This window comes from Bacteroides sp. AR20 (assembly GCF_964250605.1).
Classification (GTDB): domain Bacteria; phylum Bacteroidota; class Bacteroidia; order Bacteroidales; family Bacteroidaceae; genus Bacteroides; species Bacteroides uniformis.
The window spans coordinates 1-57,671 of sequence record NZ_CAXUGK010000030.1 but is presented as its reverse complement, the minus strand read 5'-3'; the positions used below and the strand labels follow the sequence as shown (position 1 = coordinate 57,671).

Sequence of the window (57,671 nt, the reverse complement as noted above, 5' to 3'; positions counted from 1 at the left end):
GGAAGGGCTTGTTACCGGCAAAAGCCTCGTACTCCGTGCCTCGGGCAGATTCATTGCCTATCAGATTGGGATAGGTACGGCATAAACCGGTCGGACGTACCGCTTCATGGGCATTGACCATTATCTTGTGTTTGGCAGCTTCGGTCACGGCGTATAGGTAATGGTTGTTCATCCATTGTCCATAGTGATGCTCGCCACGGGGAATCATATTGCCTACGTAGCCACTCTTTACCGAATTATATCCATATTTATTCATCAGACGGTAGGCGGCCTCCATGTGCCGCTCATAGTTACGAACGGAAGCCGATGTTTCATGGTGCATCATCAGACGGACGCCCTTGGAATGGGCATATTCATTCAGATACTTGATGTCAAAATCGGGATAAGGAGTCACGAAATCGAAAACATAATCCTTGGAATTACCGAACCAGTCTTCCCAACCCGTATTCCAACCCTCCACCAATACCTGGTCAAAACCGTGTTCGGCAGCAAAGTCTATGTACTTCTTCACATTAGCCGTGTTGGCCGGATGAATGCCGTTCGGTTTCATCTTGGAATAGTCCATATCATCCAGTTTCACAGAAGGGAGGTCAAAAGTATATGCCCAGGGCTTTCCCCCTGCAATCATTTCCCACCATACGCCGACATATTTCACCGGCTTAATCCAGGAGGTATCATCATACTTGCAAGGCTCATTCAGATTGAGAATCAAATTGGAGGCCAGTATCTCGCGGGCATCATCACTGACTATGACCGTACGCCAGGGAGTATGGCAGGGAGACTGCATATACCCTTTATTTCCTTGGGCATCCGGAGTCAGCCAGGATTCAAAAACGAGGTTCTTGTCATCCAGGTTGAGATGCATGCAAGAGTAGTCTACCAAGGCTGCCTCGTGCAGGTTAAGGTACACTCCATCAGCTGTTTTAAGCTGTATGGAAGTCTGGACACCCGTCGGCGAAAAGACAGTTTGTGACGCATTGTCACTCACAGCTCCCTGCAGCAGTCCACGGATTTCAGAGAGTTTGGACTCCGTGTAATCATATTCCTGGGTATCATAATCTCCCGGAATCCACCAGGCAGTATGGTCGCCGGTCATGGCAAACCGGGAATGCTCTTCCTTTATCACAAAATAAACCAGATTCTTCTGTTGCGGAAACTCATAACGGAATCCCACGCCGTCATCATATACCCGAAAACGGATATTCATAAAACGAGTGGTAGACGGTTGTTCAAGTTCTACCAGCAATTCGTTGTAGTGGTTGCGGATATCTTTTGTTTCCCCCCACACCGGTTGCCAGGTTTCATCGAAAGTGGAAGTAGAAGTCCTTACTACTTTGAAACCATCCATCAGGCTGGTAGCTCCTTTCAGTTCCAATCCCAACGTACTGGGATTGATGACAGGAGCCCCTTTATAATCCACCTGATAGGCTGGTCTCCCGTCTTTTGTCAGTTCAAAATCCAGCTTCACCATGCCCGAAGGGGATGAAATGCCTTCAGCATTCCCCGCCAGGGCAGAAAAAAGCAAAGCCGCGCTAAGTACAAATTTCTTCATAATAATGATATGTTTTTTGTGTTAATAGATAAACTCAATGATATGTTCCTTTCCATCATCCGGCAACCTCAGCAGGCAAGTCCCCAGCTTCTTGTCAGGACACCAGGCAGTTATCGTAAACTCTGTCTCCCGATTTTCTTCCAGCTTTCCGACATTCGTTTTCTTGATTTTCTGACCGTCCAGCAAAGCTGTTTTCGGCATCTGTTCCGTATAGATGCAGAACATCAGGTTTCGTTGGCCGGGTAAGCTATATTTCTCACCGGTCCGTGTACCTACTTTCAGCGTATAGCCTTTGTCGGTAGTCTGGCAAGTAATAGGAGTGCGCATGAACTCTCCACGCAAATATCCTAAATCAGTTCCTGCATCTTCATAAAGCGAGAAGGTAGTTTCACTGCCCGCTGCAGCAGGAAATATCTCAAACGTAACCGGATAGACCGGTTTCTCATCCGTATAGTTCATGACCGGCATTTGAGGTATGATACTTCCCTGCTTTACAAACATAGGAATAGTATTGAGGGGAGCATCCACCGTCATCCATTGCTCACCGCTATATGCTGTGTGTTTGTTGTTGTAGTCAATCCAAGTTCCTTCAGGAAGATACACATTCTTGTTTCGCGCTCCTTTCTTCACCACCGGAGCAACCAGCAGTTCGCTGCCAAACATGAACTGGGCATCCGTAGAGAACGTTTCCATATCTGCCGGATATTCCAGAAACATCGGTCGCATGAGAGGCAACCCCGTTTCGTGTGCTTCGCGGGCATACGTATAGATATAAGGCAAAAGACGATACTTCAATTCGATGGCTGCCTTGGCATTCTTCTCGGCCTCTTCGCCGAACAGCCACGGCTCCACAGCCACGTTGCCCTCATGATGAATGCGGCTCAGGGGATTGAAAGCGCCCATCTGTATCCACCGCGTATAAAGTTCAGCCATCGCAGGATAATCCTCTATATCTCCGCAATAACCGGTAATGTCACAAGTAGTAAAAGGAATAATTCCCAAACCGGCAGACAACAGTACCGGAATCTGATTGGCCATCTGTCCCCAACCCTGCGTCACGTCATCACCGTTTCCACAGTCACCGGTCCAGCCGAAAGTATAGCGTTGCAAGCCCGCAAAAGCGGCACGTGTCATCTGGAATACGCGACGGTCAGGATTCCTTTTCTCAAACTGCTCCTTCACCACTTTATCCCACGTAAGGCCATAAACATTGTGAATCTCATCATGCATGCCCAAATGGTGTTTCATCACCAGGCGTTCCGTCTGCTCCTCATTGCTCCAGGCAGGTTCACCCATATCAGTCCAGAAACCGGCAATACCATCATCAATGGGCTTCTGCTGATAAGCTCCCCACCAGTCTGCCACAGCAGGAAGGGTGAAGTCCACTACGCCACAATTACCGCCCCAGGGCCAGGGCATGTCATAACTCCTGCCGTTGGTGGAGTCCTTTACCAGATACCCTAACCTATCGGCTTCCTCCCATTGCCGCTTATTGGCTTGTGAAATGACCGGATCTTGCGAAACCACCACCTTGAAGCCCATATCCTTGAGGTCTGCAAGCATCTTTTTCGGATTCTCGTAGTTCCCTTTCCGCCACTCAAAATCCTGCAAATACTGTGTCCAGCCTATGTCCTGGTAAATAACATCACAAGGAATTCCGCGCTTACGATAGCCTTCAGCTATTTCATAAGACAATTTCTCGCTCGTCAGCAGTCCCCGGCATTGTGCAAAGCCCAATGCCCATTTAGGAGGCATTATGGGTTTTCCCGTCAGGTCGACATATTGTTTCATGATTTCCTTATAATCCTTCCCGAAGATGAAATAATAAATCATCTCTCCCCCAGGAGCCTCGAAACTGTAGTAATCGCGGCTTTCCGTACCAAACTTAAATTCGGTCTTATACGTATTGTCCAGGAAAATACCATAACGATAACTGCTCATAAAGAACGGAATACTCTTGTAGAGCGGGTCCTCAACGGTACTATAACAAGGCTTGTCACTGTTCCACATCTTGTAGGCTTCGCCGCGACGGTCCAGCTTGCCGGTCTTTTCTCCCAAGCCGAAGAAGTGTTCGTCACGACGGAGGGTCTTGTATTCCAATTTGCGCTGCCCGTTACTGATATGCCCCTTATCGGCATAATCACTGAACAGCAGTTTCTGATACTTGTCGAATATCTGTAAGTTAAACGGAGACTTGTTTACCCGGATACGGAGTTTAGGGGTAAAAATCTCGTAGCAGGCATTCTGTTCGTCCACATGGACGGTACCGACATCCTCCAGGTCCTCATTGACGACGGCAAAGGAAGGATTATTCCGCTGGAAACTACCGTCGGGAGAAAACCATATACGTACCGTAGACTGACTACACAGACGTAATTGTATGGCAGAACTGTCATTTAAATAGAAGGTCACACTCCGGTCGTCACTGGTATAGGAAGTGCAGTCTCCGGTGCGGTTCTGTGCATTCGCATATACTGAAAATGCACAGACGGCAAAAAATAAAAATATATATTTCTTCATTACTATAATTTGTTTGTTCCTTTATTGGATATTCTTATTCCATCACAAGCATGCTCCAGTACTTCAGCAAGGGCAAGGTAAAGGTAACCGTGCCGTCCTTCTGTTCGAATGCCAGTTCCTGCGAAGCACCGGCATGGAAATCGGGCGATGCAACCCATATCTTGTTCACTTTACCGGAAACATTCATCTTCAACGGCACGTCGGACACCAGACGCGGTTCGGGCATTGTTCCGTTCAGATCCCTCCAGCTTAAGTTATCCGCATTGAGGAAGTTGAGCAGATGAATGACTTGCCTGCCATTTACATTCTTGGCATATACAGTGATGGCAGACTTCTGCGGCGGCCATGCATTCAGAGAAAGATTCCGCGCAGCATCCGTACAGTTCAGAGAAACGGAAATCTCCGCCTCCGTATCTTTATCACGAAGCAGGTTCTGATAAGCCGTCATAAAGTCATAATAACGAATCATGGCTATTTTCAGTACATCGTTCATCTGCAAAGCCGTGCTTGGAAAGTACTCGCGGCATAGCATGTGGTCACCCAATTCCAAATGAGAGCCTCCCAAAGCAAATATCACAGCATCCGTCAGCAGCACACCCGGTGTATTGAACTCACCGGTACTGCTACCTGCCTTGTCATAGTTCATATATGCGGCAAACACCGTTTTCAAGGCATGGTTGCCATACTGGTCGTTCGCTTTGATAATGGTGTGCAGATCCTTGAAGCCTGCCTCATCGCCCCATACTTCATTATAAAGGAAATCCACTTTACCCGTACCAGCTATCTGGGAAGCTCCATAGCTGGAGACGGCATTCATCACCAAACGCTTGTCCGGATGCTTCTGTTTCATGGCTTCGATGAACGAAGCATATCCCTTAGGCAGATTTACCTTATTGCCATCATAGTCATAGCGGTCACCCCGGTTTCCCAGTTGGTCTATCTGATAACCGTCAAAGTCCAGATTGGCATAAACATCATCGTTTCTCTGGGCAATATATGCCTGCCATTCCGTATTGGCGGGATTGAGCAGGAAGATATTACTTTTCCAACTGGAGGGCAAGTCATGCGAATCCTTATCCATGCGTCCCGTGTTCTTGAATATGTACCATTCTTCCTTTACTCCGTCGGAAACGGCATCGTCCAAAGCTCCGAAACATAGATTGTAAAACATGGACTTCATGCCCAGGCTGTGTTGTGTAGAGATATACTTCTTCACTACCTCGGTATAGACCTCCCGGTTGGCAATGTCCTTATAGACCTCGTCCAGATGCTCACGCGTACCGCCCAACGGCCAATGATGCTTGTTGTGCCAATCCTGAAACTGTACCCCGTTAATGTGGCAACGGTTCAGGAAAGCCATCTCCTTCTCTATCACTCCATCCACCTTTTTCGAAGCATCAAAAGTGGCAACGAAACCATAACGTGGAAAACGTGTCCAGTCACTGGATACATCTACGGCAATAGTACCAAGAATAACCTCTGTTCCATTCTCTTTCGTACGGTACACATCCACCAGATAACCGGTATAATCGGTTGCCGGAGCAGTCCAAGTCCAAGTAGTACCGGCAGCAGCCTGCTCCGATACAACCTTGTCCATTGTCCGGTAGCGGATTTTAGCTCCGGCAGGAAGGGCGTCAGCTGTAAAAGAAACACTCTCGCCCGGCCGGTAACATGCCTTGTCGGTAGTGAGGTTGACCGTCAAGTCCGAGGTGACTGGGGTTACTTCCGTAACCCCTCCACTCTCTCCGCCTCCACCGGTACCGCTGCCGGTATCATCCTTGCTGCATGCAACCAGCAGCAAGGCTACCAGTGTTGTATAAACTATCTTCTTCATCTATTGTAGATACCTATTGTTTCACGATTGAAATTGTCTCTTCCAGCTGATTTAAAGTAATCAGATAGGAACCTGCTGTTGCAATCTTCCACTTCTGGTCGATGCCGCCTACCATCACGTCCAGATATTGCGCTTTGAACGCTTCGTCTGATTTATCAAGGAAAAGCATCGGTTCTGTTTCTCCTGCAGGCTGTTTGTCTGCTACAGCCGGCATGAACCAGGCTCCATTCCAATCTTCCTGCTTATCACAAGTAAATTTCAACTCACCGGCATTCAGCGTACCTTTCCAAGTAAACACATACGGATTATCCGTTGTCTGCATCGGCGTAGCATCACCAATCGTCCAACCGGCCGGAGTAGCATCACCTACCATATAAATCATCTCATACGGAGTAAATTCGCTCATCATCATGCGTTCCTTACCACTACGGATATCCATGCAAATCTTGTAGGCCTTGCCGCATTCCCCGTCTTTCAGCACCCATTTATTGTCCGGGTCGAACCCTTTCACAAACACCACTTCTGTATCGGTATAAGCAGCATCGGCATTCTTGGCCTTATACATGTTCTCCCAACTTCCATCGGAGGTTCCGAACTTGAATTCCCCTCCTTTGCCCACTTCAAAGAACTTGCCGAAGCGGAACAAGTATGGATCGAGCACATCTTGTTTCATCTTCACGAATCCCCAATCCGTAGCGTTACCCACAAAATAAAGCTGGTCGTAGGCAGGTGCCAACGTCTCTGTCTGGGTCAATGTAAGAACACCGGTAAACAGATTGGCCTCGACGATGTAATTATGGTCTTCTTCGACAACAAAAGGTTCATCCGGCTGGTCGTCACTGCTACGAAGAACCAGCAAGCCGTCTGTTCCTTTGTTGTAAGAGGGCAGGAATGAACCCAAGGTGGTGATGAACTTAAATTCACCGGCCACAAGCCGCCCCGTCCATGTAAAGATGCCGTTGTCCTTTCGGGTCATCTCCGTAGCATTATCGGCACTCCATCCACCCGGAGTGGCACTACCGATGAGATAAAGGGTGGATGTGAGCGGTTCATAGGCAGTAACACTGAAAGCAGTGGTAGACACCTGTTTTTCGTCCCGTTCTGTTACAGTAGCTGTCAAGCGCGCTTCCAACGAAATGTTCTCCCCGGCAGTTGCCCCAAAATGGTTGCGCAGGATGTCATTCAATTCCTCCACGCTCTTTTTCCATGAGTATTCTTGTACGGCATTCTCCACAGCTACATAAGAATCTGCAAAATCACTGCCGGTCTTGGTCAATTCCAGCGTATAGGAAATTTTATTACCCGTCCCATAATTGGTTCCCGTAGTCCAGGAAAGCTCCAGGGCATCATCGGCATGTGCCTGCTCATTCAAAACAACTTCCGTCTTGCTGGCCGTCAGTACAAGTTCATTCTGTCCTTTATCCAATTCCATGTAATCATCATCTACACAAGCAGATAAGGCTGCACAGCCCAGTAAGGCAAATACAAGGTGTGAAATATATTTCTTCATATTCTTCTGATTAAATTAATTAATAACCCGGGTTCTGCACCATTAAGGTATTAGCATCCATCTCCGTCTGCGGAATAGGGAACAGCAAGCGGTTCTTGTTCACGTTGCTCTTTCCAATGGAATGCAGGAATTTAATGGCATACTCTCCATTGTTGACACGAATCATGTCGAACCAGCGATGCCCTTCGAAAGCTAGTTCCATGCGGCGCTCATGGATAATCTTTTCACGCATGGTTTCCTGTGACAAGCCCGAAACCTCCGGCAGTCCGGCACGCTTACGTACAATATTCAAAGGCACGGCAGCCTGGTCAGGGCGTCCCATTTCATTCAAAGCTTCGGCCTTCTTCAGCAGGACGTCCGCATAACGATAAATCACGAAGTTGGCAGGATTGGTATTGTATTCCGGAGAAACCGTTTTCGACACCAGAAACTTGCGTACATTGTATCCCGTATTGGAATAAGAGCTTTTGTAAGCCTTACCGTCAAAATCTGGACATCCGGCATAAAGCACGGTCAAATCCTTACGTTTGTCACCGCTCTCATATTGACCCACAAATTCTTTTGTAGGCTGGTTCCAGCCATAACTGCCGGCAACAAAGTCCGAATTACGGGGACCCATGAAAGTAGAAAGCCAGGAAGACTGCGGATTGTTTCCCCAAAAATCATATTCCGTATTGCCCGAATACTGGACCTCGAACAAAGATTCCGGCCCGTTATTGACCAATGCATCGAAATTATCCTCATACTTGCAGGAAGAAAGGTCATACCCCAAATTTGTTATCTCATCACACAAATCAGACACCTCCTGATAATATTCCGTATGATTAGGAGCCAGCGTCAGATAAATATCTGCCAACATGGCTAAAGCTGCATCTTTGCAGGCACGTCCCACGTTCTCGTCGTCGTAAGAAGACTTGGCAGGAAGCAGGTCAACCGCATTCTTACAATCGGAAATTATCTGGGCATAAGTCTCTTCGACTGTAGCGCGTGCAATGTCTGTCGGTTCTCCCGGATTATAAGGAGCCAAACGCAGTGGAACACCACCGTACAGACGTACCAATACATAGTAATAATGTGCACGGAGAAAATAAGCCTCTCCCAGACAGCGGTTCTTGATTCTCTCTGACACGGCTTCAGCCTCCAGAAGACTATTCAACACAATGTTGCATTGTCCTATCCCCACCCAGGGAGAACGCCACATGTACAATGCCATGCCATTGTCGCTCTGCGTTATGAAGTTAGAAGCTTGTATCGTTTCAAGGCCGTCGGTACCGCCACCGGCACCCACCAAACTGTTACCCGCCACAATATCCAGTGTCCAGATACGCTGGTTGTACATATTGGAAGACTGAAGGGTGCGATAGCAGGCATTGGTCAGAGCAATGGCCACATCATCGGTCACCGTCGTTTCCGGGTCAACCGTATTTTTAGGAGACTTGTCCAGAAAGTCGTTGCAGGAAGCCAGCAGCAATACTGCCAGCATATATAGTAAATTTGTTATCTTTTTCATATCCGAGTCAATCATTAAAAGTTAAAGTTTAATCCTAAGCTGAACGTACGGGAAATGGGGTAACGGTTCTGGTCTATTCCGTTAATACCCACTTCAGGGTCGAAACCGGAATATCCGGTGATGGTAGCCACATTCTCACAAGATAGGGAAAGGCGTGCATTCTCAATCTGGGCTTTCTGTAACCACTGCTTCGGGAAAGTGTATGAGAGTGTGATATTCTTCAAACGCAGATAAGAACCATTCTCCACAAAGCGGTCTGACACGCGTGTATTCTGATTGGGGTCGCCGAACACGGCACGCGGCATCGAATTGCTGGTCCCCTCTCCTTGCCAACGCTTCAGTACGTCGGTAGTCTGGTTATAGGCAGCTGCCATACCGGTATTGTCGATATTGTTGGCATTGTATATCTTATTTCCGGCTATACCTTGTAAGAAAACAGAAAGTTCGAAACCCTTATAGGAAAGGCTATTGTTCATGGAGAACAGCCAACTTGGGTTCGGGTTACCGATGACGGTACGGTCACTATCATTGATGACACCATCGTTGTTCAAATCCCTGAAACGGATATCACCCGGCTCAGCTCCCGGCTGCACGGCATGTGTATTCACTTCAGACTGGTTCTGGAAGATTCCGTCCGTAACATAGCCGTAGAAGACATTAATGGGATAGTCCTTTGCCAGCATCGTTACATAGGAGTTATTGATTTGGTTAATGTAATAAGGAACGTCGCTGTTCAAATCCTTGATTTTATTCTTGTTGTAAGTGGCGGTCAGATTCGTTTCCCATCCCAGTTCACCGGTCAGGTTGATGGTATGCAGGCTCATTTCAATACCCTGATTACGTACTTTTCCGGCATTGGTGTATGTGGTTGTCGTGTCTTCAAATCCCGATGTGATGGGGATAGAAGCCTTCACCAACATGTCTCTCGTCTCCTTCAGATAAGCATCGAACGAGAACATGACGCGTGAATTGAACAGTGAGGCGTCAAAACCGATGTTGGTTTGTGCCACTTCTTCCCAATGGATATATGGGTTGGCAAGGGTAGAAGAAACCAGCGCTGTCTGATTGCCGTTTGAAATACCGAAAGGATATACGCTGGTATTGTAGGATGCCAGATAACTGTAGTTCCCGACGCTTGCCTGGCTACCGGTCACACCGTATCCGGCACGTACTTTCAGGTCATTGACATAGTCGTTCTTGGGGAACCACTTTTCCTGAGAGGCACGCCATGCCACCGATACGGAAGGGAAAGTACCCCAGCGATGTTTCTTGCCGAAACGGCTGGAACCGTCACGACGGATGGTTGCCGTCAGCAAATAGCGGTCTTCGTAGGAGTAGTTGACACGTGCCATGTAAGAGAGCAACGCCCACTCCGTCTCGTTTCCGCCGATGGCATACATTTCCTCGCCATTATCCATTTCGTGCACATTGTCGAACATGAACACGTTCTTCTGCGCATTCAGGTAGTCGTGGGTGTTCCACTGGGCAGACATACCGGCCATCAGTCCCACGCGATGCTTTTCTGCAAAAGTGTGGTCGAATAGGAAATAGTTGTCCCACAGATAGGTGAACGACTTGTTGTCGCTCTTATAACGTGAAGTCTCTTCTGTCGGAGTGGGCTTCCAGTCATACTTGGGGGTAAAGTTGTCCATGAACCAGAATTTGGCATCGTAACCGAAGGTACTTTTAAATTTAAGCCATTTGGTAAAGGCAAGTTCCGCCGTCAGGTTGGCAAGGAAGTTGTATCCGTTGGTCTGCCCCTGGTTCAATTCCGTCGGTCCGATAGGATTGCGCGTACTCCCATACCATTCCGAATTGCCCTCAGGGCCACTCCAGCTGCCATCTTCATTCTTCACCGGATAGATGGGGAGCGCTTTCAACGCATCACCTATGCTATAACTGCCGGACTTCTTCGTATCGGCACTAAAGGTTATGTTATTGGAGAACTTCAACCATTTCAGGACTTGTGCGTCACTGTTGGACTGGAACGTGAAACGACGGTAGTTCACACTCTTCACGATGCCCGACTGATCCAGAAAACCACCGGAGACATAATAATGGGATTTCTCGTTACCGCCGGAATAACTTACCGTATAGTTCTGCATCACACCCGTACGGAGCAATTCATCCATCCAGTCGGTACCTGCACCCAATTCAGAAGGATTGGCCCATTCCGGATTAGGATTGCGTCCACTGTTCACCATCATGTCATTACTCAACTCGGCATACTGCGCCGCGTTCAATAAAGAAGGTACGTTCGTAGCATTCTGGAAAGAGTAATTGGCAGATACAGCAAGTTTTCCTTTTCCTTCCGTACCGCGTTTGGTGGTAATCATCACAACTCCATTAGCTCCCCGGGAACCGTAGATGGCTGTGGCCGAAGCATCCTTCAATACATCCAAACGTTCCACATCGGCCATATTTAAGGAAGACAAGCCCAAGTCGGTAGGCACTCCGTCAATCACGACCAGCGGGTCGCAGTTGTTGATAGAACCCAAACCACGAATCTTGATGGATACATTGTCTCCCGGTTTACCGGCATCTACAATCTGCACACCTGAGATTTTTCCCTGGATGGCTTGTCCCAAATTGGATACGGGGGAATCCTTGATATCCTTGTTACCGATGGAGGACACTGCTCCTGTAAGGTCGCTTTTCTTCATGGTGCCATACCCTATCACCACCACTTCATCCAGCATTTCGGCATCTTCAGACAAAACTACCTGAAGCTGTTTCTGTCCCTTCACCTGCACCTCTTGAGTCTTATAGCCTACAAATGAAACGACAAGAGTACCGTTCGGAGACATGTTCAAAGAGAAATCACCGTCAATACCGGTTATTGTCCCATTTGTGGTTCCTTTTTCCATTACACTGGCGCCAATAACCGTTTCACCGGTCTGGTCTTTCACTACACCTTGTACTGTAATTTGCTGTGCGAACATGCACATCGGAAGTAACATTCCTATCAGACAAACCATCATCCGTAGCCTGCTGATTGGCATTTTGTACTTTTGCATAATATAAGAATTTAAAGTTAATAATAAAAACATAAATCACATGTGTCACTCTTTCCGAAGAGGAACAATGCAAATGTATCAGATAAGAGAAGCCAATAGTGGAGGAAAGAGTAAAAAAGTAGTGGTTTACATCATTCAAAAAGGCTTAAACCACTATATACCAATAATATATAAAATTATTACCCAACTAAAAAAGTAGTGAAAATATAAGCGTAAAAGAGACACTTCCAAGCTTCAAAACCCCTATTCTCAGTTCTTCGACTTGCCAATTGTCATCACTTCCTGTTCCAACAAGTCGCGGTCACCGGCAGCCTTGTTGCGAACCTTCGTACGATAGTTATAAATGGTGGTAACAGAATACCGAAGGAACTGGGCTATCTTCACGCTGTCAGTAATACCCAAACGTATCAATGCAAAGATGCGCAACTCTGTATTCATCCGTTCGCCGGCTTTCAAGGATATTTGCTCATCATCGGCAAGCAGGGCATTGAAGTCTTCTACAAAAGTAGGAAACAGCTGCAGGAAGGTATTATCAAAGTTGGTATAGAATTCCTTTAATTCCCCCTCTATGAATTTAGAAGACTTGATGTTCTTGTAGAGTTCCTCCACATTTCCGGTAGCGGCAATCTTTCCCAGCGACCGGCGGTAATTGTCCATCTTTTCCAAATAGACCGAGCACTGGTCCATATAACGGCCGATATACTCCTCCTTCAGATAGGAGTTTTCGGCAATGCTGTGGTTGGCCTCCTTGAGTTGTGCATTGGAAAGGTGAAGCTCATCATTCAGCTCCTTCAACCGTTTGTTGGCGTCAATCACTTCCCTGCGGGCGGCAGCCACTTTCTTCATCTGCTTGTATACATAAAATATGGCAAGCAACAGAAAAAGTGAAAGCAGGCTGATAGATACCAGTGCCCATTTCATCTGCTCCTGCTGCTTCTCCGTCTTTTGCTGGTAAGCATCATTAATGATAGGAAAGATTTCCAGAATCTCCAGCTTGCGTAACCGGGCATTGCAGGCGGCTGCATCTTCCATACATATCTTTACATAAGAATAGGCACGCTCGATGTCTCCTTCCTGGTAAAGCAGTACGGCGAGCTTGCGTAAAGAGATATATTCACGGACAGCGGTTTTCATATCCGCCATAGCAGAAACAATCAGGTATTCCTTTTCCTTCTCTTTGTCCCCTTTCAGCCGGTAAGACTCTGATAAAGTATAGGCACAAATCGCAACGTCGTGTTCATAGTCCTTCTGCAGCGCCAGATAATCCGTCAGCAAACGGATGGCCTTGTCATATTCATTGCGTACATTATACTGGTCGGACTGAATCAAGGTATGTATCAGAAGATTATCTTTATTGACCAACAGCAACGAATCACGATATTTGTCCGTAAGCTCCGTATAAAGCTTCTTTTCATATGCCGTCACGGCATAATCGGCCATAAGGCCATAGACCGTACGGTAGATATGGTAATAATATGGATGGATATCCACCGGTAACCGGTCTATATGGATATTCCGCATCAAATCCATAACTTCCTTATACATACCGGTCATTCCCAAAACATCTGCTTTATTCATGCGGGCATTGTCTATGTATTCCCGGTTTCCAAGACGTATGGCTATCTGTTCCCTTTCCTCGGCCATGTGCAATGCAGAATCCGTATTGAACGAACGGTACTCATCCAGCAATGTGCCAAGAATGGCAAAACGTTCTTCATCCGGTATCTGCCGATGCAACTGTCTTTTCAATTCCACCAGTTTCAGCTCCTTCTGCTCCATATATATGGGACGCTCCTTTATCGCCTGGTCCAGTTTCAGCAGCAAAGAATCCGCCCGGCTGCTGTCTGCAGCATGAAGGCGGCACATACAGATGGTACAAAGACACAAGAATATGATTATATTTTTCATCCGGCTTTCCGATTAGTTAAAGGCAATACTTTTTGAGAATCCTCATGCAAAAGTAATTAAAATACCATAAAAACCTATTCTACTATCATTAAAAGCTCGAAAGCAGAGTGATAAAAAGGCATACTGCAAGCAAAAGAATCAAAATATTGAATTACCTTTACGGAAAATCCAAAGAAAGACCATATCATAAATATCATCCGAGCATCATGGATATACACACATTTATTGCCAATTATCAGGAAGCTTTCGGCCAACACGCCGAACTCCCCATCGCCTTTTGGTATTCAGACCGAATGGGGGCATCTACAGAGAAAGTAACCGGTTGTCTCTTCAAATGCATGAAACAAGTCAGAGACGGCAAAATCGTCAGTCTCAGCAACGAAACAATTACCTGCGGAGGAGGCAAGTTCTATACCGGATTTACTGAAATGCCCGAGCGCGTCCCGGGGTTTGTCTCCTTGAAAGAGAAATACAAGAAGACTCCCGAAATGGTGGTAGATTTTGTCAATGAGCTACAGATTTCCAGAACTGACAAAGCCTATCTGCATTTTGCCCGCATAGACAAGATACCTTCCTTTGATGAAGTGGAAGGACTGCTGTTCCTGCCAACTCCCGACATTCTATCCGGACTGGCGACATGGACCTTCTTCGACAACAATGCATCGGATGCCGTGGCAGCCCCATTCGGCTCCGGCTGTTGCTCCGTCATTACCCAAACCATCATTGAAAACCGGAAACAAGGGAAACGTACTTTCCTGGGATTCTTCGACCCCTCCGTCCGCCCATACTTCGAAGCGGACTTATTGAGCTTCACTATCCCCATGTCCCGGTTCAAGGAGATGTATCACACCATGCGCGAAAGCTGTCTGTTCGATACACATGCCTGGGGAAAAATCAAGGAAAGGATACAGCTGTCCCAATCAGGAGACGTACATATCCTCCCCTCTCCCATTTCCTTCCCCATCCTTCCGGACATTTATCTGCAGGAAATCAGAATAGAAGATGCCGCAGCCATCTACCATGCCATCGACACACACCGGGACTACTTAAGAACATGGCTGCCATTTGTGGATAATATGCGCACAATAGCTGATGAAGAAGCTTTTTTACGTCAGGTACTATCTGCTCCTGCCGAACGAAATGAACCTATATTCGGTATTTGGAACCAGCAGCATGAAATCTGCGGACTGATAGGTTTCCATTTCTCCGATTTCGACAACCACCGTACAGAACTCGGCTATTGGCTACTGCCGGAATACCAGCACCGGGGCATCATTACTGAAAGTGTCCGCAAGCTGTGTCTGTGGGCCGTACAAGAAAAAGAGATAAAGCGGATACAAATTCGCTGTGCCGTGGGCAATGCAGCCAGCAACGCAGTACCGGTTCGCCTCGGTTTCATCCATGAGGGAACAGAACGTTGCGGAGAACTGCTGGCTTCTGGAGAATATACAGACATACATATATACAGCATCTTGAAAGAAGAAGTGCTGGCCAACCTCAAACGATAAAATATCAAATTATATATCAACTATTGAAATTATACATGGAACAACAACCTCATCTCAATGACCACAACAAGCAGGAGTACCCTCCTATGCATACAACGGAGCACATCATCAACCAAACCATGGTAAGGTTATTCGGTTGCGGCCGCTCCATATCAGCACACATAGAACGAAAGAAGAGCAAGCTGGACTATCGTCTTGCCGCCTGCCCCACGGAAGAAGAAATAAAGAAGCTGGAAGAGGCCGTAAACGAGGTAATCGCCCGACAGCTGCCCGTCACAACAGAATTCATTACGCAAGAGGAAGCGCAAGGACGTTTCGACTTGGAACGCCTGCCCGATGGTGCTTCGGAAACGGTACGTGTCGTGAAAGTAGGCGATTACGACGAATGCCTCTGCATCGGAGTACATGTGGAGAATACATCAGAAATCGGAACCTTCAAAATCATCAGTCACGATTGGGACGAAGAAGCCAAGCGTTGGAGAATGCGTTTTAAATTAGTCTGAAAATCTATCAATTTTAAATAAATAAGATAGCAAAATGGCATTAAACAAGCAAATAAGTCAGTTTTTCAATGACAAATAGTCAATAAAGTCAGTAAAAACTGGTTGGCATAAGGTTTGCAATATTGTTAGCGAACGACGGTTCAAGAAACGGATGGTGAAAACCCAAAAGGCAGACACCCGAAGACAAAGAACCGGAGTTCAAAACTAAACAGCATGTTTAACTTAAACAATAGGAGACTATAACTATGATGCCTGTAAGAAGAAACCAAAATTGGTTACCGAGTATTTTTAATGATTTCTTTGACAATGATTGGATGGTAAAAGCAAATGCCACCGCCCCTGCCATCAACGTATTCGAAACAGCAAAAGAGTACAAAGTTGAATTGGCTGCTCCCGGTATGACAAAAGAAGACTTCAACGTTCACATCGATGAAGAAAACAATCTGGTCATCAGCATGGAAAAGAAAACAGAAAGCAAGGAAGAGAACAACAAGGACGAAAAGAAGGAAGGCCGCTACTTGCGCCGCGAATTCTCATACACCAAGTTCCAGCAAACCATGATTCTTCCGGACGATGTCGATAAGGAAAAGATTGGCGCCCATGTAGAAAACGGCGTGTTGAACATTACATTGCCTAAGTTTACAGAAGCAGAAAAAGAAAAGGCCAAGAAATTCATCGACGTAAAATAACGCCCGGCCATTAAAAAGAAAATCTCCCGCTGCACAAGATAATGCAACGGGAGATTTTTTATATCCATAGCCATACGGAACTATTTCTTCTTCCCTTTCAGAAAACGGTCTGTCAGCCACTTGCGCACCGGTTCGTCGTATAGTTTCAAACAAGCATAAGCAAGGACAACAGCTCCCACGAAAGTAAGTATCATATAAGGGATACCTTCTGCCATTGTAGCGTTATTGTTGCATACCCAAGCCGTATAAGTGTATACCAGCGGATAATGGGTGATATAAATCGGATAGGAAATATCCCCCAGGAACTTGCATACGGCAGTAGAGCGCTTACCGGTCACCTTGCCGCCGGCTCCCATCGAAACAATGACCGGGAAGATGCAGATAATACAGAAAGCCTCGTAAAGCCCGTTCATCCAGTAACCATCCTCACCTCCGATACGGGGAATGGAAAGAACCACCACAATCAGCAGGCTGCACCACCAGAAAGCACGCTTTTCAAGCCGTATCAGCCAGCCGAGGCGTGACAGAAGCAATCCGCCGAAGAACGGATACATCAGCCGGACCATACCCACATACTGCTGTTCCCAGTTCAAGGCCCAACCACCCACAATATCGCCGGCAGGAGCAGTCAGACAACGGTATACCGTAAAACACCCTGCCACAAATACCAGCACCGACAGGGCCACCTTATTGAACTTGCGTACAAACAACGCATACAGGATATTACCGATATATTCATAATAGAGCGACCATGCCGGGCCATTCAACGGATGCATTTCCGTCCAGCCGCGAATGTCGAACTTCAGCGGAAGAGGAAGCAAGGTACAGCCCAGCAACATCACCAGCAGCATTGTTCCGATGGACGTATTCTCGATAGGTGGAAAACAAGGCGACTCCTGAAAATAGAAAAAGGCAGCGCCCACAATGCTTCCCATAATCACCATAGGATGCAGGCGGATGATACGGCGTTTGAAGAAAGTGCCCACGGTCATCCGGTTCCAACGGTCATCATAAGCATAGCCGATAACAAAACCGGAAAGCATGAAGAAGAAATCCACTGCCAGATAACCATGATTGATAATTTGAGTAAGATGGCTGCCACCTGCATGTGCTTCAAAAAGATGGAAGATAATAACCATGACAGCCGCCACGCCACGAAGTCCGTCAAGAATCTCATAATGCGGTTTCGAGGCAAGATAAGTAGTCTGTGTATTCATTTTGGTATAAGATATTTATTTATTCGCGTGCAAAGATAAGAGTTTTTTCCAATAAGGGAACTGATAAATATCATATAAACTCTATCAATCAATTACTAAGCAAAACAGATATTTTTCATCATTAGATACATATCACTACTTGCACCCTTTTTTCCGCACAAAAAACAGCTTTTATTATCCATAATAAAAGGGCTACACCTTTTCCTCCTCATGGTGTAGCCTTAAACACAAAAGGGTGTAGCTATCCAAGGCAAATGGTGTAGCCCTTCTTCAAAAAAGAGAGCCAAATAGGATAATAATAAAGAAAAATCAGTTAACTACTTTTCTTATAACTTTTTACCGCCCACAGATTGAAGACCAATGCAAAGACCAACACGGCTCCCAGTTGCGGAAGCAGTTCGGCAAATCCGCCACCACGGAGATAGATGGTACGCATCACCTCCACAAAATAGCGTAGCGGATTGATGCACGTAATCCATTGCGCCCACTCAGGCATACTGTGGATAGGGGTGAAAAGACCACTCATCAGAATAAGGATAAGCATGAAGAACCACATGACAAACATGGCCTGCTGCAACGTGGTCGAATGATTGGATATGACCAGCCCGAACCCCGACACCACCGGTAGAAAAAACAGCGCCATGCCGTAGATAGTGAGGAAATGTCCCGCCGGCAGAATGCCGTAAAGTACCCATGCCAGAACGAAACAGATGGTCAGCACCACAAAACCTATCAGCCAGTAAGGTATCAGCTTGGCGGCAATGAAAGTGAACTTGCCGACGGGGGTGACATTTATCTGCTCGATGGTGCCCGCCTCCTTCTCGCCCACCACATTGAGGGCAGGGAGAAAACCGCAAATCAGCGTCAGCAGCATTACCATGAGGGCAGGAATCATGAAAAGCTTGTAGTTCAGCGTGGGGTTGTAAAGGTTCTGCGTAGTGATGTCCACCCGGGGAAGCGGCTTCCCGGCAAGCCCTTGCGAAGACGACTCCGAACCCAGTTCACGGGTATAGTCACTGATGATGGAAGACAAGTAGGATCCTCCCAGACTGCCCTTCGTGCCGTTCACGGCATTGGCCGCCACCAGCAGACGAGGCGCCTCTCCCTTCACCCAATCCTTTTCGAAATCACGGGGAATCTCCAGCACGACATCTGCCGAACCTGCTTCAATGGCCAGCAAAGCCTCATCGTATGTATCGGGAAGCGCTGTCAGGCAGAAATAAGTGGATGCACCGATTTTATCTACCAGACGGCGAGACAAGACGCTGTGGTCATTGTCCACTATATTCAGATTGATGTTCTTTATCTCCAGATTGGCGGCCCAGGGCATCAGTATCATAATCATGCACGGGAAAATGAAAATCAGCTTGGGCAGGAAGGAGTTGCGGAACAACTGCTTGAATTCCTTTTCAATGAGAAACTTTATCATAAGACGATATTTTAAAGATTTTAGACATAAGAACAAAAGAACAGATTTCCCGTATCCTTTTGTCCTTATGTTCTTCTGCCTGAATAATTAATATAAAATTCATATCCGCTCTTTACTCAAGCCGATGCTTGAATTTCTTGAAACTCACCGTTATCAGCAATACCGCCATCGTGGCAAGTATGCCGACCTCCATCAGCACAAGCGAAACATCCACTCCCTCAATCATCAGCTTACGCACCGCCTGGATATACCAGCGTGCAGGAAGCACAGCTGAAATGGCCTGCAGGATAACGGGCATACTCTCAATGGGGAATATCATGCCCGAAAGCAACATGGTGGGCATCATCAGCATCAGTCCGGACACCAGCATAGCGGCAACCTGCGTCCGGGTGACCGTGGAAATCAGCAGCCCCAGCGCCAGGGAGACAAAGATGAATAGCAGCGACACCACCACCAGCCAGAACAAGCTGCCCGCCACGGGAACATCGAGCACATAGACCGAAAGCAGAAGAATGGTGGTCAAGTTGACAAACGACAGCACAAAATAGGGCACCGCCTTTGCCAGAATGATGAAAAGCGGTTTGACGGGAGAAACCAGCAGGACCTCCATCGTCCCCGTCTCCTTCTCGCGCACAATGGAGATGGAGGTCATCATGGCGCAAATCAGCATCAGAATAAGCCCCATGACACCCGGCACGAAGTTGTAGGCACTCTTCATCTGCGGATTGTACAGCAACTTGAGCTGGGGTACGATGGCAGCGGCATGCACTCCCGGCGGAAGCATCTCCTGCCCGGCAGAGGAAATGATGTTTGCGGCATAGCCTGCCTGCATAGTCGCCATATTGGGGTCTGTGGCGTCGGAGACAAGCTGCACGCGCGCCTCGCCGGTATAAAGCTTGTCCGAGAAACGCTCGCTGAAAACAAGCGCCATGTCAATCTCCCCTCTTCCGAAAGAAGCCTCCATATCGGCGGGAGAATACAGGCGGCGGATGACGGTGAAGTATTCGCTTGCATCCATGCGGTCGATGATACGGCGGGTAACTACGTCATTCGACGGGTCGAGCACCGCCACACGCACGTTCTTCACCTCGGTGGTGATGGCAAAACCGAAAAGGATTATCTGCACGATGGGCATGCCCAGCAGAATCAGCATCGTGCGCCGGTCGCGGAAGATATGGAAGAACTCTTTTCGGATGAAAGATATGAATTGTTTCATTGTCTATATTTATATTTAGGCTCGGATAATGCGGATTTCACGGATTTTCAGTCGGCGGTTCGCACAGCTTGACGAGCCAGTTGTTGGAATACATCGTCCATCGTAGTGGCATTGAACTGCCGTTTCAGCTCCCCGGGAGTGTCGAGTGCACGGATGACGCCGTCTACCATGATGGAGATGCGGTCGCAATACTCCGCCTCGTCCATAAAGTGGGTGGTGACAAAGACGGTGATGCCCTCGTCGGCAGCCTGGTAAATCAGCTCCCAGAACTGGCGGCGCGTGGCAGGGTCCACCCCACCCGTAGGCTCATCCAGAAAGACAATCTTGGGACGGTGGAAGATGGAGACGGAGAAGGCTAGCTTCTGCTTCCAGCCCAGCGGAAGGCTTTTCACCAGTGTATCCCGTTCCTTTTCCAGCCCGAGGCGGAGGAGCAGCTCATCCGTCTTGGGGGCAATCTCCGCTTCGGGGATGCCGTAGATACCGGCAAAGAGGCGGATATTCTCCCACACCTTGAGGTCTTCGTAAAGGGAAAATTTCTGGCTCATGTAGCCGATGTTCTTCTTCACTTCTTCGGGTTGGGAAGCCACATCGAAACCTGCCACACATGCCTTGCCGCCGGTGGGGCGGCTAAGTCCCGTAAGCATGCGCATGGCGGTGGTCTTGCCTGCCCCGTTGGCTCCCAGGAAACCGAAAATCTCGCCCCGATGGACTTGGAAGGAGATGTGGTCTACAGCGGTGAAATTACCGAACCGCTTGGTCAACCCTTCCACTTCAATCACCTTGTTTTCGTGGTTTTCCACCCGTTCGTGCTGCAAGCCCGGAGGGCAGAGGATGCCCGCAAAGCGTGTCAGGATACGGTCGGGGGTATCGATGCCTTTTATCTCTCCTTCGTTGATGAAGGCGATGCGGTCGCATTGGCGCGCTTCGTCGATGATGGGGGTGGAAGCAATGATGGTGATACCCTGCTCCTTCAGTCGGCGAAGCATTCCCCAGAATTCCTTGCGGGACACGGGGTCGACGCCCGTAGTGGGTTCGTCCAGAAAGAGGACATCCGGTTTATGGATAAGGGCACAGCTAAGGGCGAGTTTCTGCTTCATGCCGCCGGACAACGCTCCGGCGCGGCGCTTGCGGAAAGGTTCTATCTGCCGGTAAATGTCGCGCACCAAATCATAATTCTCCTCGATGGTGGTGTGGAAGACGGTGGCGAAGAAATTGAGATTCTCCTCCACCGTCAAGTCCGGATAGAGGGAGAAGCGTCCGGGCATATACCCCACCCGCCTGCGGATGGCTTTGTAGTCCTTCACCACATCCAGACCGCAGACCGAAGCCGAGCCTCCGTCGGCAAGCAGCAAAGTGGTGAGGATGCGGAAAAGCGATGTCTTGCCCGCACCGTCCGGCCCGATGATGCCGAAAAGCTCACCGGGAGCCACTGACAGAGAGACACCCCGCAGGGCTTCCACGCCGCCGTAACGTTTGGAGATATTAGTTAAAGTTACAGCCTCCATACATTCCTATTTTCAGCATCCCGTCATTCTTCACGGCAATCTTTACAGCATAGACCAGATTGGCGCGCTCGTCTTTCGTCAGGATAGTTTTTGGAGTGAATTCGGACGTATCGGAAATCCAGGTGACGATGCCGGGGTATTCTTTCCGCACTTCCTTTCCATAATCCGCATAAACCTTCACTTGCTGCCCCAGCTTGATTTCGGCAAGCTGCTCGGAGGTGATGTAGGCACGGAGGTAAATCTGCTCCATATCCGCCACTTTGAAAAGAGGGGTGCCGGGAGCAGCCAGTTCTCCGGCTTCGGCATATTGGGCAAGGACGGTTCCCGTCAGCGGAGAGGTGATGTGGCATTTGCGCAACTGGTCTTCTATCTGCGCCACCTGGATGCCGACAGAGGAACTTTGCCACGTCAGGCTCCGGTCACTGTTGCGCAGGGTGGAGTTCTGTGCGTCGAGCTGCTTGCGGAGGACTTCGAGAAGGGACTCGGCATCATCCAGTTGCTTCTGGTTGGCGGCACCCACACGGAGCAGATTGGACACACGGTCGCGTTCGCGTCGAGCCTGCACAATCTGTTCCTGAGTGGCGGCTACTTGTTTCAGGATATCAGGCCGCTGGCCTTCCACGGACTTGACACTGGCCTCCAACTGGAGTTTCTTCAGATAGAGTTGGACGGTATCTATAATGCCTACTTCCTGCCCGTCTATCAGTGTCGTGCCTTCCTCGATGTCGAAACTCAGCAGTTTTCCGGACGCCTCGGCAGAAACGATAACTTCGGTAGCCTCGAACGTTCCCGTCGCATCATATTTCGGAGTACCGCCGGTACAGGCGGCAAGGAGAAATAAAAAAGGAAATAATTTCAATGATTTCATACTATTTCAAGTTATAAATTACGGATTATAGTCATTAATTGTTCAGCGTATATTTCAGCTGCCAGATGTTCATCAGCAACTGCACCTCATGCAATGCCTTGGTCTGTCGTGCCATACTTTCGTTGGTAATCTCCCGCAGCATATCGGTCACGGTCATTGTCCCGTTCTGCACCTTGGCCTCGGCTGCACGGCGGATATTCCCACGCAGACGGATAATCTCGTCATCATCCGCCATCTGGCGGCGCATGGATACAATGCCCGCATCCTGCTGCGTAGCCTGCAGGCGAATGTTGAAAAGGAACACATCCCGGCCGGTCTCTATCTGTTGGCGGGTATTGTCTATCCTGCGGCGGTCGTTCTTCAACGTATACAGACTGCCGAAATTCCAGGACATGCGCACCCCCGCCATGTAATAGGCGTTGAATTCATCTTTCAGCATATTCAATCCCGGATTGCCGTATGCCCCTTGTACAAAAAGGCCGAAACGCGGCATCAACCGGGTGTTCAAGGCTGCCTCCTGCTGGCGGAGTTGCTCTCCCTGCGCATCGTACCAACGAAGTTCGGGACGGTTGTTCATCTGCCGGTCTATGTTTTCTTCGGCAGCCGGTTTCAATAAAACCGTTTCGGAAGAGAGATCCTTGCCCGTAAAGGCAGCAAGCATGCTGAGGTATGCACGGCGGGTGGTCTCCAATTCCACACGGTGCTGCCTGGTGTTCAGTTGCTCTACGCTGACTGCATCCAGGTCGCTCGGGGTGGCGATGCCATTGGCTATATAGTCGGCTACCTGCTTGTGGGTTCTTCCTAAATCTTCTTGCAAGAGGCTGTTCTGTTTCAGCTGTTCGTCCAACAGCAGGATGCCGAAAAAGAGCTGGTTCACCCGGTCAGTCAAGGCATACATGTCTACATGCTGTTTTTCCAGTTCCACTTCCGAGGCGGCACGCGTCAATCGTTTTCTGGAACGTATATCCCCACCATCCCAGAGGGTCTGCTGCACTTCGAGCATCACCTGGTACTGGTCTTTCGAAGCAGTCTTGATGTCGAGATTAGGGATTTCGACCGGTAGCCGGGTGATGTCACTCTGGTACGTGGCCTTGCCGGATAGGGAAAACTGGGGCAAGTAACCTTTTCCGGCATTGGAGAGGTCGTACCCGCGTGCCTTTTCTATCAGTCCGTATTGCCTGACCAACGGATAATTGTCTTGCGCCCGGCGCTGGCACTCTTCCAACGTGAGCTGGGCATGTGCCAGCATGACGGCAAGAGAAAGGGTAAAAAAGAAAACGGTTCGTTTCATATCCATTCTGTTTCTTGTTTATTCTACATGGTTTTGTTCTATACACATGCAAAGATAAAGGCATAACCCTATAACCTTACAATCCATTTGTGCGCAAAGATGTTCTAATAGTACGACATTTCGTATAAAAAGACAAATAATAGGAACACTTTATTATCTTTGCGGTGGAAATATACATTATTCATAAAGGGAAAGATATGGAAAAGAACAAACCGATAAGCGTCGCATTCGAGGACATCCGCAACAATCCGGATTTTATAGAACATTCCGAATACAGATTTATAAACGACGATTTGGGAATGGTCATCAGTTTTCAAGCAATGGGATTCAGGCTATTCCGCACCCAGCAACCTTATCGTGCCAAAGAAGGAAGGATTGTACGCATCATGCAAGGTAAGGGCCGAATCTCCATCAATCTTATCGAATATGAAGCTACAGCCCACGATATTATTATCATCCCTGACAATTCGCTGATAGAAATATCGGAAGTCAGTCCCGCCTACGAATTCCAAGTCATCATGCCCACTACCAATTTTCTGCCCGTGCTACAGAATTCCATTCTTTCGGAAGCTTATACACGAAACGGAATCCGCCTTTCATGCAACAACGAGGAATGGGCACACATCAGCAGCTTCTTCTCTTTATTGTGGAATATACTACATTGTTTGCCCTACCGCCGCGGAGCTGTACAGCACTTGATTGTCTCACTTCTCTATAACCTTAAGTATATCCACGAGCACACATGCAAGTCAACTCCGGCACGCCTTTCACGCCAGGAAGAGCTATTCCGCCGCTTCATCGCTTTGGTGAACCAACACAGCAAGCACGAACGCAACGTCAACTTCTATGCCGACAAGCTATGCCTGACACCGCACTATCTGAGTTCGGTGATACGTGAAACAAGCGGACAAACCGTGATGCAATGGATTAATCAAGCAGTTATCCTCGAAGCCAAAGTATTGCTGAAACACAGTAATCTACTGGTGTTTCAAATATCAGACGAACTGAACTTTCCCAATCCGTCGTTCTTCTCGAAGTTCTTCAAACGTATGACGGGGATGACACCGGCGGAATACCAGAAACAAACCTGACCTCAAAACAGCTGTCCTATACGGGAGCCTGACGGTCCGTCGCAAGAGTCCGCTTCCAATGCCAGCATCCCTTGTTTGGCTGCCAGACCACCGGCATAGCCTATCAGCGTATGGTTGCTGCCCACCACACGATGGCAGGGGATGAGTATGGAGAGGGCATTTGCCCCATTGGCAGCCGCCACCGCACGTACGGCTTTCGGATTGCCCAGCTTTCGTGAAAGCTCGCCGTAGGACACTGTTTTTCCGTAAGGGATGTTCTGCAACTCCTGCCACACCGTCCGCTGGAATTCTGTTCCGACTGCAAGCAGTGGAACATCGAATATGGTCCGCTTACAGGCAAAATACTCATCCAACTGAATGATTGCCCTTGCAATCACTTCCGAAGTGCCTTCCTCATAATCGGCATGCAGCGCCTGCCGTATGCGCTTATCAACGGTTACTCTACGTTTCTCGTTCAGCATCCAGTCGCATAGGCAGAGTTTATCGCCGAAAGAGCCGAGGAGCAACTCGCCATAAGGAGATTGATAGTATTGGGTCAAAATTGTTTCCATCGAACTTAGTTTTCAGCAAAGATAGCAAATTAAATCATCATTTGTACTCCGCCCACGACTTGATAGCCAAATCATCCGGCGTCATCGTGCAGAATGCATTGATGAACGCACTTGCCAGACGGGCATTCGTTATCAACGGAATATTGAGGTCGATGGCGGCACGGCGTATCTTGTAGCCGTTATCCAACTCGCCTGCGGTGAGGTTCTTCGGAATATTGACAACCATGTCTATCTCCTTGCGGTGCAGCATGTCGAGTGCCTGTGGCTGGCGTTCGGGTTCGCTGGGCCAGTAGACGCGCGTATTCTCCACACCGTTCTCCGTAAGGAAGTTGCTGGAACCACCCGTGGCAAATATCTTATACCCCTTCTTCTGAAGCATACGCGCGGCAGAAAGCATGTCCACTTTCTGCTTCGGAGTACCGGTAGAAAGCAGGATATTTTTCTCTGGAATACGATATCCCACGGAGAGCATCGCCTTGAGAATGGCGCAGGAAGTATCGCTGCCGATGCAACCCACCTCGCCCGTGCTTGCCATATCCACACCCAGTACCGGGTCGGCCTTCTGCAGACGGTTGAAGGAGAACTGGCTCGCCTTGATGCCTACGTAATCCAAATCGAACAGATTCTTGTCCGGCTTCTGTACCGGAATGCCGAGCATCACCTTCGTGGCAAGTTCAATAAGGTTTATCTTCAGCACCTTGCTGACAAACGGGAACGAACGGCTGGCACGGAGGTTGCACTCAATCACCTTGATGTCGTTCTCGCGTGCCAGATACTGGATATTGAACGGACCGGAGATGTTCAGCTCACGGGCAATCTCGCGGCTGATACGCTTGATGCGGCGCACCGTCTCCACATACAACTTTTGTGGCGGGAACTGGATAGTGGCGTCACCGGAATGCACTCCGGCAAACTCGATATGCTCACTGATGGCGTACGCGATAATCTCTCCATCTTGCGCCACAGCATCCATCTCCACCTCCTTGGCATGCTCAATGAACTGGCTCACCACTACGGGATGTTTCTTGCTGACATTCGCCGCCAGCTTCAGGAAGCGTTCCAGCTCCTCCCGGTTGGAACAGACGTTCATCGCAGCGCCGGACAATACGTAGGAAGGACGGACCAATACCGGGAAGCCCACCTTATCCACAAAGGCGTTGATGTCCTCCAGGGAGGTCAGCGCCCGCCATTCGGGTTGGTCTACACCAATGCGGTCGAGCATGGCGGAGAACTTGTCACGGTCTTCGGCATTGTCGATGCTCCTGGCGCTTGTGCCGAGAATAGGTACCTTCTGCGCATCGAGGCGCAGGGCAAGGTTATTCGGTATCTGACCACCGGTAGAGACAATCACCCCGTGGGGATTCTCCAGTTCGAGAATATCCATCACGCGCTCGAAGGTGAGCTCGTCGAAGTAAAGACGGTCGCACATGTCATAGTCCGTAGACACGGTTTCGGGGTTGTAGTTTATCATGACACTGCGGTAGCCTTCCTGGCGGATGGTGTTCAGGGCCTGCACGCCGCACCAGTCGAACTCTACGGAAGAACCGATGCGGTAGGCGCCGGAGCCCAATACGACGATGGACTTGTGGTCGCCGAGGTAACGGACATCATTTGCCGTGCCGCTATACGTTAGGTAGAGATAGTTGGTCTGTGCGGGATATTCGGCGGCAAGGGTATCTATCTGCTTCACTACGGGCAGAATGCCTGCACTCTTGCGGAAATTGCGGACGGCAAGGATGGCTTCTTCGCCGTCCATTGCTTGTTCCAAGCCGAGGGCACGGGCTATCTGGAAATCAGAGAAGCCTTGTACTTTGGCTTTACGCAACAAGTCCACGGGAATCATTGGCAACTCTCCATCAGCCATAAAAGAGTGCAGTTCCCTGCTGGTATCCATGATGTTCATCAACTTCTCCAGGAACCAACGGTCTATCTTGGTCAATTCGTGCACCTGGTCCACCGTATACCCGGCACGGAAGGCTTTGGAGATGACAAAGATACGTTTGTCGGTAGGTTCGCGCAGAGCCTTGTCCAAATCGGCAATCACCAGTTCCTTGTTCTCTACGAAGCCGTGCATGCCCTGGCCTATCATGCGAAGCCCCTTCTGGATGGCTTCCTCGAAAGTACGGCCGATAGCCATCACCTCGCCTACCGACTTCATGCTTGAACCCAGCTCTTTGTCCACCCCGTGGAACTTGCCCAAATCCCAACGCGGTATCTTGCAGACCACATAGTCCAGGGCGGGTTCGAAGAAAGCGCTTGTAGTCTTTGTCACAGAGTTGTTCAAGTCGAACAAGCCATAGCCCAAGCCGAGTTTTGCCGCTACAAACGCCAACGGATAACCCGTTGCTTTAGAGGCAAGTGCAGACGAACGGCTCAAGCGTGCATTTACCTCGATTACCCGGTAGTCCTCGCTCATCGGGTCGTAGGCATACTGCACGTTACACTCTCCCACAATGCCGATGTGACGGATAATGCGGATAGCAAGTTCACGCAATTTATGATAGTCCGTATTGCTCAACGTCTGTGACGGGGCAATAACGATGGACTCACCTGTATGGATGCCCAGGGGGTCGAAGTTCTCCATGTTGCAGACCGTGATGCAGTTGTCGAAGCGGTCGCGCACCACCTCGTATTCCACTTCCTTCCATCCCTTCAGCGATTTCTCCACCAGCACCTGTGGGGAGAAGGAGAAGGCTTTCTCCACCAGCACATTCAGCTCTTCTTCATTGTCGCAAAAACCCGAACCCAGTCCGCCAAGCGCATATGCAGCACGGACAATGACCGGGTATCCCAGTTCCCGGGCTGCGCGACGGGCATCCGCCGCATTCTCCACGGCTTCGCTCTTGATGGTCTTCACATCAATCTCATTCAGTTTCTGCACAAAGATTTCACGGTCCTCCGTGTCAATGATGGCCTGCACGGGAGTGCCGAGAACCGTCACGCCGTACTTCTCGAAAATCTTGTCTTTATAGAGGGAGACACCGCAGTTCAGTGCCGTCTGTCCGCCAAAAGCAAGCATGATGCCGTCCGGGCGCTCCTTCTCTATCACCTTCTCCACGAAGTAAGGAGTGACGGGCAGGAAGTAAATCTGGTCGGCAACTCCTTCCGAGGTCTGTACCGTGGCAATGTTCGGATTGATGAGAACCGTGTAGATGCCTTCCTCCTTCAATGCCTTGAGCGCCTGCGAACCGGAGTAGTCAAATTCTCCTGCCTCACCGATTTTCAGTGCGCCGGAACCGAGCAGCAGGACTTTCTTTATATTGTTTTCTTTCATTTGCATATCTGTTTATTAAAAATGTAATAGTAGTAATAAAACCTTATCTTTCTCTTACCTTACACAATCAGTCACTAATTGAATGGCATTCAGTATAGGACTGAAAGGTATTCACTCTGGGACTGAATGACATTCAGTATGGGACTCATTATACCGTCTTTTACATACTGATTATCAAGAGATTATGAACGCAATCATTCTTGATAAAATTCTCTTACTAAAGCAACTTCACAAAGTCATCAAAAAGAAACTCCGTATCCGTCGGCCCGCTGGCAGCTTCGGGATGAAACTGTGCGGAGAACCAGGGATTGCGTTTGTGGCGGATTCCTTCATTAGAACCATCGTTCATATTGATGAAAAGCGGTTCCCAGTCTTCTGTCAGCGTGTTGTTGTCTACGGCATACCCATGATTCTGTGAGGTGATGAAGCAACGTTCCGTACCCACCATACGCACCGGTTGGTTATGGCTGCGGTGGCCGTATTTCAATTTGTATATCTTGGCGCCCCCAGCTTTGGAAAGCAACTGGTTTCCCATACAGATGCCGAAGATGGGCAGTTTCTCGTTCTGCATTGTCTTGCGGATATGCTGCACGGCAGCATCGCAGGTATCGGGGTCGCCAGGGCCGTTGGAGATGAACAACCCGTCGAACTCCATCCCAGTATAATCATAGTCCCAGGGAACGCGAATCACTTCCACGTCACGTTTCAGCAGGCAGCGGATGATGTTATGCTTGACGCCGCAATCCACAAGGAGCACTTTCTTCTTACCGGTTCCTTCGTTGTAACGGATAACCTCCTTGCAGCTAACTTTATCCACATAATTCACATCGGCATAAGAGGCCTCAGGCATTTCATCCGATTCATCATCAAAGGCGATACGTCCCATCATCACCCCATGCTCGCGAAGCACCTTTGTCAGTTCGCGGGTATCGATGCCCGTGATGCCCGGAATCTGTTCGCGTTTCAGCCAGTCACCGAGGCTTTCCACCGCATTCCAATGGCTATAATTTTCGCTATAATCGCTTACAATAATGGCTTCGGCATGGATATGCTCGCTCTCCATAAAAGTGGCAAGCCCATTCGGTTCGAGAGTAAAAGGCGGCACACCGTAATTGCCCACCAACGGATAGGTGAGCGTCATCAGCTGTCCGGCATACGAAGGGTCGGTCAGGCTTTCGGGATAACCCGTCATGGCTGTGTTGAAGACCACCTCTCCCGCTACCGGTTTTTCAAAGCCGAACGACTTGCCGTGGAAGCGGCTCCCGTCGTCGAGGATTAGAGTTACATTTCTCATTGATTCAATTAAAATTGATAAACTTGTTCTATATAATCAATAAATGCCTTGTTCAGCATCTTCACACCGCCCGGCGTAGGATAATCGCCGCTGAAGTACCAGTCACCCGGATGCTTGGGGCAGGCCTCATGCAGCCCTTCGAGAGGCTGGTAGACAATCTGCACTTTGGCTTTCGTCCCTTTGGGAGTGAGCAGTTCCACCATCTTGGCAGAGATTTCCTCGTCGGTAAAGGGAGCGTATATCTCCTTCACGTAATTCACCATCTGCTCTTTGGGCAGGCCTACCTGCTCTTTGGACTTGCGGTAGGCGGCGGCAATCACATCGCGCATCTCGCGCTCCTTCAGCAGTTCCACAGCAGCCTTGAAGGCGATGAATTCGCTCATCTTAGCCATATCGATGCCGTAGTAGTCGGGATAGCGTACCTGCGGTGAAGAGCTTACAATGACTATCTTCTTTGGCTCCAGACGGTCAAGGATGCCGATGATGCTCTGCTTCAGGGTGGTTCCACGCACTATCGAGTCGTCGATGATGACCAGATTATCCACTCCCGGGACAAGGCTTCCGTAAGTGATGTCGTACACATGGGCGGCAAGGTCGTTCCGGCTGTTTCCTTCGGCAATGAAGGTACGCAGCTTGATGTCCTTGATGGCCACTTTCTCGCTCCGTATGCGCCGCGACAAGATATGCTCCAGTTCGTCGTGGCTGGGACTATGCCCCAAGGCGGCAATCTGCTGCACCTTCTCCTCGTTGAGGTAGTCGTCCAATCCCTGCAACATACCGTAGAAGGCGACTTCCGCCGTATTGGGGATGAAGGAGAAGACGGTATGGTCCACATCGTTGTCGATGGCTTTCAATATGTTGGGTACAAGTTTCTCACCCAGCAGTTTACGTTCCCGGTAAATGTCCACATCACTGCCCCGGCTGAAGTAGATGCGCTCGAAGGAACAAGGTTTCACCTCGCGCGGCTTGTTGATTTGCACGGTGCGCACCTTGCCGGCCTTGTTGATAAACATGGCTTGTCCGGGTTGCAGCTCCTTGATGGATTCGACAGGAACATTAAGGGCTGTCTGTATCACGGGACGTTCGCTGGCAAGCACCGCTATCTCGTCGTCCTGATACCAGAAGGCTGTACGGATGCCCCATGGGTCGCGTACGGCAAAAGTCTCTCCGCTTCCGGTAAGTCCGCACATCACGTATCCCCCGTCCCACTCCTTGCTCGAAGTGCGCAGTACGTTGGCAAGGTCGATGTGGTTTTCTATATAACGGGTGATGTCCATGCCTGCCAGCCCTTCCGCTTCGGCAAGGTTGAAGAGGCGCTCCACTTCGCGGTCGAGGCGATGTCCCAACTGCTCCAGCATGATGTAGGTATCGGCATATTTGCGCGGATGCTGGCCGATGGCGGTAATGCGTGCGAAGATTTCATCCACATTCGTCATGTTGAAGTTGCCGCAGAGGGCAAGATTCTTGGCACGCCAGTTGTTTCTCCGGAGGAACGGGTGCACGTACGAGATGCCGGACTTTCCGGTAGTGGAGTAACGCAGGTGTCCCATATAGACCTCCCCTGCAAAGGGCAGCACACGCTTGGCATAGTCCGCATCATGCAGCTGTTCCTTGGTCAAGTCCTTGAAGTGACCCTGCACCGTACCGAAAATTTCGGTAATGGCGCCCGAGCCGAGAGCACGCTCACGGAACATATATTCCTCGCCGGGACTGGCTTCCAGTTTCACGCAGGCCAGTCCGGCACCTTCCTGCCCACGGTTGTGTTGTTTCTCCATCAGGAGATAGAGCTTGTTGAGTCCGTACATCCATGTTCCGTACTTCTCTTCATAGTACTCCAGCGGTTTCAGCAGGCGTATCATGGCGACGCCGCATTCATGCTTCAGTTGTTCCATCTATCTATTTACAATTTACCATTTACAATGTACAATTTTAAGTGTACAATTTTCTTTTCCTTATTATAGCATACAATTACCATTTACATTTACCCCTCCCAAGCGCAGCCCCATTGTACATTGTAAATGGTAAATTGTACATGTCCTCATTCTACAGTCACCGACTTCGCAAGATTCCTCGGCTGGTCCACATCCATTCCCTTGCACACGGCAATGTGATAGGCAAGTAATTGCAGAGGTACCGTAGTTATTAACGGATCAAGGCACTCCATTGTTTCGGGAAGCTCGATGCAAGTGTCGGCTATTTTACTGATGACCGTATCTCCCTTTGTCACAATGGCGATAACCCTGCCTTTACGCGCCTTTATTTCCTGGATATTGCTCAGCACCTTTTCATAAAGCCCATTCCGGGTGGCAATGACCACTACCGGCATTTCGGCATCCACCAGGGCAATGGGGCCGTGCTTCATTTCGGCGGCAGGATAGCCCTCGGCATGGATATACGAAATCTCCTTCAACTTCAAGGCGCCTTCCAAGGCTACGGGATAACTGTATCCGCGTCCCAGATAGATAAAGTTGTGTGCATAGGTGAATATCTTGGAAAGTTCCGCTATACGGTCGTTCAGTTTCAAGACCTCCTTCATCTTGTCGGGGATATGTCCCAATTCCTTGACAATTGCCAGGTATTGCCCTTCGTCCATCGTCTTTTTCTCTTTGGCAAGTGTCAGGGCCAGCATGGTAAGCACCGTTACCTGCCCGGTGAAGGCTTTGGTGGATGCCACCCCTATTTCCGGTCCCACGTGGATATAGGAACCCGTGTGCGTGGCACGGGGAATGCTGGAACCGACGGCATTGCAGATGCCGTATATAAATGCCCCACGGTTTCTGGCAAGCTCCACGGCAGCCAGCGTATCGGCCGTTTCACCGCTTTGCGAGATGGCAATCACCACATCGTTGCTGTCAATCACCGGGTCGCGGTAACGGAACTCACTGGCATACTCCACCTCCACCGGAATACGGCAGAAGCTTTCAATCAAATGCTTGCCGATGAGGGCGGCATGCCATGACGTACCGCATGCCACGATGACGAAGCGTTTGGCCGCCAGCAGACGTTCCTTATAATCAATCACTGCAGAAAGAACCACGTTCGTACCCTCCACATTGATACGCCCGCGCATGCAGTCGTGAATGCAGCCGGGCTGTTCGAAGATTTCCTTCAGCATGAAGTGCGGATAACCGCCCTTCTCCAGCTGGCCGAGATTGAGCGCTACCGTCTTTACCTCGTGCGGACATTCCACATTCTTCAGGTTAACAACCTTCAGCTTCTCTCCCCGACGGATGAGGGCAATCTCTTCGTCTTCCAGATACACCACCTTATCCGTGTATTCCACAATCGGCGTGGCATCCGAAGCCAGGAAAAACTCTCCTTCACCGATGCCCACCACCAGCGGACTGCTCTTGCGTGCAGCGATTATCCCATCCGGATTGTCCTTGTCGAGCACCGCAATGGCATACGCCCCAATCACTTCCTGCAAGGCAAGTTGCACCGCCGTCAGCAGGTCAATATGGTTTGTCACCTGAATGTATTCAATGAGCTGTACCAGCACCTCGGTATCAGTGCTGCTTTTAAATACATAACCTTTGGCTTGAAGTTTTTCTTTAAGGACGGCGTAGTTTTCAATAATGCCGTTATGGATGAGGGCGAGGCGTTCGGAAGAGGAATAATGGGGATGGGCATTGACGGAACAAGGTTCTCCATGAGTGGCCCAACGTGTATGTGCAATACCAATGCTACCGGAAATATCTTTTTGAGCAACGAAAGTTTCAAGTTCCGAAACCTTACCTTTCGCTTTGTACACGTTCAACTGTCGGTTATCACTGATTAATGCTACCCCCGCACTATCATATCCACGGTACTCCAACCGCTTCAGACCCTTGATAAGAATGGGGTAGGCTTTCCTTTGACCTATATAGCCTACTATTCCACACATAATGTATCAGTATTTGATTTTGCGCTGCAAATATACATATTCTTAAGAACATAAAGTTAATCTTTCCACTATTTATTTATCAAAAGAATAGAAAAAAGTTGTTTTTACATCAAAAAGTTAAAGAAAGTGTTATTTTAAAAGCAAAAGGCTTAATTTACAAATCCAAATCAAACCGTCTGATTTTGATTTAGGATTAAAAGAAAACAGAGGGTGTTTTCTATCAATTCATAACTTCATCTTCTATCGCAGGAATTTTGCAAGAAAGAAGGCAGGAATACATATTAGCATTTTGCAATTAACACCATATATTTGCCGAACATTTTGAAACCACAAACAATATTATACAGAAATAAAGAAAGCTTATAATCATGAAACAAGAACTTTTTAACAACAAAACAAAAGCAGAGGATTACCAGCGACAGCCCAAACAGTTGGGCTTGTATGAGGCATCCCATGAGCACGATGCCTGCGGAGTAGGCATGCTGGTCAATATCCAGGGAGGAAAATCACATGAACTGGTAGAATCGGCATTGAAGGTACTGGAAAACATGCGCCACCGTGGAGCGGAAGGGGCGGACAACAAAACCGGAGACGGCGCCGGCATCATGCTGCAGATACCGCACGAATTCATTCTGTTGCAGGGCATTCCCGTTCCCGAGAAGGGAAAATACGGCACCGGCCTGCTTTTCCTTCCCAAAGACGGAAAAGACCAGGCTGTCATCTTGAGCGTCATTATCGAAGAGATTGAAAAGGAGGGATTGACCCTGATGCATCTGCGCAACGTGCCCACTTGCCCCGAAATATTGGGAGAAGCGGCTCTTGCCAACGAACCGGACATCAAGCAAATTTTCATCACCGGATTTACGGAAAGCGAAACCGCCGACCGCAAACTCTATATAATAAGGAAAAGGATAGAGAACAGAATACGCAAGTCGGACATCCCCACCCGCGAGGATTTCTACATCGTCTCGCTCTCTACGAAGAACATCGTCTACAAGGGCATGCTCTCTTCCTTGCAGTTGCGCAACTACTTCCCCGACCTCACCAACAGCTACTTCACCAGCGGACTGGCATTGGTGCACTCCCGTTTCAGCACCAACACTTTCCCCACCTGGGGACTGGCACAGCCTTTCCGCCTGCTGGCACACAACGGCGAAATCAATACCATCCGCGGCAACCGCGGCTGGATGGAAGCCCGTGAGAGTGTACTCTCCTCTCCCGCCCTGGGAGACATCCGGGAGATACGCCCCATCGTGCAACCGGGCATGAGCGACAGTGCCTCGCTGGACAATGTGCTCGAGTTTCTCATCATGTCGGGCCTGAGCCTGCCGCACGCCATGGCCATGCTCGTGCCGGAATCTTTCAACGAAAAGAATCCCATCAGCGAAGACCTGAAAGCTTTCTATGAATACCACTCCATCCTGATGGAGCCGTGGGACGGACCGGCGGCACTGCTTTTCAGCGACGGGCGCTATGCAGGCGGCATGCTCGACAGGAACGGACTGCGCCCTGCACGCTACCTGATTACGCAGGGCGGCATGATGGTAGTGGCCAGCGAAGTCGGCGTGATGGATTTCGAGCCGGGAGACATCAAGGAAAAAGGACGCCTGCAACCGGGCAAGATACTGCTTATAGACACCGAGAAAGGCGAAATATATTATGACGGCGAACTGAAGAAACAACTTGCCGAAGCCAAACCATACCGCACTTGGCTGGCCGGCAACCGCATCGAGCTGGACGAACTGAAAAGCGGTCGCAAAGTCTCCCATAGCGTGGAGAACTACGACAGCATGCTGCGCATCTTCGGCTACTCCAAAGAAGACGTGGAACGGCTGATTGTCCCGATGTGTACCACCGGTGCCGAACCCATCAACTCCATGGGCAATGACACCCCGCTGGCAGTACTCTCGGACAAGGCGCAACTACTGTACAACTATTTCCGCCAGCAGTTTGCCCAAGTCACCAACCCTCCTATCGACCCGATACGCGAAGAACTGGTAATGTCGCTGACCGAATACATCGGAGCCGTAGGCATGAACATACTGACACCCAGCGAAAACCATTGCAAGATGGTGAGGTTGAACCATCCCATCCTGAACAACGCCCAGCTGGATATTCTCTGCAACATCCGGTACAAAGGCTTCAAGACCGTGAAACTGCCCCTGCTCTTCGAAGTGGCAAAAGGGTGCCAGGGATTGCAGCAAGCATTGGCAACCCTCTGCAAGCAGGCGGAAGAATCCGTCAACGAAGGAGTGAACTACATCGTGCTTTCCGACCGCGACGTAGACGCCGCCCATGCCGCCATTCCGTCACTGCTTGCCGTGTCGGCGGTACACCACCATCTTATCTCCGTGGGCAAACGGGTGCAGACGGCACTGATTGTAGAAAGCGGCGAAATCCGCGAAGTGATGCACGCCGCACTACTGCTGGGCTTCGGAGCCAGCGCACTGAATCCGTATATGGCTTTTGCCGTCATCGACAAACTGGTGAACGAAAAGGAAATACAGCTCGATTACGCCACTGCCGAAAAGAAATATATCAAGTCCGTCTGCAAAGGCTTGTTCAAGATTATGAGCAAGATGGGCATCAGCACCATCCGTTCTTACCGGGGCGCGAAAATTTTCGAGGCCGTAGGACTGAGCGAGGAGTTGAGCAATGCCTACTTTGGCGGACTGAGTTCACGCATCGGAGGCATACGCCTGGATGAAGTGGCACGCGACGCCATCGCCTTCCACAAGGAAGGGATGGAGGTTCTTAAAAAGAAGGGGGAAGCGGAGCTATTGCCGAACCGCGGACTGTATGCCTTCCGCAAGGATGGTGAGAAGCACGCCTGGAACCCGGAAACCATCAGCACACTGCAACTTGCCACACGCCTGGGAAGCTATAAGAAATTCAAGGAGTTCACTGCCATGGTAGACAGCAAGGAATCTCCCATCTTCCTGCGCGATTTCCTCGACTTCCGCCGCGCTCCTATCAGCATAGACCGGGTGGAACCGGTAGAGAACATCGTACAGCGCTTTGTCACCGGCGCCATGTCCTACGGCTCCATCAGCCGCGAAGCCCACGAAGCCATGGCTATTGCCATGAACAAGCTGCATGGCCGGAGCAATACGGGCGAAGGAGGCGAAGACCGGGCACGCTTCATGCCGCGCGAAGACGGCACCAGTCTGCGCAGCGCCATCAAGCAGGTGGCCTCAGGACGTTTCGGTGTCACCGCAGAATATCTGGTGAATGCGGACGAAATACAGATAAAGATTGCCCAAGGCGCCAAGCCGGGCGAAGGTGGGCAGCTGCCGGGCTTCAAAGTGGATGAAGTGATTGCCAAGACACGCCACTCCATTCCGGGCATCTCGCTGATTTCCCCCCCGCCCCACCACGACATTTACTCCATCGAAGACCTGGCACAGCTCATCTTCGACCTGAAGAACGTGAACCCACGGGCAAAAATCAGCGTGAAGCTGGTGGCAGAAAGCGGTGTGGGCACCATTGCCGCCGGTGTGGCAAAGGCAAAGGCCGATTTAATAGTCATCTCGGGTGCAGAGGGCGGTACGGGAGCCTCTCCTGCATCATCCATCCGCTATGCCGGCATCTCGCCCGAACTCGGTTTGAGCGAAACGCAGCAGACACTGGTGCTGAACGGCCTGCGCGGACAAGTGATGCTGCAAGTGGACGGACAGCTCAAAACAGGCCGCGACATCATACTGATGGCAATGCTCGGAGCCGAGGAATTCGGTTTCGCCACCAGCGCCCTGATTGTACTGGGTTGCGTAATGATGCGCAAATGTCACCAGAACACCTGCCCCGTAGGGGTGGCGACACAGAACGAAGAACTGCGCAAGCGCTTCCGCGGACGCAGCGAGTATCTGGTGAACTTCTTCACTTTCCTGGCCCAAGAGGTACGCGAATACCTGGCGGAAATCGGGGTGGAACGCCTGGACGACATCATTGGACGTACAGACCTTATCGTCCGCAAGCCGGATGACGGAATCAGGAAACATCAGTTGATAAGCTTCGACAAACTACTGGCACGCGTAGACAATGAAGCCGCCATCCGCCACGTCACCGACCAACAGCATGGTATCGACCATGTGAAAGATGTAGAGATGCTACATGCCGCCGCCGAAGCCGTAGAGAACCAGAAGGAAATCTCGCTGGAGTACACCATCGCCAATACCGACCGTGCCTGCGGCGCCATGCTCTCTGGTGTCATTGCCGCAAAATACGGAGAAAAAGGGCTGCCCGAACATACGCTGAACGTGAAGTTCAAAGGCTCCGCCGGGCAGAGTTTCGGGGCATTCCTTGTCCCGGGTGTCAACTTCAAGTTGGAAGGCGAGGCCAACGATTATCTGGGCAAAGGTCTGAGTGGCGGACGCATCGCCGTCCTGCCCCCGGTACGGAGCAACTTCGAGGCGGAGAAAAACACGATTGCAGGCAACACCCTGCTTTATGGCGCCACAAGCGGTGAAGTTTACATCAACGGCCGTGCAGGCGAGCGCTTTGCCGTCCGCAACTCCGGTGCCACAGCCGTAGTGGAGGGTGTAGGCGACCACTGCTGCGAGTATATGACCGGCGGGCGCGTGGTAGTACTCGGACAGACGGGACGCAACTTTGCCGCAGGCATGTCCGGCGGTGTAGCCTACGTATGGAACCGGGACGGCAACTTCGACTATTTCTGCAACATGGAAATGGTAGAACTGAGCCTCATCGAAGAGGCCTCCTACCGCAAGGAACTGCACGAGCTCATCCGCCAGCACTACCTGTACACCGGTTCCAAACTGGCACGCACCATGCTCGATGACTGGCCACGCTATGCCGACCAGTTCATCCAGGTAGTCCCTATCGAATACAAAAAAGTGCTGCAAGAGGAGCAGATGCAGAAATTGCAACAGAAGATTGCAGAAATGCAACGCGATTATTGAATCGCGAATTAATAATGAAATAATGAAAGACTGAGGAAATTCCCCTTTCATTCTTTTACTTTTTAACTTTTTAATTTGTTCATCATGGGAGATCCAAAAGCATTCCTCAATATCCCCCGCCAAGAGGCGGGTTACCGTCCGATACACGAACGTATCACAGACTTCAGCCAAGTGGAACAGACACTGAACAGCCACGACCGCAAACTCCAGGCCTCGCGCTGTATGGACTGCGGCGTACCCTTCTGCCACTGGGCATGTCCGCTGGGCAATAAAGACCCGGAATTCCAAGACGCGCTCTACCGGGGCAAATGGCGCGAAGCCTATCAAATACTGAACAGTACGAATGATTTTCCGGAATTTACGGGACGCATCTGCCCTGCCCTTTGCGAGAAGTCGTGCGTACTGAAACTCTCGTGCAACGAACCGGTCACTATCCGCGAGAACGAAGCCGCCATCGCCGAGGCTGCTTTTCGCGAGGGCTACATCACCCCCCTCCAGCCCGAACGCAACGGAAAGAAAGTAGCCGTCATCGGCGCCGGCCCTGCCGGATTGAGCGTTGCCGTACGGCTGAACGCCAAAGGTTACGAAGTTACCCTATTCGATAGCAAACCGATGCCGGGAGGACTGTTGCGTTACGGCATCCCCAACTTCAAACTGGACAAAGCCGTCATCGACCGCCGCATGAAAATCCTCAAGGCCGAAGGAATCTTGTTCAAGATGGGAGTCCATGTCGATGTACAGAAACTGCCTGCCGGATTTGATGCCTACGCCATTTGTACCGGTACGCCCACCGCCCGCGACCTCTCCATTCCGGGCAGGGAGCTGAAAGGCATCTACTTTGCCCTCGACATGCTGGCACAGCAGAACCATATTCTGGATGGAGATACCTTCCCGAAAGACCAGCTCGTCAACGCCCGCGGCAAACGGGTACTCGTCATCGGCGGCGGCGATACCGGGTCTGACTGTATAGGCACCAGCATTCGCCAGGGAGCCGTCAGCGTAACCCAGATTGAAATTATGCCCCAACCGCCCATAGGACACAACCCGGATACTCCCTGGCCGCAATGGCCCGTCGTACTGAAAACCACCAGCAGCCACGAAGAAGGCTGTACCCGTCGATGGTCCCTCGCCTCTACCCGGTTCATCGGGAAGAATGGCAAGGTATGCGGTGTGGAAGTGGAAGAAGTGGAGTGGCTTCCGGCAACAGACGGTAACCGCCCTACCATGAAATCTACGGGTAAGAAAGAGGTCATCGAAGCCGATATGGTGCTTCTTGCCATGGGTTTCCTCAAGCCCGAGCAACCGAAGTTTGCAGAGAACGTATTCGTGGCAGGCGATGCCGCCCACGGCGCCAGCCTCGTGGTACGTGCCTTGGCCGACGGACGACGAGTGGCAACAGAGATAGACCGTTACCTCGAACCTCTAAAAGAAAACAAGAAATGATTTCCCTTTCTTTAATTTTTAACCTTTAATTTTTAATTCTCATGTGTGGAATAGCAGGAATCTTCAACATACAGTCTCAAACTCCTGAGTTGAGAAACAAAGCGCTACGGATGGCGCAGAAAATCCGTCATCGCGGACCGGACTGGAGTGGTATCTACGTAGGCGGCTCCGCCATCCTCGCCCACGAACGCCTCTCCATTGTCGACCCGGAATCCGGTGGACAACCCTTATATTCACCCGACCGCAAACAGGTGCTTGCCGTCAATGGCGAGATTTACAACCATCGCGACATCCGTGCCCGCTATGCCGGAAAATACGCCTTCCAGACCGGTTCCGACTGCGAAGTCATCCTTGCCCTTTACAAAGACAAAGGCATCCGCTTCCTCGAAGAGCTGAACGGCATCTTCGCCTTCGCCCTCTATGATGAAGAAACGGACGATTACCTCATCGCTCGCGACCCCATCGGCGTAATCCCCCTTTATATAGGACGCGACAAGGATGGACACATCTACTTCGGCAGTGAGCTGAAAGCCCTTGAGGGTTTCTGCGACGAGTATGAGCCTTTCCTTCCCGGCCACTACTACCGTGGCCGCGAGGGCAAGATGCACCGCTGGTACACCCGCGACTGGATGGACTATGCCGCTGTGAAGGACAACTACACCCCTGCCGCCGAACGCAATGCCGCGCCGGCTTCGATAGGCCAGACAGCCTACAGCACACAAGTCACGGCTGTGCACGACGCCCTTGAAGCCGCCGTACAGCGCCAGTTGATGTCCGACGTCCCCTACGGTGTCCTGCTCAGTGGCGGACTCGATTCTTCCGTCATCTCTGCCATCGCCAAGAAATATGCCGCCAAACGCATCGAGACAGACAACAAGGCAGATGCCTGGTGGCCGCAGCTCCATTCCTTCGCCGTCGGCTTGAAGGGTGCTCCCGACTTGATTAAAGCCCGCGAAGTGGCCCGTCATATCGGTACCGTGCATCACGAGATAAACTATACCGTTCAGGAAGGCCTCGATGCTGTCCGCGACGTCATCTATTTCATTGAGACTTACGACATAACCACTGTCCGCGCCTCCACCCCCATGTATCTGCTGGCACGTGTCATCAAAAGCATGGGCATCAAGATGGTACTCAGCGGCGAAGGTGCGGACGAGGTGTTCGGCGGTTACCTTTACTTCCACAAGGCGCCCACCCCGCAAGCCTTTCACGAAGAAACCGTGCGCAAGCTCTCCAAACTGCATCTGTACGACTGCCTCCGTGCCAACAAAAGCCTTGCAGCCTGGGGAGTGGAAGGACGTGTCCCCTTCCTCGACAAAGAATTCCTGGATGTTGCCATGCGCATCAATCCGGCAGTCAAGATGTGCCCCGGCAAGGAGATAGAAAAGAAAGTAGTCCGCGAAGCCTTTGCCGACATGCTCCCTCAGAGCGTTGCCTGGCGGCAGAAAGAACAGTTCTCCGACGGTGTGGGCTACAGTTGGATTGATACGCTGAAAGCCATCACTGCCGCTGCCGTCAGCGACGAACAGATGGCACATGCCGCCGAACGCTTCCCGATACATACCCCACAAAACAAGGAAGAGTATTACTACCGCACCATCTTCGAAGAGCATTTCCCCAGTGAAAGCGCAGCCCGGAGTGTTCCCAGCGTACCCAGTGTGGCATGCTCCACCGCCGAAGCGCTGGCATGGGACGCCTCTTTCCAAGGAAAGAACGACCCCAGCGGACGAGCAGTAGCGGGGGTACACGAAGAAGCATACAAGGATTAAAAAAAGAGCTGCCGACAGATTTCCTGCCAGCAGCTCTTCTCATTTTTTATTTATCAAATCCTATCGGACTAAAACATCATTGTCTGTCCGCCAATCACACCTGCCACAGCACTCGCTACGGCAATAATAAGTTTCAAAATCACATTCCACGTTTTCTTCATAAAGATTATCCATTATCTGATTAATAATTCATAGCTACCGTTATCCCAGTGGATTCTCGCCTTGGTCTCCATCCGAATCCGAGCCTCCTCCTTCCGAACCGGAGCCACCATCTATAGAAGTCTTCCCCTTAAGATAATCATCCAAACTCACCAAATCCAGCCTTTCTCCAGCACGGGTAGCAGCCTTCGATATCTTCAGTTCCCTATTCGCCTGAAAACAGATACGGACGCTCTCCACACTCTTGGCTGTCACGTCATCAGCCTTTTCCTCACCTTTCGATTTGGCTGCCAGTATAAAGACACCCAGCCCGGCTATATTAACCGTCTTTCCTTCCAGCAACTGCTCTTTCAGCTTTTCCACAAAGTTCTGCATCGTACTCTTGATGTCACCGATAGACAGAGAAGAGCGGTCCTGCATCTTCTGTGCAATAAACGCCAAATCCACGCTTTGCCCCAATGTCACCAACTGCGGATAATACTTCTTGGGAGAGTTTTCAACCCTGGGGTCCGACGGTCTCTCCACCGTCCTGAAAATTACACTCATACTTTTTTTCTTTAGAGATTTAAATTCGTTTTACTATTCACACGTTTCGTTGATCAACGATGCAAAGGTGAGGATTAAAAACTATGTAGCCAAAGAAAAAAGACGTTTGGGAGTAGTTTTTCTGAGAAAAGTGATAAAGTATTATAAATCAACAAAGAGCATCTCTACAATATACACTTCTTCATTTCATCTACTATGTATCTCATATCCTCATCCGTCACATAAGGACCACTCGGCAAGCAAAGACCACGTTTGAACAAGCCCTCACTGACACCATTAACATAGGCAGGATTAGCCGAATAAACCGGCTGGAGATGCATGGGCTTCCATAAGGGACGGCTCTCGATACCGGCTTTATCCAAGCAAACACGCATGGCCTCTACATTACGGTTAGGCTCACAAGAAGTATGGGCACTCACTGACTCATGCGTAACACCGGCGGCACCACCTACGGCGCCTTTTACTGTCTCACGGTAGGCATCCTCCTCACCTCTCACATGCAGATTCCCGTCAAGTAGTACCGTGTTCAGCCAATAGTTGCTGTCATAACGTCCGGAAGGATTCTCATGAAGCGTGATTCCCTCCACATCGGCCAACAACTTACGATACAGACCGCACAGATGTTTATGGTGCGCTATGTGCTCATCCACCACCGTCATCTGGCCGCGACCGATACCTGCACAAATATTACTCATCCTATAATTATAGCCTATACGCTCATGCTGGTAGTAGGGATAGGACTCACGGGCCTGGGTAGCATAGAACATAATCTCTTTCTTAGACTCCTCATCAGGGCAAATCAAAGCACCGCCACCGCTGGTGGTTATCATCTTGTTGCCATTGAAGGAAAGCACGCCGTATTTGCCAAAAGTTCCGAGGACTTGCCCGTCAAACTTGCTTCCAAAGCCTTCGGCGGCATCCTCTATGACCGGAATATCATATTTATCTGCCACCGACATGATTTGGTCTATCTTGTAGGGCATCCCATACAAAGCCACCGGAACAATCGCTTTGGGCTTCCGACCGGTCTTGTCGATACGATCCCTAATAGCCTGCTCCAGAAGAACCGGGTCCATGTTCCATGTATCAGCCTCAGAATCCACGAATACCGGAGTGGCACCAAGGTAGGTCACCGGATGGGAAGAGGCACAAAAAGTGAAGCTCTGTACTATCACTTCATCACCTTGAGCAACTCCGCAAGCAAGCAGGGCCAGATGCACAGCAGCAGTACCGGCACTTAAAGCCACCACCTTTTTATTCCGCCCAATGAAGCGTTCCAAATCCTGCTCGAAGGCATTCACGTTCGGTCCGAGAGGAACAACCCAGTTGGTATCAAAGGCTTCTTGTATGAAGCCCATCTCCTTGCCGCTCATGTGGGCGAGGCAAAGATATATTCGTTTGTCCATAAAGTTATAAATGAATTTCTTTTCAAAGAAGTGCAATGAATATTATGAAGATATCTCTCTTTTTACATAATATGGAATTAGCAAAAAAACAAGGATTTTACAGAGCTTTTTCCAAAACCGTTTCATATCTAAAACTATATAATTGCTTCTTTTTTAGCAAGGGTTACTTTCTCAAGATGTCCTGGACATAATATCCGAGACTCAGCCAATCGAATTATTCGTGCTTTCGATTTATCCGCCTCCTTTTTATTACCATTGGGAAGATTCGTTACAACATTATATCCCGGTATATATGAATCTCCTGAAAAAACATAGTTCCCTACAAGATAAGTAATACAAGTTGGACTATGCCCCGGTGTTTCTATTGCCTTTACATTTATCCCATCTAGTAGAGTAATGGAATCTTCTTCACGAACAACTTTAATATTTTCTCCCCAATATACCATTGGGGTACCATAGTATTTCGATAGATTCAGTTTTACAGAAGCCAAAGCTTTTATACCAGCTTCATTAGTATAGATTATTGCACTGGGAAATATCCGTACTAAAGCAGGCAATCCATAGATATGATCGTAGTGAATATGTGTCAGTAAAATCCCTTTCAGCACTCTGTCTTTATCCACAATCTCCATAATTTTTTCAACATCTCCAGGGTCCACAATCCAAAAATCCAATCTATCAACTTCAAGAATATATGTTTTTGATTCTAGAATAGTATTGACAATGGATTTTACAGTTAACATTATATTAAAAATATTGAATCACCGATTATCAGCACAATCTTCAATGCCTTCAAATTATATCATCAATAGATTGATAACCATTTTCTCCATGCTGGAAAATTATTGAACATATCCGTGAAATTATCAGGATTCTTAAACCCTTCCCAGTTCCTATATTTTTTAGGCAGCCCTCTTTGTGCGACAAATGGATTATAGTTCAAATACCTACCCTTATTCAAAGAAGTTATCTCAGCCATTTCATCAACACTTAGTTCAAAATCTAAAATCGAAATATTTTCTTTCAAATGAACCATATTCCAAGTCTTAGGAATCACAATAATACCTCTTTGGACAAGCCACCGTAGGACTACTTGAACGGTGCTCTTACCATGTTTTTTTGCGATTGCCAAAATCAAAGGATGCTCGATAATCTCCAGTCTTGGCTCTACTGAACGAAAATGACTGAATGTCGACATAGCTTCAACTGCAATTCCTCTATCCTGACAGTATTTTGTTAATTCAATCTGAGCGTTTAATGGACTAATTTCTATCTGATTTACAGCAGGAACAACATCCGAAATCTCACTCAAAGCTTCAATATGTGGCTGCAGAAAATTGGAAACTCCAATTGCCCTGATTCTTCCCTCTTTATAGAATTTCTCAAGAACCTCCCACATATCCATGAATATTTTCCAAGGATTATGAATCAAAAATAAGTCTATATATTCCGTATCAAGGTTATCAAAAGATTTTAGAATAGCTTGTTCGATACTGACATTATTTCTTCGGTTAAGAATTCTATGAATTCCATACTTATATCCCCCATAGTAAAACGCATCAATATTTACTTTTGTAGTAATAAACACATCTTCACGCTTAATACCATGTTTCTTGAAAATCCGGGCAATATCAGCCTCATTATAATATCTCCAAGCTGTATCAAACTGCCTGTAACCCATATCATAAGCTTTTATCAAAGTATCTTCTAGCTTATCCTTCGGTATAAGAAACGTTCCTAGACCAACTTGCGGCATTTCAATGCCATTATTTAATTTTACATATTGCATATCCATATAATTATGCAGTTAAAATATTACGTATTCTTTATATGGTTCAAACGATTTTGCCCATCCAGCAAAACGGTTGACAACAGATTCATTATCAATCATGAGTCGTTCACGCTCAGATTTATTCGTCAAACGGTTGTAAAGTTCAGAGACTTCTACAACGCGAGTGATTCCATCTTCTCCTATCATGCAACGAGTTACGTTGAAAGTTAACTTAATAAGCCGTTTAGTTGATTCATCCCAATAAGAGTGAAGAACTATACCAAATTCAGCTAAAACATTATCAAGAAAGAAGCCGACATCGGGAGTAAATGCTAAATTCCCAAGGGCATAAGCGCAGAATACACCATTATCCAAACGTTCACAGCGTAGTGAAGTATGAGGGTGGTTAGCTACAATAATATCAGCACCGGCCTCTTTTAGACTATCAATAATAAATCTGGTATAGAAACCTGGAGATGGATTATATTGTCCTCCAACATGAGGATAAGCCACGACAATATCTGCCACTTCTTTTGCTTTATGAACCTTTTCAAGAACCCTTTCAAGAAAAACTTGATTTTTTGAATTGGTAATAGCAGCAGGTGAGACATCATCAGAAATATATTTTTCTATAGATTTTCCCTCTCCTGATGTTTTAAATTCCAACTTCAATAATTTCTGTTGTTTCTTGGTCAAATCAATTCTCCACTGTTCATCCTCATTGAGAAATACCCCATTCAGTTGCGAATTGGTTCCAAAAGTACAGCATATAACAGCTACCTTCAGAGTACCGACTTGCTTAACAAATACTTTTTCACTATCTCCTACTGTAAGATAACTACCAGAACAATCAATGCCAGCAGCTTTAATACAACGCAATGTCTCAGACAAGCCATCTACCCCTCTATCCAAACAATGGTTATTGCAGGTCGCTACAAAATCAATACCAGCCGCTTTCACCTCATCCAATAACGAAGAAGGAGTAGCAAAGCATACATCTGATTGAGTGATATTATCTTGAGTATAAGGGGAACGCATGATGGGTGATTCCAAATTGGCAATCACATAATTAGAATCCTTCAACAGAGGTGCCAAACCAGACAGATACCCATCATATCTATACTCACCATGTTTCTTCATTACGGCATCATTCTGTGCTTTCAAACACATGATGTCTCCAAGAAAACTCAATTTAATCATACTTTCATCATAAGTCTTGAACCATTCTCAAATTTCATCTCTACGCTATTGCGATAGTCTTTATGAACTTTAGAGACTCTCTCCATCACTTCATCCAAATATTTTCCAAAAAGAGGTCCACCATTCATCTGTGCAAATCCTGATTCTGCAGTTAGATTCATCTCTATGAAAACCGGCTCATTATTTACATCAAGTGCAATATCCCACCCGACCAAATCGAAATAGGGCAGACGACGATGCAAATCAAACACGAATTTCATCACTCTATCATAATTCGGTATAGTAAGGCTTTCAAATCCTAAGAATTCTTTCAATGTAGGTTTATCAAGTGTGTGATAGCGAAGAACACGCTGATCGAGACTACCATCATCATAAACATGGCAGAAACCACCACCTGTCGATGCATTATCATTAAACGCACCTTTACCTCCAAATCGAACGACTGATACCAATAGTACATATTCTCCAGCTAAAGTACGATAAGTATAAATTCTAAGCGTGTTCAGTGACGACTCGTTCAGTTTCTTCAATGTTGCACTTTGTTCAAGCCGTTTCTGAATATTGAAATCCCATTTATATGTCTCAAACAAATCCTTGACTTTCGCTGTATCAATTTCTTCCTTCCGAACCAATTTCACATTCTTACCTGAACCTGAATCAATGGATGGCTTGATTATACAATCCAAATCAGTTGCAAGTACCAGTTTAACAGCTTCTTCTGTAGAAATAGGCATATCATCAGGGCTAAAGAATCTACCATTAATATTCTTCATCAGAATGGAAGGTTTCTTAATATCAGGGAATAGTCTGTCATAACCATTTTTATCCATATAGGAATTGATGAAATCGAAACGATTCAAGCAAGGAATAACATAATAGTAATACACATCATCCGACATATACCTATCATTATAATCAGAGCACCACATCCTTGAATAGAAATCAGCATATACCATTGAAACCTGAAAACCATATTGTGCAAAATACTCAGAATACTCCTTCTTATGTACTCTATAGTCAAAAACATCACGTGAAGGCAGTGTATGATTCTTTAAAAAATCAAAGCCTAAGAATTGTTCTTTTTTTGTATTGATAAATTTTTCCATGACACTATTCTTTAATTTGTGCCAACTGCACCAATCCAACATTTTTTTTAAACATAAATACCATCAAAGCATCATCCAGTCCATGACCAGGTATAGGTTTCGCCAAAGGCATGAACTTACGTGCACGGAGTTCTTGCATAGCTTCGTCAATATCATCTACCGCATAGCATATATGATACGGTGTAGGACCATTTTTTGCTAATATTTTCACTATAGGAGAAGTCTCATCCAACGGTTGAAGAAGTTCAACAGTAGGAAATCCTTCTCTGCAGGCGTAGGCTACATAAACTTTCTGGATGGGTTCAATTACAGTTTCAGAAACAACATACCCTCCAGCTACATACTCTGGCTTAACTTTTTCTATATCATTTACGGCAAAGCCTATATGATGGAAACGTGCATTTTCTAACATGATTATTTTGACTTATATATTTGTACATCAGTACAAACAATGTTATCAATATTGAATTCCATACATCCCCACTGAAGCCCCACCCCAAAACCGCAGGCTAGAATATGGTTGGCGTTGTTATGAAGCCGTTCCTTACACTGAGTCACGAGAGTTAGAGGAATTGATGCACATGTAACGTTACCATAGTCCGCTAGGCAATACGGACATTTTTCCGCGGGAATTTTTATACTTTTACGAATTTTTTCATCAATGAATTTATTTGCCTGATGCAACAGCAAAAGATCAATAGTATCAACATTGATATTATACTGAGCAATACATTCCTTTAGGGCACGAGGAGGAACCTTAATAGCAAATGAAAAAACATCCATGCCATTGACAACCATATCATTACCCTTACGAATAATGCCAGGTTCAACCTCTTTTTCCTGTAATGTTTCTGGAGTAATAGGATAACGCATACCACCATACTTGGTATAAATGGCAGAAATACCGCTACCATCTACTCCGAATGTAAAATTCATGGGCTTTGCATTCACATCGTATTCCAGAGCCGTTACTGTTGCAGCATCAGCAAACAGAGGACGAACAGTTCTATCCCTTTTATTCCGGTTAGTAGAGTTAGTCTCTGCATTTATCATCAAACCACGTTTTAAACCGCCATGAGAGAGCATAGAAGCAGCAATACTCATACCATTTACGAAACCACAGCAACCAAGAGGTACATCCATCACGCAGCAGCCTTTACTTAACCCTAATCTATCTTGAAGAATGCAAGAAGTCATAGGAGCTATATAGTCACGTGATTGGCAAACATATACCAACAAGTCAAGACTTTCTTTTTCCCAACCCAATTCTGCAATCATCTTCTCAACAGCTACAACTGTCAAGTCAGATGCCGTTGTACCAGAATCAACCACATGCTTCCTCTCTATACCGGTTGACGCAATAATCTTTTTGGCCTCTTCTTCATTTTCAAAAATTGACAAAGTAAGATTTTCTTCAACCTTCTCAGGTACACAAGCCGATAAACCTGCTACCCTTACATTATTAACTGTTAATGCAGACATAATCTTATTTAATGAGTGATAATCGTTGCACTTTCCCTGTTGCAGTCTTCGGAATGCGCGCAATAAATTCATACTCTGTTGGAATTTCATAAGGTTCAAGCAATCCGCTAAGACCGTGCCTGATTTCGTCAAAGGAGAGTTGGCAGCCCATCTTCTGAATAAAAGCTTTAGGCACTTCGCCAAGAATACCTTTAGGATCTTTGACTGGAACCACAGCACAGTCTATTACACCAAGACTTTTAATAGCTTCTTCGATAGTCAGCGGGCTGATTTTCTTTCCTCCAATGTTGATTAATTCTTTTTTGCGACCAACCATATAGTAGAGTCCGTTTTCATTTTTGAAACCAAAGTCCCCTGTGCGAAAATAATCCCCGAAGAATGCCGCCGCATTGTCCTTATCAAGCAAATAACGGCTCATCACCATATTACCCCTTACGCAAATCTCACCCTGCTGTCCCGTAGGCATTTCTGTGCCATTATCATTCATAATTTTCGCTTCCACCTCTTCGGATGTAGGCATCCCAATAGTATCCAGATTGTCCTTGTACTGATGGAATTCCATGAAGAACGAACGCGAGGCTTCAGTCAATCCATAGTGCATACAGATGCGCGTGTTGGGGAACAAGCCAATCAATCGTTGCTTTGCCTCGATAGACATAGGGGCACTCCCTATCTCGATATAACGAAGACTATCAGCAAACTGTGCTATACGATTTCCACTCAACTTAGTTATATATTCCCAAACAGCTGGTACCATGCCGAATCCTGTAGCCTTATACTTTTCCATAGCTTCAAAAAAGACCTTTAGATTGGCAAAGTTCCCTACTAATATCAGGGTTGCACCTTTGAGGAGTGAACAACGAAGACGGCCAAGACCAAACGAATGGCTCAGTGGCAATCCCAATACTTCACGTTCATCAGCACTATTGCCAATGAATCCGTTAATGTTCCTTGCCGAAGAGGCTATGTTATAATGCGATAAGCAGACAGCTTTAGGATCGCTCGTCGTACCAGTGGTGAACATGATGTCCGCTATGTCATCCTTATCCAATGAAGGATTCTTAGTATCCTTAGCTTCACCAGAAAGCTCCAGACTATCTATAGCAATATTCTTAGCCCCATCAAACACAAACTTAGGAAGACCGAAAATGCACTTTGGCTTTACAGTATTCGAGATGAATAAGAGTTTATCTTGTGTCGAAGCAGGATCAACCACCACATTCACAATGCCCCTCAAATGGGCACCGAAATATAGATAAACAAACTCTGGTTCTTTCCGTGCTGTAATGATGATACTGTCTCCTTTACGAAGGCTTAGAGTATCAAGATAATCAGAAGCCAGCCAAATGCTATTTTTAAGCTGTTTATAGCTAATCTCTTTAGCATCACATACCAGTGCAATTTTATCAGGCATATGTTCCGCATGCTCAACTATGGCTTGCAACAAACAGCTATGCGAAATATCACTCATTCTTAAGTTTTATTATTTCTTCAACTATTGCTTTTATGTTGTTGAGTTCATAGAGGTCCTCAATAGGAATATCAACTTCCAATTCTTCCTCAATAGTTGATATAATAGTCAGATTCCCGACCGAATCCCACTCCTCAATATCACCGGCGGCCAAATCATCAGTAATTCGTTCAATATCAATGCCCAATGTATCGGCAATTATTTCTTTAATTCTCTCTTTATAGTCCATAATAATTTATTTAGTTGTTACTCCACCATCTATAACGAATTGGCATCCTGTAACCCAGGAAGAAGCATCACTCAGTAAATATATTGCTGCGGGAGCTATATCCTGCACTTCACCATACCGTTTCAAAGGATAGGTTTCCATGTCTTTTTGATAATCTTCATCAGAGAGCGCCCCACTGGAATTAATAAGATTTGTATTAGTCATACCCGGATTGATGGTGTTTACCCTCACTTTTCTTCCAGCAAATTCAATAGCAGCATAGCGCATGTATGTACTCAATGCAGCTTTTGCGCAACCATAAATTACATTACCCGGAGTGATTCGATTATTGCCTGCAATGGATGAAATATATACTATGCTCCCTCCTTTATTGATTTTTTTCTTTTTATAAATCAATCGAGTAAGTTCTACCGCTGCAAAAAAATTCAGATTGAAAATTCTATCGAACTTCTCTCGCGTTGCAAATTGAAGAGCCAAAGTTCCACCGATACCTGCTGAGATTACTAAACCATCTATAACAGGCATATCACTGACCAACTTCGTCAAATCTTCCTGATTGGTTATATCAGCAGTTATATAAGTATTACCGTTTCCATCCATCTCATCCAAAACAGACTTTAGATTTTCCTCACTGCGAGCACAGACAACTATCTTACCGCCCATTTTTGAACATTCAATAGCTATCTCTCTTCCAATACCAGAAGAAGCGCCAACAACAAGAATTGTTTTTCGCTTGAGAGCAAAAGGATTAAACTCTACCATTATACTTCTACTAATTCAGATATTAATAAATGTTCTGTCTCAAAAGCAACCGTACCCCAACTAAGGCCTACACCAAATGCACAACCAATTATTTTGGTAGGCTTATCTTCAATTTTACCTTTCAATTGGGTAACAATCGTCAAGGGAATCGATGCCGATGATGTATTTCCAAAATGGAGCATACTATATGGCATCTTTTCAGCATCCAATTTCAACTTTTTACGGATTGTTTCTGTCATTTTGTAATTAGCTTGATGCAAAATCACATAATCAAAAGATGTGTAATCCATCTCATAGTTAGCTGTCAGCTTCTTTATGCTCTTTGGCGCTGTCGTAATACCAAAAGCAAATACATCCATACCCTTCATGCGAGTCTGTATAGCATGGCGCTTACGCCCATCTTCACACAACTCAAGCTTTAAAGAATCTTCATTAAACTGGTTTCTGCAACCACCACCCGGGCGAATAATCGCATCATAACCAGTACCATCAGTTCCCAAATCAAAATAGAATGGTTTTGCCTCCTTACTGTATTCCAATGCCGTAGCTGTACAAGCATAACCAAAGAGTTGATCCAGCTCTTCTTTTGCTTGTTTACGAGCATCACCAGCCAGCAGGATTGCTTTTTTAATATTCCCTGTCTGCATTAAACTGGATAATACGGACAATCCATACACCCAGCCAGAACAACCAAGATTGATATCCATTGCCATACAACTACGCTCTAATCCCAATTTAGCTTGCAGAATACACGCAGTTGCAGGAAGAATGTAGTCAGGAGTCTGGGACACGAAAACCAATGCACCAATTTCTTTCTTGTCCCACCCCAGATCTGCAATCAACTTTTCAGCAGCAGGGAGGCCAAGGTCAGAAGTTGTCAATCGTTCATCATAACGTTTCTCCTTGATACCAGTAGTTTGTACGAAGTCTTCAGCACCATACTTATCAGTAGTAGAAACAGAACCTTCGGCATGTTTAGGAACACCAGCCGATATGCCAGTGATCCTAACATTCTCTACTTTCAAATAAGCCATAAGACCTAAGCCTTACTTGCGACTACATTAAACAAGTCTTCAATGGTCTTTGAGTTGCGAATATCGTCACCCTTAATGGTAACGTCATACTCCTCATCAACCATTGCAATGATGCTAAGAGCAACAAGAGAACTCCACTCGTCAAGAGCCTTAAATTCTGTTGCAGCCGTGATTTCACTTACATCAGTATCGTCAAACTGATTTGCAAAATTCTCGATAAATTCATTTAATTTCATTATGGTACAATTTTGAATGATTATTATTGAATGTTCTAACATTTACCAACTATTTTTCTTAACCATCTGTAGTTTACACCAAAACCTATTACTTTATATATAGTCCACATAAACGTATATATTCTGGCTTTTAATGTAATGGGGAAATCTGTCTCTTTCATCAATTGATATATCTCTTGATAATAGGTTTCCCTTCTTTTATAGGCAATCACTTTTCCTACATAGAGGTCTTTTGATTTATCATAATATTTTAAATCAAAAATATTGTGATATTTCTCTTTCTTCCCCAAAATATCAAGCGTTAGAATGGTACGCAGGCATTTATCACATCGAGTACAATTCAAAAACTCATCTTTCACTTTTGCAATGTCTTCATTAAGTCCATCATTAGCAATAAGTTCTTTCCAACAAACATAGAGATATTTGTAAGTATCCTCAAAGTCTGCAATTTTTCTTGTTTTGTTTACTCTATCAAGACATGGATCACCATTTATTAACTCTGTTGTCTCAGTGGATAATGCCGGAAGTAAAAATGGCGATTGATAATGCATATCTTTATTCGAAAAACTCGTATCCCTTATATGAAACGAACTTGCATAGATGTATCTGCGAAAAAGCTTCTGCATACTCAAAACCACACTCATATTTCTAATCAATGCACACTGATTAAAATCAAAGCCTTCATAGAGTTTTGAGATATTTGATTCAACAGCTACTACCGGAATTTTCTTCGTTTTCGCATATGCGTCCACTAGTTTAAAGTCATTGTCATACGACTCTTTTACTTTATCCAAATTCTTATCTCCGTGAGCACCTACATTGAAATAGGTGAAATGAGTAAGCCTATACGATGGAGAACAATCAGTTCCAATATGGTCAATTATAGTTGAGAAGCTATCCACGCCAAGTGAGCAACCGGTAGCCACTGCTTTTGCTTGATAATTTTGATTAGACAAATGCTTACAATGAATTTTTATTTCTTTTCCACCATATATCTGAGCCAATATTGGTATTACTGTATGCACAAGATTATAATAAAGTTTTTCAGAAATTGTATCGCACTCAATATCTTGCCCCAATTTAATTGCCATCAGTAGGATACCTACAACGAAACAATCAGAAGATTCATTCGTGAGATACTGTCCATAATCTTTGGTTGTCGCATAGAATACTTCTTCCCCATTAGGATTTACTTCCGTTTTACTTTTATTATCAGACATATACGAAACTAAAAAGACCTTTCTATCCACTTCTCTAACAATCGGCTTACTTATACGAATCATATATAAATCTGTGCTTAAAATTTGAATAATTTTGCAGGATTGCCTATATAGGTTGACTCATTTTTAGGTTTTGTGAGGAGAATGCCACCCGGACCTAAGTTAACGCCTGAACCAATCCTATTATATTGCACTACAAATGACATGGCTCCAAAAAGGTTGCCATCTCCAACAGTAACACCACCAGAAATTCTTGCTCCAGGCATAAAAGCATTACAGTTACCGACAATGACTTCATGCCCGAAGCTGATATGTCCATTCATTATATTGAAATTACCCATAGATACATTGCAACTAAGATGACAATCTAAACAAAATATATTCCCTTTACCTAAACTTATTGTCTCGTCATCTGCAAACGTACAAGAAGGATGAATGATATTCGGATAATCTATCAATGGATTGGTAATACCTTCACTTATTTTCTTTAGCATTTGGGGATTGCCATTAGCAATTACGATATCTATTGGAGTTTTCCAAGAGTTTAATTCATCCATACCTCCTATGCAATCGCCATACTGAAGTTGTTTGCCTTTATCCACTCCATCATCAAAAAATCCGACAAAATTCCAATCAGGAGATTTTAGAGTCTTAAAAATCAAACAATATATTTCACGGCCAAAACCACCTGCACAATATATACCCAAATCTTTCATGACTTATTATCTGTTAATTGTGACCATTAAATTTCTCCATTGTTACCGATGTAGCAGATGAAATTCCTTCTCTCTTCAGTACAGATTTAATGGTAATAAAAATTATTTTTAAATCGGTCAGTAGCGAACAATGATCTACATACCACACATCTAATTTAAACTTTTCAGTCCAGCTAATAGCATTACGCCCGTGGCACTGCGCCCATCCTGTGATACCAGGTCTAACCTCGTGACGACGCGCTTGTTCTTCATTATATAAAGGCAGATATTCCGGCAATAAAGGTCTTGGACCAATCAATGCCATATCCCCTTTCAAAACATTAATCAATTGCGGAAGCTCATCAATACTAGTGGCACGAACAAATTTACCCACATGAGTCAATCGTTTAGCATCCGGCAATAATTTGCCTTCTGCATCCCGTTCATCCGTCATACTTTTAAACTTTATCACACGGAATATCTTTCCATCCTTTCCCGGGCGCTCCTGAGTAAAGAATGCCCCTGCACCTTTATTGGCAAAATGCAACCCAATAGTAATAAGTAATAAAATGGGCCAGATAACAACCAATACAATAAAGACCAGAATGAAATCAATCACTCTCTTAAAAAAATGAGAATACATTCGTAATTTGAATATTAGAACAACTATACCTTATTTTTCTAAAGAACGGTACTCTTCCAGAAATGCCTTCCAAACCTTCTGCTGTTCGTAGCGTTCAATAATCATATGGCGAGCACACCTTGCCATTTCTTTCACTTCATCATCCCGATGTTCATAAAACCATTTCATGGCATCATATAAAGCGCCCTCATTACGTGAAGGAATAATTCTACCATTTACACCATCTTGAATTATTTCGTTACAACCACTTATATCTGTTGTAATACATGGAACTTCCAATGCACCAGCTTCCATAAGAACCATGCCAAATCCCTCTCTATATGACGGTAAAACAAAAACATCTGACATACACATAAACGGTCTGACATCTTTCTGTTTTCCTAAATAACAAATGTTAGGATTTGATTCTATTTCTGATCTAGTAATCGTTGCCACAGAATTTCCACTGTCCTCAAATGAGCCTACTATCACTAATTTTATATCATTATATAAACCAACCAACTGCTTAAATGCAGCAATCAGCTCGTTCACCCCTTTGTCTGTCACAATTCTACCAACAAAACAAAAAATAAAATCCTTTTTCACTTTCATCATTGTTGATAGGCTTTCCATCGGAACATTCTTCCGGCAAAACTTTTCAATATCAATGCCATTAACACTCCCATTCCCTACAACTTTCAATTTAGAAGCCTTACATATCCTATCGGCTATTAATGTCTTTTTCACCCCATTACTAACACAAAGAACCGTTGTTGAACAATAACAAGAGATACGCTCCATTATTTTTAATAAAGATCGCATTGGCCCACTATATCCTTGATACCTAAGTCCATGACACATGTAAATTCTTGTAGATACACCAGTCAGTTTAGCTGCTACCATTGACAAAAAACTAGCTTTAGGAGTATTTCCATGAACAATGTCAGGACTCGTTCTTCTGAAAAAAACAAGAAACCTTATTAAGCTTCCAAAATCATCCCAAAGAGAGATTGCCCTTTTCATCGGAATACAATAAGTTTTAATACCCTCTTTATTGCCGAATTGTTCAAGAGCATATCTATCAGATGAAATAGCAACCACGTCAAAATCATTACTTAAATATGACAATTGCCCCTTAAAAAAATGTAACGATGAAGGGATTGTTGTTACAACATAAAATACTTTCTTATTCTCCATTTAGATGTTTTATCTTCATTTTAGGATAATCGTAGTTAAAATAAATCATAAGAACATTGTTTGGAATATCTGTAAGCACTCATTGTATGGCTGTAATTCCTTTCCTGGTATCATAGCGCATATAGAGCAATATTTTTGATTAATAATTAAATTATTTTGTAAGCACTCAATTTAGGGCATCCCCCTTCGAAAGGGCACTTTTCAGTGCCCTAAACCGAGTTTTGTTAATTAATT

General features: G+C 47.0%; 43 protein-coding genes (1 of these 43 running past the window's edge). 7 read left to right on the top strand and 36 right to left on the bottom strand.

All coding sequences use genetic code 11. The features are described 5' to 3' along the window. The 7 genes from ACESTD_RS14735 to ACESTD_RS14705 form a co-directional block, all read right to left on the bottom strand. A protein-coding gene (locus ACESTD_RS14735) for a glycoside hydrolase family 97 protein (RefSeq protein WP_373158778.1) crosses the window boundary here: on the bottom strand, positions 1 to 1,552 show its 5' portion. It extends 611 nt beyond the left edge of the window; only the first 1,552 of its 2,163 coding nucleotides appear in the window; it begins with the start codon at positions 1,550 to 1,552; its stop codon lies off the left edge, out of view. A 21-nt stretch (positions 1,553 to 1,573) separates the two neighbouring features. Continuing rightward, on the bottom strand, positions 1,574 to 4,072 hold the full coding sequence (locus tag ACESTD_RS14730) for a glycoside hydrolase family 31 protein (RefSeq protein ID WP_005837231.1): 2,499 nt from the start codon (positions 4,070 to 4,072) through the stop codon (positions 1,574 to 1,576). Between the two features lie 34 nt (positions 4,073 to 4,106). Beyond that, positions 4,107 to 5,906: a glycoside hydrolase family 66 protein gene (locus tag ACESTD_RS14725; protein WP_005837232.1), complete on the bottom strand. Its 1,800-nt coding sequence runs from the start codon at positions 5,904 to 5,906 to the stop codon at positions 4,107 to 4,109. A 13-nt stretch (positions 5,907 to 5,919) separates the two neighbouring features. Then, a complete protein-coding gene (locus ACESTD_RS14720; RefSeq protein WP_005837233.1) occupies positions 5,920 to 7,416 on the bottom strand; it encodes a SusF/SusE family outer membrane protein in 1,497 nt (498 codons plus the stop codon). Between the two features lie 19 nt (positions 7,417 to 7,435). Continuing rightward, positions 7,436 to 8,926: a RagB/SusD family nutrient uptake outer membrane protein gene (locus ACESTD_RS14715; protein ID WP_034523432.1), complete on the bottom strand. Its 1,491-nt coding sequence runs from the start codon at positions 8,924 to 8,926 to the stop codon at positions 7,436 to 7,438. Between the two features lie 14 nt (positions 8,927 to 8,940). After that, the gene (locus ACESTD_RS14710) at positions 8,941 to 11,943 is read right to left on the bottom strand and encodes a TonB-dependent receptor (RefSeq protein ID WP_117720830.1); all 3,003 of its coding nucleotides are present in this window, start codon (positions 11,941 to 11,943) and stop codon (positions 8,941 to 8,943) included. A gap of 249 nt (positions 11,944 to 12,192) precedes the next feature. Further along, entirely contained in the window at positions 12,193 to 13,851 is a 1,659-nt protein-coding gene (locus ACESTD_RS14705; RefSeq protein ID WP_008664452.1) for a DUF6377 domain-containing protein, read from the bottom strand. A 206-nt stretch (positions 13,852 to 14,057) separates the two neighbouring features. Between ACESTD_RS14705 and ACESTD_RS14700 the strand changes: the two genes are divergently transcribed. The 3 genes from ACESTD_RS14700 (at position 14,058) to ACESTD_RS14690 (ending at position 16,551) form a co-directional block, all read left to right on the top strand. Continuing rightward, positions 14,058 to 15,359 carry a GNAT family N-acetyltransferase gene (locus ACESTD_RS14700; RefSeq protein WP_005837239.1) on the top strand — a complete coding sequence of 434 codons (1,302 nt, stop codon included), beginning with the start codon at positions 14,058 to 14,060 and terminating at the stop codon, positions 15,357 to 15,359. 35 nt (positions 15,360 to 15,394) lie between these two features. Then, positions 15,395 to 15,862: a hypothetical protein gene (locus ACESTD_RS14695; protein ID WP_005837242.1), complete on the top strand. Its 468-nt coding sequence runs from the start codon at positions 15,395 to 15,397 to the stop codon at positions 15,860 to 15,862. 245 nt (positions 15,863 to 16,107) lie between these two features. Next, entirely contained in the window at positions 16,108 to 16,551 is a 444-nt protein-coding gene (locus ACESTD_RS14690) for an Hsp20/alpha crystallin family protein (RefSeq protein WP_005827646.1), read from the top strand. A gap of 80 nt (positions 16,552 to 16,631) precedes the next feature. Here ACESTD_RS14690 and ACESTD_RS14685 read toward each other — a convergent pair whose 3' ends face one another. The 6 genes from ACESTD_RS14685 to ACESTD_RS14660 all read right to left on the bottom strand — a co-directional run bounded on the left by ACESTD_RS14685 (position 16,632) and on the right by ACESTD_RS14660 (position 24,083). After that, on the bottom strand, positions 16,632 to 17,768 hold the full coding sequence (locus tag ACESTD_RS14685) for an acyltransferase (protein WP_118696487.1): 1,137 nt from the start codon (positions 17,766 to 17,768) through the stop codon (positions 16,632 to 16,634). 313 nt (positions 17,769 to 18,081) lie between these two features. Beyond that, entirely contained in the window at positions 18,082 to 19,197 is a 1,116-nt protein-coding gene (locus ACESTD_RS14680) for an ABC transporter permease (protein ID WP_117703283.1), read from the bottom strand. A 112-nt stretch (positions 19,198 to 19,309) separates the two neighbouring features. Next, positions 19,310 to 20,413: an ABC transporter permease gene (locus tag ACESTD_RS14675; RefSeq protein WP_186905883.1), complete on the bottom strand. Its 1,104-nt coding sequence runs from the start codon at positions 20,411 to 20,413 to the stop codon at positions 19,310 to 19,312. 47 nt (positions 20,414 to 20,460) lie between these two features. Continuing rightward, positions 20,461 to 21,918 carry an ATP-binding cassette domain-containing protein gene (locus ACESTD_RS14670; protein WP_057281025.1) on the bottom strand — a complete coding sequence of 486 codons (1,458 nt, stop codon included), beginning with the start codon at positions 21,916 to 21,918 and terminating at the stop codon, positions 20,461 to 20,463. Beyond that, on the bottom strand, positions 21,896 to 22,786 hold the full coding sequence (locus ACESTD_RS14665; RefSeq protein ID WP_005827632.1) for an HlyD family secretion protein: 891 nt from the start codon (positions 22,784 to 22,786) through the stop codon (positions 21,896 to 21,898). Before ACESTD_RS14665 ends, ACESTD_RS14670 begins: the two co-directional genes overlap by 23 nt. A 34-nt stretch (positions 22,787 to 22,820) precedes the next feature. Further along, entirely contained in the window at positions 22,821 to 24,083 is a 1,263-nt protein-coding gene (locus ACESTD_RS14660; protein ID WP_055288631.1) for a TolC family protein, read from the bottom strand. Positions 24,084 to 24,274: 191 nt separating this feature from the next. Between ACESTD_RS14660 and ACESTD_RS14655 the strand changes: the two genes are divergently transcribed. Next, the gene (locus ACESTD_RS14655; RefSeq protein WP_055288632.1) at positions 24,275 to 25,168 is read left to right on the top strand and encodes an AraC family transcriptional regulator; all 894 of its coding nucleotides are present in this window, start codon (positions 24,275 to 24,277) and stop codon (positions 25,166 to 25,168) included. A 2-nt stretch (positions 25,169 to 25,170) separates the two neighbouring features. Here ACESTD_RS14655 and ACESTD_RS14650 read toward each other — a convergent pair whose 3' ends face one another. The 5 genes from ACESTD_RS14650 to glmS form a co-directional block, all read right to left on the bottom strand. After that, positions 25,171 to 25,719 carry a methylated-DNA--[protein]-cysteine S-methyltransferase gene (locus tag ACESTD_RS14650; RefSeq protein WP_005827626.1) on the bottom strand — a complete coding sequence of 183 codons (549 nt, stop codon included), beginning with the start codon at positions 25,717 to 25,719 and terminating at the stop codon, positions 25,171 to 25,173. A gap of 37 nt (positions 25,720 to 25,756) precedes the next feature. After that, positions 25,757 to 28,993, bottom strand: a complete 3,237-nt coding sequence (carB, locus tag ACESTD_RS14645; protein ID WP_034525538.1) for a carbamoyl-phosphate synthase (glutamine-hydrolyzing) large subunit — start codon at positions 28,991 to 28,993, stop codon at positions 25,757 to 25,759. A gap of 217 nt (positions 28,994 to 29,210) precedes the next feature. Then, the gene (carA, locus tag ACESTD_RS14640; RefSeq protein ID WP_005827621.1) at positions 29,211 to 30,287 is read right to left on the bottom strand and encodes a glutamine-hydrolyzing carbamoyl-phosphate synthase small subunit; all 1,077 of its coding nucleotides are present in this window, start codon (positions 30,285 to 30,287) and stop codon (positions 29,211 to 29,213) included. Between the two features lie 8 nt (positions 30,288 to 30,295). Beyond that, positions 30,296 to 32,179, bottom strand: coding sequence for a hypothetical protein (locus ACESTD_RS14635; RefSeq protein ID WP_005827619.1), 1,884 nt, complete (start codon positions 32,177 to 32,179; stop codon positions 30,296 to 30,298). 146 nt (positions 32,180 to 32,325) lie between these two features. Beyond that, entirely contained in the window at positions 32,326 to 34,170 is a 1,845-nt protein-coding gene (gene glmS, locus ACESTD_RS14630) for a glutamine--fructose-6-phosphate transaminase (isomerizing) (RefSeq protein WP_055288634.1), read from the bottom strand. Positions 34,171 to 34,535: 365 nt separating this feature from the next. Here glmS and gltB point away from each other — a divergent pair, with 365 nt between their 5' ends. The 3 genes from gltB to asnB all read left to right on the top strand — a co-directional run bounded on the left by gltB (position 34,536) and on the right by asnB (position 42,301). Continuing rightward, positions 34,536 to 39,089 (top strand): glutamate synthase large subunit, encoded by a 4,554-nt coding sequence (gene gltB / locus ACESTD_RS14625; protein WP_371413377.1) that lies wholly within the window; start codon positions 34,536 to 34,538, stop codon positions 39,087 to 39,089. 84 nt (positions 39,090 to 39,173) lie between these two features. After that, the gene (locus tag ACESTD_RS14620; RefSeq protein ID WP_117713699.1) at positions 39,174 to 40,532 is read left to right on the top strand and encodes a glutamate synthase subunit beta; all 1,359 of its coding nucleotides are present in this window, start codon (positions 39,174 to 39,176) and stop codon (positions 40,530 to 40,532) included. 41 nt (positions 40,533 to 40,573) lie between these two features. Further along, positions 40,574 to 42,301 carry an asparagine synthase B gene (gene asnB, locus ACESTD_RS14615; protein ID WP_373158779.1) on the top strand — a complete coding sequence of 576 codons (1,728 nt, stop codon included), beginning with the start codon at positions 40,574 to 40,576 and terminating at the stop codon, positions 42,299 to 42,301. Positions 42,302 to 42,369: 68 nt separating this feature from the next. On the opposite strand, the gene ACESTD_RS14610 is transcribed toward asnB, so the two are convergent. The 18 genes from ACESTD_RS14610 to ACESTD_RS14525 form a co-directional block, all read right to left on the bottom strand. Next, positions 42,370 to 42,462: a smalltalk protein gene (locus ACESTD_RS14610; protein WP_005837261.1), complete on the bottom strand. Its 93-nt coding sequence runs from the start codon at positions 42,460 to 42,462 to the stop codon at positions 42,370 to 42,372. Between the two features lie 40 nt (positions 42,463 to 42,502). After that, the gene (locus ACESTD_RS14605; RefSeq protein ID WP_120137745.1) at positions 42,503 to 43,006 is read right to left on the bottom strand and encodes an HU family DNA-binding protein; all 504 of its coding nucleotides are present in this window, start codon (positions 43,004 to 43,006) and stop codon (positions 42,503 to 42,505) included. 164 nt (positions 43,007 to 43,170) lie between these two features. Then, positions 43,171 to 44,412: a DegT/DnrJ/EryC1/StrS aminotransferase family protein gene (locus tag ACESTD_RS14600; RefSeq protein WP_195288615.1), complete on the bottom strand. Its 1,242-nt coding sequence runs from the start codon at positions 44,410 to 44,412 to the stop codon at positions 43,171 to 43,173. Between the two features lie 134 nt (positions 44,413 to 44,546). Beyond that, a complete protein-coding gene (locus ACESTD_RS14595; RefSeq protein WP_057089502.1) occupies positions 44,547 to 45,155 on the bottom strand; it encodes an MBL fold metallo-hydrolase in 609 nt (202 codons plus the stop codon). A 62-nt stretch (positions 45,156 to 45,217) separates the two neighbouring features. Further along, the gene (locus ACESTD_RS14590) at positions 45,218 to 46,207 is read right to left on the bottom strand and encodes an aldo/keto reductase (RefSeq protein WP_229079566.1); all 990 of its coding nucleotides are present in this window, start codon (positions 46,205 to 46,207) and stop codon (positions 45,218 to 45,220) included. Between the two features lie 12 nt (positions 46,208 to 46,219). After that, positions 46,220 to 47,383 (bottom strand): CapA family protein, encoded by a 1,164-nt coding sequence (locus ACESTD_RS14585; protein WP_057089501.1) that lies wholly within the window; start codon positions 47,381 to 47,383, stop codon positions 46,220 to 46,222. Next, positions 47,380 to 48,489 carry a sugar-transfer associated ATP-grasp domain-containing protein gene (locus tag ACESTD_RS14580; RefSeq protein ID WP_057089500.1) on the bottom strand — a complete coding sequence of 370 codons (1,110 nt, stop codon included), beginning with the start codon at positions 48,487 to 48,489 and terminating at the stop codon, positions 47,380 to 47,382. Before ACESTD_RS14580 ends, ACESTD_RS14585 begins: the two co-directional genes overlap by 4 nt. A 4-nt stretch (positions 48,490 to 48,493) precedes the next feature. Then, positions 48,494 to 48,901 carry a VOC family protein gene (locus ACESTD_RS14575; RefSeq protein ID WP_057089499.1) on the bottom strand — a complete coding sequence of 136 codons (408 nt, stop codon included), beginning with the start codon at positions 48,899 to 48,901 and terminating at the stop codon, positions 48,494 to 48,496. A 2-nt stretch (positions 48,902 to 48,903) separates the two neighbouring features. Further along, the gene (locus ACESTD_RS14570; protein ID WP_057256424.1) at positions 48,904 to 49,971 is read right to left on the bottom strand and encodes a ketoacyl-ACP synthase III; all 1,068 of its coding nucleotides are present in this window, start codon (positions 49,969 to 49,971) and stop codon (positions 48,904 to 48,906) included. Positions 49,972 to 49,975: 4 nt separating this feature from the next. After that, positions 49,976 to 51,442 (bottom strand): class I adenylate-forming enzyme family protein, encoded by a 1,467-nt coding sequence (locus ACESTD_RS14565; protein WP_057089497.1) that lies wholly within the window; start codon positions 51,440 to 51,442, stop codon positions 49,976 to 49,978. Continuing rightward, positions 51,435 to 51,671, bottom strand: coding sequence for an acyl carrier protein (locus ACESTD_RS14560; protein WP_057089496.1), 237 nt, complete (start codon positions 51,669 to 51,671; stop codon positions 51,435 to 51,437). Before ACESTD_RS14560 ends, ACESTD_RS14565 begins: the two co-directional genes overlap by 8 nt. Before the next feature lie 6 nt (positions 51,672 to 51,677). Further along, complete coding sequence (locus ACESTD_RS14555) at positions 51,678 to 52,433, bottom strand: SDR family NAD(P)-dependent oxidoreductase (protein WP_057089495.1); 756 nt, start codon at positions 52,431 to 52,433, stop codon at positions 51,678 to 51,680. Further along, complete coding sequence (locus tag ACESTD_RS14550; protein ID WP_057256425.1) at positions 52,433 to 53,467, bottom strand: 3-oxoacyl-ACP synthase III family protein; 1,035 nt, start codon at positions 53,465 to 53,467, stop codon at positions 52,433 to 52,435. The genes ACESTD_RS14555 and ACESTD_RS14550 overlap by 1 nt, the downstream gene beginning before the upstream one ends. A gap of 5 nt (positions 53,468 to 53,472) precedes the next feature. Continuing rightward, entirely contained in the window at positions 53,473 to 53,703 is a 231-nt protein-coding gene (locus ACESTD_RS14545) for an acyl carrier protein (RefSeq protein WP_057089543.1), read from the bottom strand. A gap of 35 nt (positions 53,704 to 53,738) precedes the next feature. Continuing rightward, on the bottom strand, positions 53,739 to 54,986 hold the full coding sequence (locus ACESTD_RS14540; protein WP_118274440.1) for a hypothetical protein: 1,248 nt from the start codon (positions 54,984 to 54,986) through the stop codon (positions 53,739 to 53,741). A 14-nt stretch (positions 54,987 to 55,000) separates the two neighbouring features. Next, positions 55,001 to 55,639, bottom strand: a complete 639-nt coding sequence (locus tag ACESTD_RS14535; RefSeq protein WP_057089492.1) for a hypothetical protein — start codon at positions 55,637 to 55,639, stop codon at positions 55,001 to 55,003. Positions 55,640 to 55,652: 13 nt separating this feature from the next. Beyond that, positions 55,653 to 56,261, bottom strand: coding sequence for a sugar transferase (locus ACESTD_RS14530; protein WP_195288613.1), 609 nt, complete (start codon positions 56,259 to 56,261; stop codon positions 55,653 to 55,655). 30 nt (positions 56,262 to 56,291) lie between these two features. Beyond that, on the bottom strand, positions 56,292 to 57,437 hold the full coding sequence (locus ACESTD_RS14525; protein WP_195657486.1) for a glycosyltransferase family 4 protein: 1,146 nt from the start codon (positions 57,435 to 57,437) through the stop codon (positions 56,292 to 56,294). Positions 57,438 to 57,671: the final 234 nt, after the last annotated feature.

Coding starts and splice junctions, on each gene's coding strand:
- ACESTD_RS14700 (WP_005837239.1), top strand. CDS start 14,058: ATGGATATACACACATTTATTGCCAATTATCAGGAAGCTTTCGGCCAA.
- ACESTD_RS14525 (WP_195657486.1), bottom strand. CDS start 57,437: ATGGAGAATAAGAAAGTATTTTATGTTGTAACAACAATCCCTTCATCG.
- carA (WP_005827621.1), bottom strand. CDS start 30,287: ATGAGAAATGTAACTCTAATCCTCGACGACGGGAGCCGCTTCCACGGC.
- glmS (WP_055288634.1), bottom strand. CDS start 34,170: ATGTGTGGAATAGTAGGCTATATAGGTCAAAGGAAAGCCTACCCCATT.
- carB (WP_034525538.1), bottom strand. CDS start 28,993: ATGAAAGAAAACAATATAAAGAAAGTCCTGCTGCTCGGTTCCGGCGCA.
- ACESTD_RS14595 (WP_057089502.1), bottom strand. CDS start 45,155: ATGTTAACTGTAAAATCCATTGTCAATACTATTCTAGAATCAAAAACA.
- ACESTD_RS14570 (WP_057256424.1), bottom strand. CDS start 49,971: ATGTCTGCATTAACAGTTAATAATGTAAGGGTAGCAGGTTTATCGGCT.
- ACESTD_RS14635 (WP_005827619.1), bottom strand. CDS start 32,179: ATGGAACAACTGAAGCATGAATGCGGCGTCGCCATGATACGCCTGCTG.
- ACESTD_RS14550 (WP_057256425.1), bottom strand. CDS start 53,467: ATGGCTTATTTGAAAGTAGAGAATGTTAGGATCACTGGCATATCGGCT.
- ACESTD_RS14590 (WP_229079566.1), bottom strand. CDS start 46,207: ATGGATATGCAATATGTAAAATTAAATAATGGCATTGAAATGCCGCAA.
- ACESTD_RS14680 (WP_117703283.1), bottom strand. CDS start 19,197: ATGATAAAGTTTCTCATTGAAAAGGAATTCAAGCAGTTGTTCCGCAAC.
- ACESTD_RS14540 (WP_118274440.1), bottom strand. CDS start 54,986: ATGATTCGTATAAGTAAGCCGATTGTTAGAGAAGTGGATAGAAAGGTC.
- ACESTD_RS14605 (WP_120137745.1), bottom strand. CDS start 43,006: ATGAGTGTAATTTTCAGGACGGTGGAGAGACCGTCGGACCCCAGGGTT.
- ACESTD_RS14715 (WP_034523432.1), bottom strand. CDS start 8,926: ATGAAAAAGATAACAAATTTACTATATATGCTGGCAGTATTGCTGCTG.
- ACESTD_RS14730 (WP_005837231.1), bottom strand. CDS start 4,072: ATGAAGAAATATATATTTTTATTTTTTGCCGTCTGTGCATTTTCAGTA.
- ACESTD_RS14710 (WP_117720830.1), bottom strand. CDS start 11,943: ATGCAAAAGTACAAAATGCCAATCAGCAGGCTACGGATGATGGTTTGT.
- ACESTD_RS14585 (WP_057089501.1), bottom strand. CDS start 47,383: ATGATTAAATTGAGTTTTCTTGGAGACATCATGTGTTTGAAAGCACAG.
- ACESTD_RS14575 (WP_057089499.1), bottom strand. CDS start 48,901: ATGTTAGAAAATGCACGTTTCCATCATATAGGCTTTGCCGTAAATGAT.
- ACESTD_RS14720 (WP_005837233.1), bottom strand. CDS start 7,416: ATGAAGAAATATATTTCACACCTTGTATTTGCCTTACTGGGCTGTGCA.
- ACESTD_RS14610 (WP_005837261.1), bottom strand. CDS start 42,462: ATGAAGAAAACGTGGAATGTGATTTTGAAACTTATTATTGCCGTAGCG.
- ACESTD_RS14560 (WP_057089496.1), bottom strand. CDS start 51,671: ATGGACTATAAAGAGAGAATTAAAGAAATAATTGCCGATACATTGGGC.
- ACESTD_RS14530 (WP_195288613.1), bottom strand. CDS start 56,261: ATGTATTCTCATTTTTTTAAGAGAGTGATTGATTTCATTCTGGTCTTT.
- ACESTD_RS14650 (WP_005827626.1), bottom strand. CDS start 25,719: ATGGAAACAATTTTGACCCAATACTATCAATCTCCTTATGGCGAGTTG.
- ACESTD_RS14660 (WP_055288631.1), bottom strand. CDS start 24,083: ATGGATATGAAACGAACCGTTTTCTTTTTTACCCTTTCTCTTGCCGTC.
- ACESTD_RS14620 (WP_117713699.1), top strand. CDS start 39,174: ATGGGAGATCCAAAAGCATTCCTCAATATCCCCCGCCAAGAGGCGGGT.
- ACESTD_RS14695 (WP_005837242.1), top strand. CDS start 15,395: ATGGAACAACAACCTCATCTCAATGACCACAACAAGCAGGAGTACCCT.
- ACESTD_RS14670 (WP_057281025.1), bottom strand. CDS start 21,918: ATGGAGGCTGTAACTTTAACTAATATCTCCAAACGTTACGGCGGCGTG.
- ACESTD_RS14675 (WP_186905883.1), bottom strand. CDS start 20,413: ATGAAACAATTCATATCTTTCATCCGAAAAGAGTTCTTCCATATCTTC.
- ACESTD_RS14655 (WP_055288632.1), top strand. CDS start 24,275: ATGGAAAAGAACAAACCGATAAGCGTCGCATTCGAGGACATCCGCAAC.
- ACESTD_RS14600 (WP_195288615.1), bottom strand. CDS start 44,412: ATGGACAAACGAATATATCTTTGCCTCGCCCACATGAGCGGCAAGGAG.
- ACESTD_RS14535 (WP_057089492.1), bottom strand. CDS start 55,639: ATGAAAGATTTGGGTATATATTGTGCAGGTGGTTTTGGCCGTGAAATA.
- ACESTD_RS14665 (WP_005827632.1), bottom strand. CDS start 22,786: ATGAAATCATTGAAATTATTTCCTTTTTTATTTCTCCTTGCCGCCTGT.
- ACESTD_RS14555 (WP_057089495.1), bottom strand. CDS start 52,433: ATGGTAGAGTTTAATCCTTTTGCTCTCAAGCGAAAAACAATTCTTGTT.
- ACESTD_RS14545 (WP_057089543.1), bottom strand. CDS start 53,703: ATGAAATTAAATGAATTTATCGAGAATTTTGCAAATCAGTTTGACGAT.
- ACESTD_RS14725 (WP_005837232.1), bottom strand. CDS start 5,906: ATGAAGAAGATAGTTTATACAACACTGGTAGCCTTGCTGCTGGTTGCA.
- ACESTD_RS14685 (WP_118696487.1), bottom strand. CDS start 17,768: ATGAATACACAGACTACTTATCTTGCCTCGAAACCGCATTATGAGATT.
- asnB (WP_373158779.1), top strand. CDS start 40,574: ATGTGTGGAATAGCAGGAATCTTCAACATACAGTCTCAAACTCCTGAG.
- ACESTD_RS14690 (WP_005827646.1), top strand. CDS start 16,108: ATGATGCCTGTAAGAAGAAACCAAAATTGGTTACCGAGTATTTTTAAT.
- ACESTD_RS14565 (WP_057089497.1), bottom strand. CDS start 51,442: ATGAGTGATATTTCGCATAGCTGTTTGTTGCAAGCCATAGTTGAGCAT.
- ACESTD_RS14705 (WP_008664452.1), bottom strand. CDS start 13,851: ATGAAAAATATAATCATATTCTTGTGTCTTTGTACCATCTGTATGTGC.
- ACESTD_RS14580 (WP_057089500.1), bottom strand. CDS start 48,489: ATGGAAAAATTTATCAATACAAAAAAAGAACAATTCTTAGGCTTTGAT.